Source organism: Acinetobacter sp. AL9 (assembly GCF_041464035.1).
Lineage (GTDB): Bacteria > Pseudomonadota > Gammaproteobacteria > Pseudomonadales > Moraxellaceae > Acinetobacter > Acinetobacter towneri.
The window spans coordinates 1-44684 of record NZ_JAYFSK010000019.1; the positions used below are offsets into that span (position 1 = coordinate 1).

Genomic DNA, 44684 nt, shown 5'->3' on the forward strand with positions numbered 1-44684 from the left:
TCGTGAACGTCCTAACTCCCGAGCAAGGGTAGCGATTGAACTTTTACTTTTCAAAGTAGCATAAATTTCGTATCTTTCATCTTGAGAAAGTTGGGTGTATTTCTTCATTGTGTGCTTTCCAATTGCGAGTTGAAAAAGTCTAATGATTCTATGAATACACCTAACTTTTTCAACTAACTACAAATGTGTTGCACTTGGGATTTGAATCTGCGCAATCTGGGCTTTCGATCACTGAATTAAAGCGCGGTGACAACACCTGTCACATGCGGTTTTTGGTTTTTACTGTTACGAATTAAAAAATCTGTATTTTTAGCGTCCGTTGCAGTTAAAAACTCAACTTTAGATGGCAAATACATAGGTAACTTAAACCACACATCGACTTCATAAGCATCTGGCAAAGTTAAACTAGATAAGGCTTTGGCTTTGCTCCACATGCCGTGCGCAATCGCTTGTTTAAAGCCAAATGCTTTTGCAGTAATCGCGTGGATATGAATTAAGTTAAAATCGCCAGACGTTAAAGCATAACGGCGACCTGTATTTTCAGAAATATCCCATTCAGCTTGAACGGCATAGTTTAGCGCTTTGCTTTCTGCAGGCTTTGCAGCAGCTTTAGTGGTGGTTTTTTGACGTGCTAAATACGTGGTCAAACCTTCCATCACCACCTCATTGCCTACTTTAACGGTGGTAATAAAATCAAACTGTACGCCTTTATCATGTGGTTGCAATTCACCAAATTTACACGACAAGGTCAGTTGTTCATTCAATCCAACTTTACGGCTTTGTTTGACTTGGTTGCGAATATGCACCAAGCCCAAAATTGCAAATGGAAATGCTTCTTGGGTCATCATGTGCATTTGCAGACTTTGTGACAATACAGCCAAATAAATTGCAGGAATATAGCCGTTATTTTTAAAACCTGTCACTGCATTATAGGCTTTTAAGTGCTTTTGATCGACCTTGAATGAATCCACCACATATTCAACTTGCGGCAGAACTTTTTCACCTTTTGGCTTTTTAAAAATTAAGCCCTGAATCACTTTTGGATAGGCTAAATAGGGTTTTGGAAGTTGACTAAAATGGCGAGTATTCATACTGAACCTTTGAGAAGTTTTTCTAATTTATTTAATGGAGTTCTTTCTCCCGCTGGGAGAAAGCTAGAGAGAAGGGTTAATAATCTATCCCCTTATCTCCCTCTCCTAAATCCTCTCCCCAAGGGAGAGAACTTTGAAGGTGTTAAGCCCCTAACAAGCTTTGACCACAAACACGTACCACGTTACCATTAATACCTGTCGATGCCGATGAAGCAAAGTAAGCAATGGTTTCTGCAACGTCTACAGGTAAACCACCCTGACTCATAGAGTTCATACGACGACCTGCTTCACGAATGGCAAAAGGAATTGCAGCAGTCATTTGCGTTTCAATAAAGCCCGGTGCAACCGCATTAATGGTGATACCGTTGTTTAAAACAGGTGCGGTAAATTTCACGACACCAATCACACCAGCTTTAGATGCTGCATAGTTGGTTTGACCCAAGTTGCCTGCAATACCTGAAATTGAAGATACGCAAACGATACGACCATTGGCATTTAAACCATCATTTGCCAATAAGTAATCGTTCACACGCTCAATTGCAGACAAGTTGATGTTAATGACTAAATCCCAAAGCTCTGGTTTCATATTTGCCAAAGTTTTGTCACGGGTAATCCCCGCATTATGCACAATAATATCCAAACCACCTTGCGCAGCGGCAGCTGTTTTAATTTGCTCGCCTGCATCTGCAGCAGTAATGTCAATTGCTAGCGTTGAACCACCAATTTCAGCAGCAACACGGTCTAAATCTGCTTGTTGTTGTGGAACGTCTAGGCAAATAACGTGTGCACCATCACGTGCCAACACATGCGCAATCGCTTCACCAATACCACGGCTTGCACCTGTCACTACAGCAGTTTTACCTGCCAATGGTTTTGCCCAATCTACCTCTACAGTTGCAGCATTCGAGACACGGATCACCTGACCTGACACATAAGCTGAACGTGGTGAAATGGCAAAACGTAACGTAGATTCTAAGTTTGCTGCAGCACCTTGATCGACATAAATTAAGTTAGCCGCAATGCCTTTTTTAAATTCTTTGCCTACCGATTTTACAAAACCTTCCAAAGCGCGTTGTGCAATGGCTTTTTTTACACTGCCTGCAGTTTCTGGTGTAGTACCAATCACCACCACGCGACCAGAAGCCTGAATTTGACGTGCGATTGGGTTAAAGAAATCATAAAGCGCTTTTAATTGTTCTGAGTTTTCAATACCTGAAGCATCAAACACCACCACTTTAAATTTAGATTCTTTATCGCCCGAATTGAACGCACCTAAATTTAAACCTACTTTTGCCGCAGCTTGTTGCAATTCTGCATTGTTGCCTGCATAACTATTGGCATGTACATTGGCTAAAACCTGTGCAATTGATGCAGATAAATCACTTGCAGGGGCTGCACCTAAAAGTACTGCACCTTTTACCACTGGTGTTGCAGACTCAAAACGATCTAAAAAAGTTGGGGATGGTAAACCCAAATTTTTAATGACAAATTTACCAATAGGAGATTTTGCAAATGTTTGGTATTGATCAGTCATGATTATTATCTCTCATAAATTCATTTTTTGATGGATTACACGATATCTTTTAACATCAATATGATGCCAAATGCCCACATTTCAATAGCGTTACCCGTTTGTGCTAAATCATACTTGAGTTAATTATCAGATGTCTTGACCTGAATGCATTCTGCAATGTCATTGTAGTCAATTCAGCTGTCATACTATTGTGCTAATGTACGCATCAAGTAGACCCTTAACATGCTTGGAAAAGCCTTATGAGCAAAACAACTCAAGAAAATCCAGCAGTGGAAAATTCTGCAACGGATTCTGTGTCAAATACATCAACTGCTAAACGTACAAGCAAAAGTAGCAACACTGCAACCCGTTCCAACACGAGTACGACAAAAACTACACGTACCCGCACGACTAGCCGTGCTAAAACAACTGCTTCAACGCAAACAAAAGCACCATCTAATACCAATACCTCTGTTCAACAGGATAAAATTATGAGCCAAAACACTGTTCGCCGCGTTGCTATTATCGGTGGTAACCGTATTCCATTCGCACGTTCTAATGGCGCTTACTTTACTGCATCTAATACAGATATGTTTACAGCAGCATTAAATGGTCTTGTTGAACGATTCAACTTACAAGGTCAGCGTTTGGGTGAAGTTGTTGCAGGTGCAGTGCTCAAACACAGCCGTGACTTTAACATGACTCGTGAGTGCGTACTCAATACTGCCCTTGCTCCTGAAACACCTGCTTACGATATACAACAAGCATGTGGTACTGGCTTGCAGGCTGCTTTTTTAGTTGCGAATAAAATTGCACTGGGTCAAATCGAGGTTGGTGTTGCAGGCGGTGTAGATACGACTTCTGACGCGCCAATCGCATTTGGCGATGGTTTGCGTAAAGCATTGCTTGAATTGAACATTGCAAAAACAGGTAAAGACCGCTTAAAAGCATTAACCAAAATCAACATTAAAGATTTAATGGATGCGCCACGTAACGGTGAACCACGCACAGGTTTATCAATGGGCGACCACCAAGCCATTACTACGTTGGAATGGGGCATCTCTCGTGAAGCGCAGGATGAGTTAGCAGCTTCATCTCACCAAAAAATGGCAGCTGCCTATGACGAAGGTTTCTTTGATGATCTCATCACGCCATTCTTAGGTTTAGAACGTGACAATAACTTACGTGCAGATTCTACTGTAGAAAAACTAGCGAAGTTAAAACCTGCTTTTGGTAAAGGCGACGCGCGCACTATGACGGCGGGTAACTCGACTCCACTAACCGATGGTGCATCTTGCGTATTACTTGCCTCTGAAGAATGGGCAAAAGCCAATGGTCACGAAGTCTTGGCATATTTGACTTTCCAAGAAACTGCAGCAGTTGATTTTGTAGGCAAAAAAGAAGGTTTGTTGATGGCACCTGCGTACGCTGTTCCACGTATGCTTGAACGTGCTGGTTTAACATTACAAGACTTCGACTATTACGAAATTCACGAAGCATTTGCTTCACAAGTCTTGTCGACCTTAAAAGCATGGGAAGATCCGAACTTCTGTAAAGAGCGTTTAGGTTTAGATGCACCTTTAGGATCAATTGATCGTAGCAAGCTGAACGTCAAAGGTTCATCTTTGGCAGCAGGTCACCCATTTGCAGCAACAGGCGGACGTATTATTGCCACTGCGGCGAAACTTCTGAATCAAAAAGGTTCAGGTCGCGTATTGGTGTCAATCTGTGCAGCAGGCGGTCAAGGTGTAACAGCCATTATTGAAAAATAATTCTGCCTAGTTCCAATTTAGATAGCAATAAAAGCCACTTGATTCGCTCAGGTGGCTTTTTTATAGCGCTTAATTTATAGCAGCTCACTTTTAATTAGCCACTAGCGTTTTATCTGACTGAATGTTGCGGAGCATAACCCAATTTCGCTTCGATATGGTCATAACAATATTGAAAAATAAAGGTATAGAGCAAAATACTGAGCGTCATCAATAAATCAATCAAAATTGCCTGCAGCATGGATATTTCTAGTGCATACGCCACCATGGGAATAGTGGCGAGCATTAAGCCACCTTCAAAACCAATTGCGTGTAAAACGCGTATTTTAAAAGTTCTGTGTAGCTGGTGTTGCGCTTCAAACTTTTCAAAATAGTGATTGAAAAACATATTCCACAGCACCGATGTCACCGCCATCGCAATGCCTAGACCACCTGTCACTTGCATTGGCATTTCAAACACATAACTTAATACCAAAGCAATGATGACCAATAAAATCACTTCATAACTCAGGGCATGTACCCATCTTCTTTTGGAAATCAACATCTGCTTACTCAAATACTTATCCTTCCCCGCTTATTTTATTTTCATTTAATTGACCAATCGAGTTAGAATCCATCAATAATATTGAAAAGTAAAACGAATGCTCAGCCATGAATATCAATCAAGATCAGCTGATTATTTTTATCACCGTCATGGAAACGGGTTCTTTTTCTGCAGCTGCACGCCAATTGGGCAAGGTGCCTTCGGCAATTAGTATGTCCATTGCTAATTTAGAAATTGATTTAGACCTAAAACTGTTTGAACGGATTGGGCGTGAACCTTTGCCTACCCCACAAGCGCAGAGTCTTTACGAAAAAAGCAAACAACTGCTCATAGAAATGAAGCAATGGAAACAACATGCTTTTGCGCTCAGTTCTGGGCTGGAAGCACACTTAAATATTGTGGTGGTGTCTGAATTACTACACACTCGCTGGACAGATTATATTGTGTTACTAGAACAGCAATTTCCTGAATTGCAGATCAATATTTTCTCTGCGCCACAAGAAGATGCACTGCATTTACTCATGACTCAAGCAGCGGACTTGGCCTTTATGTTTGAACGCGAACAATTACAAAGCAGTGAACAATTTGTGGAATTAAAACGTGAAATTTTAGTGCCTGTCGCTGCCCGACATTCACCGCTGGCTGAATCTGATCAAGTCAGTTTTGAACAGATTTTACAAAATCGGCAAATTGTAGTGGCGAGCCGTGATCGGCAGATTAAACCCGAGTTGTTATTTTCTAAGCACTATTGGCGTACCGATAATCATCATTCTGCCTGCAGTATGATTAAGCAGGGTTTAGGCTGGGGTGTCTTGCCCTTGGAAATGCTGAATGAACATCCTGAACTACAACACGAATTAAAAATTTTACAGCTGCTAGATTTCACCCCAAAATTTGAATATTTTGTCGATTTGGTCTGGAGCCGAGAACATCAATTGGGCGCTGCTGCTCATTTTTTGATTAATCACGTCCGAAATCTAAGAAAAACTGGTAAATAATCCACAAACCCGCTTGCTTGGTACTTGGGTTAAAAGCTGTTTGTGATATAACTGAATGTATAAGCAATAACCTAAGAACTAGATCTCGAATGACACAGACAGCCTTAAATCAACTAAAAAACTTAACCACCATTGTTGCAGATAGTAGTGACTTGGCTGCGATTGAAAAGTTTCGTCCTTTGGATGCGACCACCAACCCATCACTCATTACGGCGGCTGCAAATCAACCTGAAAATAAAGCGTTGATTGAAGCTGCATTTGAGCAAGCCAAAGCTGAAGGTTATACAAATGATCTATTGGTTGAGCGCAGCATTGATATTTTAACGGTCAAATTTGGTGTAGAAATTTTAAAGCTGATTGAAGGTCGTGTTTCGACTGAGGTGGATGCTTCTTTGTCTTATGACACTGATGCGACCATTGCCAAAGCCAAAGAACTTTTAGCACTGTACCAAGCTTATGGTGTTCATTCAGACCGCATTTTGATTAAGATTGCATCGACATGGGAAGGCATTCAAGCGGCGAAAGTGTTGGAAGCCGAAGGCATTCACACCAATTTAACCTTATTGTTTGGTTTACATCAGGCACATGCTTGTGCAGATGCCAAAGTGACGTTGATTTCACCATTTGTGGGTCGTATTTTAGATTGGTATAAAAAAGCTGAAAATGTCATGTACTACCCTATTGAAAAAGATCCGGGTGTACTTTCGGTGAAGAAAATTTATCAATTCTATAAACAGCATCAAGTACAAACTGAAATTATGGGCGCGAGTTTCCGTAGTATTGATCAGGTTTTGGCTTTAGCTGGTTGTGATTTATTGACCGTTGCACCAAATTTATTGGCAGAACTTGAAGCTGATGAACGAGAAGTCGCTGCAGCGTTATCGACCAATGGCATTCAAGTTCAAGCTGAACCACTGGCAGCAATTGAAAAGGAACAATTCAAAGCGCAACTTGAGGCAGATTTGATGGCGTTCCAATTGTTACAAAGCGGCATTGATGGCTTTATTAAAGCGCGTGAGCAACTTGCCACCCTATTACGCCAGTCTTTCGGCTTAGATGCAGAGATTAAAGCTTAAGCTTTAACCTATCCCAGTAAAATTCCAAAATTTTTACTAAGCCACAAAACCGATGTTGTTATACTGCAACATCGGTTTTTATTTAGGTGAGTTTGCGTGTTTGGTATTAGTGACCTCAGCACTTTTATAATTGGCACAACCTTAATTGTGCTCTTGCCTGGCCCAAACTCACTCTATGTCATGTCAGTGGCTTCACGCTTTGGGATACGCACAGGCTATGCAGCTGCTTTCGGTGTATTTACGGGTGATCTGATTTTAATTGTGTGCACCATTTTAGGGGCAGCCTCATTATTGCATGCTTTTCCATGGCTATTCACCTTATTAAAAGTAGTTGGTGCGCTCTACTTAGGCTATTTAGGTATTAAACTACTGATTGCAGCCTATAAAACATGGTTTCCACAAACCAGGACTTCGCACGCCAATCTTTCTACAACAGCAACGAGCAATACAACTGAACGGGTTCATCCCTACCGAACTGCTTTAATGATTAGCGTTATTAACCCAAAAGCAATTTTGTTTTATTTGTCTTTTTTTGTGCAATTCGTCAATCCTGATTACACCTACCCGATGCTGAGCTTTGCTGTTTTAGCCATCGTCCTACAAATCATTAGCATGGGTTATTTATCTATCTTGATTTTTTCAGGAGTCAAATTAGCCAGTTATTTCAATCAACGCTATAAAATTGCAGCCATTTGCGTTGCAAGCATTGGTATTTTGTTCTGCGGTTTTGGCTTTAGACTGGCAAGCTCAACGCTATAAAAAAAGTATAAAAAACACTTTTGACTATTTGTTCAAATGTGTATGATCTGTTCATAAATTATAGAAAATATGTCTAAGAAAGCATGCAAAAACTTTTAAATGACTTCTCTGTGCCTGCAGTATTTGCAGGTTTTATTACCTTCTTGGTCGGTATTAGTGTTTCCGCGGTTTTAGTCATTCAGGCAGCACAAATTTTAGGCGCAAGTGCTGAGCAAATCAGCTCTTGGTTTTGCGCGTTGGGTTTAGGTATTGGTCTAAGCGGGCTGATTTTATCTTGGAAATTTAAATATCCTGTGGCGACCTCATGGTCTACCGCAGGCTTGGCACTGATTATCGCCACGGGCAGCGGTTATAGCTTACACGAAGCAATTGGCGCATTTTTGTTTTGTGGCGTACTCACAGCAGTGCTTGGCTTTTTGGGTATTTTTGAAAAGGTACTGACTTATATTCCACAAAGCTTAACCAGCGCCATGTTGGCAGGTGTGCTGCTTAAATTTGGGATTGCCCTATTTACCAGTCTGCAAGAAGCATGGGCATTTATTTTGTCTTTATTGGCGGCTTATGTATTGGCAAAACGATTTAGCCCACGTTATAGCATTGTTTTAACTGTATTGATTGGTGTCGCGTTATGCCCAATCTTCTTACAATTTCAAATGCCGAGTGTGCAATCGAGTATTGCACAACCAGTTTGGATGCAACCTGAATTAAGTTGGTCTGCTATTTTAGGTTTAGCCCTGCCTTTGTTTGTCATTAATATGGCGTCGCAATATTTGCCCGGTCTTGCCATGATCAAAAGCTATGGCTTTAACCCGAATGTACGTCACTTAATTGGTTGGACAGGCACAGCACAAGCGATTTTCGCGCCATTTGGATGTTTTAGTGTCAATATCGCATCCATCAGTGCTGCGATTAGCTTAGATGATCAATCGCATCCCGATGCCAGTAAACGCTATATTGCGGGAATTAGCTGCGGTTTGTTTTATATCTTGATGGGGATCTTTGCTGCAACGCTCACCAGTTTGTTGATGTCATTCCCAGCTGTTTTTATTACTGCTTTGGCAGGAATTGCACTGCTTGGCACTATTGGACACAACATCGCCCTCGCCTTTCAGCACGTTACAGAGCGTGAAGCCGCTTTATTGACCTTTTTATTTAGTGCTTCTGGGGTGCAGTTTTTTGGTATTGGTTCTGCATTTTGGGGACTGATTTTTGGTTGTGTGGTTTTGGCAGTTTTAAAGTTTAAACAAAGCAAAAGCTAAATAACTTAAGCAGTTAAAAAACACTTTTTCTGAAGCATCGTATTGATTTATTGTATGCGCGATACATTAGGGTCTGCTGTGCTTCGGATAAATTCTACTGTTTTAGCAAAAGTTTGCTGGCTTTCTTTTTGGTGCATAAAAAATTGATATTCGTGAATTAACCATACTTTTGTATCTGGATAAAATGCTGTCGTCACAGGAATCTGCTGTTGCTGTAAAGCATGCAGCATCGGCATAGATTGAGTTTCTGTTAAAAAGTCTTTGTTACCACCACTGATAAATACCGCAGGATAGTTTGCCGTTAAATGTTGAATAGGCGAAATATTCTTCAGAAATTCACTGTCCTGTTTCCGATCTCCCGTGTAAGCCTGCACCAAATTATAAACACCCCACTCTACGATATTCATTTCATCTGGCGCAGTTTCAACAAACGCTTTTAGATCATAAATCCCGCAGTGCAAAATCAGCCCTTTAAGTTGTTTGTGCTGAATAGTCGGCTGTAAATTAGACTGCTGTGCAAATGCAGGATTACTCAATAATGCGGCATAATGGCTAGCTAAATTCGCCCCTGCAGAATCGCCTGCTAAATATAATTGTTGTGGATTAAGCTGATATTTTTCTGCATGTTGCGTGATGTAATTTAAAGCCTGATCAATTTGTTGCAACTGAGTAGGATAAGTTGCATGCGGGGCAAATTGATATTGTACGGCAATTACATTAAAGCCCTGCGCGGCTAATAATTTAAAATAGCCACGTGCATGTGCTTTTGAGCCCGCAATCCAGCCACCACCATGAATCCAGACAATTGTCGGGCGTGCGGCTAAATCTTGCAATTGACTGTTTTGATACAAGTCAAAACTCAAATTAGGCTGCGTTGCATACACAATATCATGTTGCACTTGTATATTTTTGGGTGCATAGCGATCCATGATTTTCTGCTGCAAGCCTGTGGTGAGATTAAATGCACTAGCAATGATTCGACTGTTCTGCTGCGTGGTTTGACAAGCACTTAACAACATAAAACACAGCAACATCCAAATTATTTTCAAACCACATTTCCCTCAAGATTCATACGCCCAATTCAAACCCAAGTAATTTAAAATTAAATTATGAAGGTCTATTTATTTTTGCAAATTTAGCATCTTATTTTATCGTATAGCTTTGCCGTTGAGTTGAGTAAATTCATCATCTTCAGCTTATCTTTTCTTTCAGCAAATTTGGCGGGTAATTAAATGAATTATAAATCTTTTTTCAGATTTTAAATTGAACCTATATAGACTATATGCTATCAATAAAGTGTAAGGCGAATAATCATAATTTCTGGAGTTACCCGCATGTCGTACCAAAATATTTTAGTCCCTGTAGATGGTTCACAAATTTCTTTTTCAGCGGTCAAACATGCAGCTGAAATTGCCAAAGTATTTAACAGTAAACTCACCTTAATTAGCCTTGTTGCGGAAGACCCATTTACTGATTCTGACTTTTACTATAATTATTCATCTGCCATTATGAAAGAATACTTTGTGCAAGCGACAGCCAATGCACAAAAGGCATTAAAAGAAGCAGATGAAATTGCGAAAGCAGTGGGTGTAAATGCAGAAACTCGCGTGGTTGAGGGTTTGGTATCTGCTGAAGGTGTAATCAAAACTGCGAAAGACTTAAATGCCGATGTGATTGTGATGGGTTCACATGGTCGTAAAGGTTTCCAAAAATTATTATTGGGTAGCTTTGCCACAGACGTATTACGTCATACAGAATTACCTGTGCTTGTAGTTAAAGCTTAATCACTATTTTAAGCCATATTTTCATCATAAATTTTTAATAAGGATTTGCCATGACAACTTATAAACACTTACTTGTTCCAGTAGATGAGTCACCTATGTCTTATGCTGCAGCCGAACAAGCACTTTCATTGGCAAAAGATCTAAATTGCCCTGTTACTATTATGAGTGTAATTGCAGTTGATCCTTTTGTAGGCGTGGACTTCTACAAAGTTGCACCAGCAATTACCGATTATTTCATGCAGGCTGAACAAAATGCACAAAATCGTTTGGCTGAAATTCAGCAATCCTTTAGCCGTGAAGGTATTTCGGTAGACACCAAAATTATCCGCGGTGTTGCAGCCTCTGAAGGGATTGTACAAATTGCCAATGAAATTGGTGCTGACCTGATTATTATGGGTTCGCATGGCCGTACTGGAGTGAAAAAGATGATGCTCGGTAGCGTTGCCCAAAACGTACTGACTCAGTCTCCTGTTCCTGTTTTGATTGTTAAGGTTTAATTCATTACCAACTGTGCTCTGCCACAGTAAAAGATAAAATAAAAAAATCCCGTTCGCCAATGAACGGGATTTTTCTGGATAAAACTTTTAAAAGCTTTTCTAAATTACATATTATGCAATCCAGTTTAGCTAGGTTGAATATTCATTTCAGACCAAAACTTAATTAACCCGATGCGGTAAACGGAACATTTCATGCGTATCGGTATAAAAACTGCGACCATCTAAATTCAGTTCAATTTCCTGACCACATTCCAACAACACATGTTTTCCGACTTCGACCCATTTAAAACCATCACGGGTATTTTGCTTTTTCTTTGATGCCACCAAAGACACCATAATTTCGCGACCATTCACTGCTTTCGCAAGCATTGTTTGCATTTTTTTCAATATTTACACCAATTCATTTATAACTTACAAATCAAGCTCAAATTAAAATTTTGAGCATAGTTTTTAATACAACAACATTCATCACACTTAATTTGCAGTGCATAGAAAATAAATGCAGCACAGCATGATGATGAATAACTACGAGAGAATAGAGATATTTTTATTGTACAAGTTATATTATAACATAGATTTAAAGTCTTTGCAGCATGGACTACAAAGTTGTAAAGATAAACTTAATAAAACAAAAATTTCTTAATCAAACCTTAATCATTTTCGTGAGATAATCTACCCCAGACACAATGGATGGTGTTTGATCGCACAAGCCCACTTCGGTGGGTTTCTTATTAGGCTAACTAAATAACGATAACAAACTTTATCTTTCTGACGTTTATCTTCTGATTTTTTATCTACAAATTTCAAAAATAAAAAAGAGTATGGATTTTTTTAACCCATACTCTTTGTGTGCGACTACGCTACTCCATTAGCGCATAGTCACAAATTCTTCTGCAGCAGTTGGATGAATTGCGACAGTATTGTCAAAATCTTGCTTGGTCGCGCCCATTTTGACCGCGACTGCAAAACCTTGCAAAATTTCATCCATGCCATAGCCAATACCATGCACGCCCACGACTTTCTGTTCATCACCAACGCAGACCAATTTCATTTTAGACACTTGACGATGCTGAGTTACAGCCGTGTACATTGAGGTAAAAGAAGATTGATAGACTTTGACCTGATCTTGCCCAAACTGTTCAATGGCTTGCGCTTCACTTAAACCCACCGTACCAATAGGCGGATGACTAAAGACCACCGTGGCAACATTTTGATAATCTAAATATTCATTTGGTTTGTGATTGAATAAACGTTCAGACAATTTACGTCCTGCGGCAACAGCAACGGGTGTCAGCTCAATTTTTCCAATAATATCGCCCACCGCATAAATACCTGCTTGGCTGGTATTTTGGAATTGATCTACTGCGATATATCCTTTTTCATCAATCTGCACATTTGCAGCAGCCAAGTTCAATGCTTGTGTATTTGGTTTACGTCCAACTGCCCAAATCAGACAATCGACCTCATGCTGTGAACCATCTTCAAGATGTAATAACAAAGACTGATCCGCTTGGCGAGTGACTTTCTTTGGAATGGCTTGCGTATGCACTTGGATATGTTCATCACGCATACATTCAAGTAATGTTTCACCTAAAAATTGATCTAAACTACGCAGCGGCAATTGTTTACGAATAAACAATCCAACTTCTGAACCCAACGCATTTAAAACACCTGCTAACTCTACGGCAATATAACCCGAACCGACAATTGCCGTGCGTTTTGGTAACTGTTGCAATTCAAAGAAACCGTTTGAATCAATTCCTAGCTCTGCCCCTTCAATATCTGGACGTGTTGGCTCAGTTCCTGTGGCTATTAAAATGTGATCTGCAGTGTATTGCTGCTGATTTACTTCAACTGTTTTTTCATTTACAAAACGAGCAAAGCCCTGAATCACATCAACATTGTTTTTAGCTAAACCTGATTGATACGATGCATGGATACGCTGAATATAAGCTTGACGATTTTGAATTAACGTATTCCAATCATGCGATTTTAATTCAGTATTAAAACCATAATCTGGGCCGTATTTTTGAATAGCATCGGCGATTTGCGCAGAATACCACATCACTTTTTTAGGCACACACCCCACATTGACACAAGTCCCGCCCAAATCTGCAACTTCAATTAATGCACATTTTTTACCATATTGCGCCGCGCGATTGGCCGAAGCAATACCACCACTTCCTGCCCCAATTACCAAATAGTCATAATGTTTAGCCATTTCATGCCTCAATTTTTCGTGATTTTTTAGATACTCATCTGCAGAAATTCAGCGCAGAAAAACATTCATTTTCATCAAAACTAACACATAAAACTGCATTTCCCAAGTCAGCCATATTGTCTAAATACACAAAATCGACACACTGTCATTCAATTGATTTCACTGCCAATAAAACTGACTATTCACTTAAATTTTACGCTTTTAAGGCTATAATATAAATTTGATTTTTTATCATTGGGGTCAATGTGAAGCAGTGGGTTTACGTTCTGATATGTAGCTTTATCACTTTCGGCTGTTCCCCATCCCAACCGTCAGATCAAGCCCCAAGCATGTTTGATGAACTCGATCTCATCAATACCAAAATGAATGAAATCTTGCTTCGCGATTTAGATAACTATTCTGCAGATGAGCGCAAACATATTATTTGTGAAGAATATACGCAGATTTACAAACATGAATATATGCCAATTGTACTTAAAAATTCTAAACCTGAAGATCGGCAATATAACGAGAAAAAATTACTTGCTGAATTAAATGAAACTTACACCAACTATAAAAATGAATATCAAATTCGCTGTGACTAAGCTAGATTATTTTTAATGTATTCCAGCCACAAAAAAGCCATTTCAACGAATTGATGAAATGGCTTTTAGTTTTTTAACTTAAACCTCTAACATACTATTTAGGGTTTCAACCACGTTTTTAGATTTCACCACAGACTGCAAATTTAGCAACGCTGCTTGCACTTGGTTACGTTGTGGCTCTGCCAAAGTGTACCAACGCGACAATACCTGCAATAAACGCGAACCTACAATTGGGTTTTTCTCATCTAAATACTTGGCTAAGTCAATAAAATGCTGAACACCAAAACTCCATGTATTCACAGGGTTGCTATTTAAACCACCACTGACTGAACGAATACGGTTAGGTGTACCCAAATCATAATCAGGATGTGCAGTTAAAGCCTGAATGGTTTCAGCTGTCGCTTTTGGATGTGAAGCTTGAACCATAAACCATTGATCAAGTGCTAAAGCTTCATCTTTAAAACGTGTATAAAAATCTTCCAAAGCAGCTTTGGCTTGCGGTGCATCATTCCACACCAAGACACGCAATGCCCCTAAACGCTCAGACATATTTCGAGTTGTTTGGTATTGCTGCTGTGCCAGCTCAAACGCTTCGGCATCGCCCTGACGTGCCATTAACGCCAACATGATATTCTTTAAAGCACGTACACCCATTGCCTGAGAGAAATCTTGCTGCATGTCTGGATCAAGGCTTAAATAGGTTTCTTTGCAGAATGCACCAAGTTCGCGCGCCAATGTATCTAACAGCGCATTGCGTTGTTGCTGAATTTTTTCAGGTTGATAATTTTGATCAATACGGCAGCCCAAATAGCCTTCAGAAGGTACATCAAAAATACGTGATGCCAACAAAGGATCTTTTTCAATTAAAGCAGGTACTGTATTTTTCATGGCTTGCAAATAAGTATCTGCTGCATGTTCTTCCAATAAAATACGTTCCAATAGAGTCTGAGTCGCCTGCCACTGGTTAAAGCCATTGGTTTCGTGCTGCATTAAAAATGCCAATTCATCATTAGAATAGTTAAATTCTAAATTCACAGGTGCAGAAAAATTACGCAATAAAGAAACAACGGGATGCGCAGTTATACCGCTAAATTCAATACTTGCTTGTGCCTGATCAAACAAATACACACCATCTTTTACTGAGTTTTCAACCAAAGCTTCAGACTGCAAAATATATTGCTCGCCTGTTTCTGCATTGAACAATGCCAATGCAACAGGAATAGGCAATGCTTTTAAGTTTGGATATTTGGCATTGCTTTTCAGACTTTGTTTTAAATTTAAACGATAAACCTGCGCAGCCGCATCGTATTCGCCCTGCACTTCAAGCTTTGGTGTGCCTGGTTGATTGTACCAAGTCAGGAAATTAGATAAATCGACACCTGAACCTGCGCTTAAAGCATTGACCCAATCTTCAACCGTGACTGCTTGTCCATCATGACGACGGAAATATTCATCACTACCTTTACGGAATTTTTCTTTACCGAGTAAAGTCGACATCATGCGGTTAATTTCCGCACCTTTTTCATAGACTGTTGCGGTATAGAAGTTATTAATTTCTACAAAATGATCTGGACGTGGCGGGTGCGATAACGGGCCAGAATCTTCGGGGAATTGATGTGCTTTGAGCACCGCCACATCATCAATACGCTGTACTGCGGCAGACTGTAAATCTTCAGAGAAAGATTGGTCACGGAACACCGTTAAACCTTCTTTTAAACACAACTGGAACCAATCGCGGCAAGTAATACGGTTACCTGTCCAGTTATGAAAATATTCATGCGCAATCACGGACTGTACGCGCATAATTGCGGCATCTGTGGTGTATTCTTCATCGGCCAATACACATGACGTATTGAAAATATTCAGACCTTTATTTTCCATTGCGCCCATATTGAAGGCACTGGTCGCCACAATCATATAATTATCTAAATCATACGGCAGACCATAGTGTTCTTCATCCCAACGCATCGAATGTTTTAACGCTTGCATAGCAATTTTGCATTTTGGAATGTCTTTTTCTTCTGCATAAATTTCCAGTGCAACATTACGCCCTTCAGATGTCACATAATGGTCTTTCATGACTGCCAAATCGCCAATCACACAAGCAAATAAATAGCTTGGCTTTTTGGTCGGGTCTTGCCAAATCGCATAATGACGACCTTCGCCTGCTTCACCTGTTTCTAACAAGTTGCCGTTTGCCAATAACACAGGATATTTTTTATCGGCTTCAACACGTGTGGTAAATACCGACAATACGTCTGGGCGGTCAGGATAGAAGGTAATTTTACGGAAACCTTCAGGCTCGTTTTGGGTAACAAATAAATCAGAACTTGCCTGATATAAGCCTTCAAGTTGCGTATTGCTTTCAGGATGAATGATCACGATGGTTTCTAACGTGACTTGATCAGGTGCATTTGCAATGCGAAGCTGCTCACTATCTAATTGATAGTCACTTTCCGATAATTCCGTGCCATTCAAAATAATAGATTTCAATTCTAAATCACGGCCCAATAACACCAAATCGCCTGCAGTCTGACGCTGCATTTTCAATGTTGCACCCACTTGGGTGTAATCTGCATAGACTTGAATATCTAGCTCTACAGCATCTACCAAGAATGAAGGTTTTTGATAGTCTTTTAAATAGATAGTTTGGCTGGCTTCAACCATAGGATTTGCTGCAATATTCATCTTGTCCTCATTCTTTGTGGCGATGCGCTTGTTTTTGTAAAGTTGCAATGATCATACGACAACTTTCAACATCTGTCTGCGCACAATCTATTTCAGTCTTGTTCAACAATGCTGATTTATATGGGCGCTCAACCCAAGCTTTTCAATCCTATCTGGATTAATCCTGTACAAGTAACATAAAAGCAGACTGTTTAAATCAATACCTGTATTGCTATTACGCGTAAATTTAATATTTTGATATGCAACTTCACTTCAAATACGACCAACACAGGCTAATTTTGATGATGATCAAAAGCACAGAAGCTTCCACCTTTCAGTACACAAGCCATGTATAATGACATATCACGATTTACTTGAGCTTCTATTTCACAATGCTACAAATTCTGCAAAAACAATTAGATGAAAGCACATTATGCCCTTTGTGTCAGGCATCTATGTATTGGGTAGAAGCAGAACAATATGAGCAGGAATTAAATTTTCACCAATGTAGTCATTGTGAACATCGCATCTTTCAAAATAGCCAACAACAAAACTGTCATTGCGCAAGCTGTACCCAACAACGCAAAAAAATCATGGCGGAAACCCGCTTGCAAGAACAACAAAAATTCAAAAAACAGGATGCACCTGAACGCGAATTAAATCAGCTGCGTTTTATAGATAAATTATTTTTATTGAGTATTTTAGATCAGCATGCACAGGAACATATTCCACATGAAGAATTTATAGATTGGGAAAAAATCAAGTATTTAAATATTACCCCCAACTATTTTTTCCAGCACGGCATGATCAAACATTTGCTAAAAGAGCAAATATTAATTGCCAAAGATTTTGCGGAAAATGCGCAGCAATATTATATCAATGTCCGTTTAGATGGTTATTCTGAACCAAGCTTATTCAGCATTGCACAACAATTACGTTATTGGTTTTATGAAAATCTGAGTATGGGCACACCGTTCAAAACAGCAGATGAAGTCAAAGATGCGCTGTATTTATTGCTGTATCAAGAGATTGTGCAGTTTATGCAATTTTATTGTCGAACTTGGGGAATACAAATTGCGGGCAACCATAGTTTTCAGAGCTTTTGCTACCGACTTTTAGATGCCTTGGCGGTTGGGCAAATTTATTACTTGGTGCAAACTGCTTTGGAATTTTTATACCAACAAAAAGCACTCAAACCGCGTAATGAAAACTTTATTAATACCAATTTACTGAAAAAGACTGTGCAGCAATACCGAGAACGGTCAGTGGCTGAAAAATGGGAGACCTCTACCCTGCCACGCCCGCCTAATTTGCCTTTCAGCTATATGAGCGAAATTTTATTCTTCCGCTTTTTGGGTTATGACGAAAGGATTTTCTTTCAACCTGTGTGGCGTTCTTGGCGAAAAATTGAAGCACGACTTAAATTTTATTCACTTAAACGCTGTATGCACTGCGGATCGGATGAACTGACTGTCGATTATGACGCAGAAAATTATGTGTCCTTATTTTGTCGCAACTGCAAACATCAAGATCATTATTTCACTCAATAAAACTTTGGTGAAGATGATGGTTACACCCCATCACTGCCCAAATTCATCATCTACTGCAGTATAGAGTCAACAGGATACGTACAGAGGATTACAGTTTTTCGATGTGATAAGCACCTAATCCACTTTTCTGTTTAGTGCTAAATTGAGTGCCGTTTCAGATAAAGTTTTACCGTCTAATTTACAAATACACATAATGCCCCAACCATCAAAATAATCAGGCGCGTGCTGCAAAAAGAAATTGGAATGTACATCTTGCGGAATTCTCAAATGCATCAGTTGCTCAAAACTTCGTGCTGGAGAATGAGTTTCATGCACATATACGCCTTCACCGCGCTTTTGAATTTCAGGATACCGTGCCGCCATAAGCTGCAAAACTTCATGATATTCCTTAGGCATAGTTTTCCCGACTCTTGGGAAAAAACTTTTAGAACGCGAAGCAAACAAAGAATAAATCTTCGGTTGATTAATGCTAATCACAAACCACAATGGAATAAATGGATTTTTTAAGCGTCGATTCAACATGGCTTTGACTGCACTTGGAATCGTCAAATTTTGTTTTTGATATTCAGACAAAAAACCCGCTCGTGAATTGACCACATGCATAGGCTGTTCATTATAATGAATCAAAATAAAAGGAATAACATTTTGCCCAACCACTTGATCTCGATCATGATATTGAATAACCATGACTGCGATTGCATCGGGGTCATAAACAAAGGCTTTAAATTCTTCTAAACTCGAATTTGGAAAGATTTTTTGATCGAATTGATAAATTTTTTCAAAAAAATACGATTGCTGCTGCATTGAAAGCGCTTTAAAGTCAAAAACTGTTTCTATTAAATTCATAAAAACAACCCAGTTTCATATTTAAAGAGAGACGCAAAATTTTTTTAATTGGTCAATGCATTAATAATATGACACATTTTAATTACATAATTTTACAATCATTATAGTAAGTTATTAAAAAATATCCAATTTCATTAAAATTAAAACTAAGTAGTTCATTTCAATAAAGTTTTTACCAAAAATTATAATTAAAATTGAATACCAGCATTAATCCATTATATTTTGTGACGCAGTTTACATTATTTTATGACAAACGGTATTGATATGCAAATTTATATTGTTTTAATAAGTTAAATCCTAATTTATTTCATAGCTTACGCCCCTATTTTTAAAATCAGCTAGGCAAGCTGAAATATCACAATCTATGCTGTTTTAAATGTCATTCATTATTAGATTGAAATTTTACGCATAAAAATAAGGGCTGAATAATCAGCCCTTATTTGATCTTGCTTATCGCTCAACACTCGAACAAATCATAGATTTGCTCTTGCGTTTGCTTTTCCTAACTTAGGTCAACTGAGCAGCAGCAATTTTCTTGGTGTCTACATTCGCAGCAGCGTCTGTGTAGCTTTCCATCTGGTCAAAGTTCAAGTACTTGTAGATGTCAGCAGACATGCTGTCGATTTGAGAAGCGTACTGTTGGTATTCTTCTGGTGTTGGTAACTTACCAAGTACCGCTGCAACAGATGCAAGCTCAGCAGAAGCTAAGTAAACGTTTGCTCCTTGACCTAAACGGTTCGGGAAGTTACGTGTAGAAGTAGATACTACAGTTGTGTTCGGTGCTACACGTGCTTGGTTACCCATACATAATGAACAACCTGGCATTTCTGTACGCGCACCCGCTTTACCGTAAGTGTTATAGAAGCCTTCTTCCATAAGTTGACGCTCGTCCATACGAGTTGGAGGCGCTAACCATAGACGAGTAGATAAAGAACCACCAGGAACTTTGTCTAATAACTTACCAGCAGCACGGAAGTGACCGATGTTTGTCATACAAGAACCGATGAATACTTCATCAATTTTGTCGCCTTGAACGTCAGAAAGAAGTTTTGCATCATCTGGGTCGTTCGGGCAGCAAAGGATTGGTTCTTTGATGTCTGCAAGGTCAATTTCATACACTTTAGTGTATTCTGCGTCAGCATCAGCTTTAAGAAGTGATGGGTTCGCTAACCATTTTTCCATGTTCTCAACACGACGAGCCATAGTACGCGCATCGCCATAACCTTCAGAAATCATCCACTTAAGCATGGTGATGTTTGAACGAAGGTATTCAGCAACTTTCTCTTCAGAAAGTGTGATAGAACAACCTGCAGCTGAACGCTCAGCAGAAGCATCAGACAATTCAAATGCTTGTTCAACGGTTAAGTCAGTTTCCATTTCTGTTAAGTCGATTTCTAAGATACGACCAGAGAAGATGTTTTTCTTACCTTTCTTCTCTACAGTTAAGTCACCTTCTTTAATTGCGTAGTAAGGAATCGCATGTACAAGGTCACGTAAAGTGATACCAGGCTGCATTTTACCTTTGAACTTCACAAGTACAGACTCAGGCATGTCAAGTGGCATAACACCAGTTGCTGCAGCGAACGCTACAAGACCAGAACCCGCTGGGAAAGAAATACCAATTGGGAAACGAGTATGCGAGTCACCACCAGTACCTACTGTATCTGGAAGAAGCATACGGTTTAACCAAGAGTGGATAATACCGTCACCTGGACGTAAAGAAACACCACCACGGTTCATGATGAAGTCAGGAAGCGTGTGTTGCATTTGAACGTCAACTGGTTTTGGATACGCAGCTGTGTGACAGAAAGATTGCATTACTAAGTCTGCAGAGAAACCTAAGCAAGCTAAATCTTTTAATTCGTCACGTGTCATTGGACCTGTTGTATCTTGAGAACCAACAGTAGTCATCTTAGGTTCGCAGTAAGTACCTGGACGAACACCTTGACCTTCTGGAAGACCACAAGCGCGACCTACCATTTTTTGAGCTTGAGTGAAGCCTTTGCCTGTGTTTTCAGGTTGTACTGGAGTACGGAACAAAGTAGATGGTGCAAGACCTAAAGCTTCACGCGCTTTAGCTGTCAAACCACGACCAACGATCAAGTTAATACGACCGCCTGCACGTACTTCGTCTAGAAGCACTGGAGTTTTAAGTTCAGATTCAGCGATTTGTGCGCCGTCTTTGAACGCTGTTACTTTAGCAGCAGCATGGTCGATTTTAAGAGTGATTTCATCACCCATGTTCATATTAGAAACGTCGATTTCTACTGGTAAAGCACCCGCATCTTCCATTGTGTTAAAGAAGATTGGCGCAATTTTACCACCTAAGCAGTAGCCGCCATCTTTTTTGTTTGGAATGTGCGCGATTTCATCACCGAAGAACCAAAGTACAGAGTTAGTTGCAGACTTACGAGAAGAACCTGTACCAACAACGTCACCCACGTAAGCAACTTGGTTGCCTTTCGCGATAAGGTCTTTGATTTGGTTTAATGGACCAACTTCACCAGGAACTTCTGGGTTGATGCCATCACGTACGTTTTTCAACATTGCATTTGCGTGCAATGGAATGTCTGGACGACTCCATGCGTCTTGTGCAGGTGACAAGTCGTCAGTGTTGGTTTCTCCAGTAACTTTAAACACTGTAAGTTTGATTTCTTCAGGTACATCTTTACGGCTAGTGAACCATTCAGCATCAGCCCAAGATTGTAAAACTGCTTTCGCGTTTTCGTTACCTGCTTTTGCTTTGTCTGCTACGTCATGGAACGCATCAAATACAAGCAAAGTGTTTTTCAATGCTTCAGCTGCTAAGCCAGCCAATTCAGCATTGTCTAAAAGCTCTACTAAAGGTGCTACGTTATAACCACCAAGCATTGTGCCTAGTAAGTAAACTGCGCGCTCTTTAGAAACGAGTGGAGAGGTTGCTTCACCTTTTGCTACAGCAGCTAAGAAAGCAGCTTTAACGTATGCCGCTTGGTCAACACCTGCAGGTACACGGTTTTCAAGCAAATCAACCAAATAAGCTTCTTCGCCTGCTGGTGGATTTTTTAATAATTCAACTAATGCAGCTGTTTGCACATCATCAAGTGGCTTCGGTGGGACTCCGAGTGCGGCACGTTCTTCAACGTGTTGGCGGTAAGCTTCTAGCACGGTGTTATTCCTCTTTTTTAAAAAATTATTTGTGAATTCCTGCTTTTAAAGCATCACAAACAATATGGACTGCAAAATTTTACTAAACTTCAGGTTAAAAGTTAATGCAACTAGAGTGTTTCTTTGTGATGCCCATTATTTTATAACTAAATGATGCGCATATTGTTCAATTTACAGGCAAAACACGACTTAATTTTAACTTTGTCTGTATGTACACTAACTTTTCGCCTAAAGTTTAACTCGTAAAAAAGGCAACGCTCATGTTGCCTGTTCTAATGAATGAATGATATTCCACCTTAGTGTACTGTTGTGGCTTGAAGATAGTGCTGTAATTGTTCGCGACTACCTTCAAACTTGAGTTGAATTTCATCTTCATGCAGCATACAGTGTTCTGCACTGGTAAATGAAATTTGAACTTGATATATCTTTGCAGGTGCATCAATTTGCTGACGTAAATACACCCGATCACCTAAACTTAAAACATAATGACTGCCGCCAATTACCGCGACACCTTGTTCATCTTCTAAGAGCAAATCTGCATTATGCAGGTAAGCAACCACTTCCATTATGCGCTCCTACTGTTTTTGTTATGTTTTTAATTATTCATGAAAAAGATAAGCTTTGCCAGTTTTAAGATTTAGAACTTGTCACAATTTATTTGTTATTTATTTTAGTTTTAGACGTTTGATTCACTTAGGCTATTTTTTGATAAAAGATAGTAGAAGTACAAAACATATTTCAATTTTAATTCATAAAAAAACCGTTCTTTTAGAACGGCTTGTAATCAGGCATTTTATCATGCGGTGTCGCGATACATTTTTCAGTAAATTGCGTACGGACTTTTTCACGTGCCGCATCAACATCACCATTAATTTCTTCAAGTGGCAATGCATAGACTTGCTCAATAATCTCTAAAATAAAATTACGAGTAATGTCATCTTCAATTTTATTGGCATGCTCAATCGCACGTTCTTTTTCAATCGCATTTTGACGATCTAGCATGATGGTACGCGCAGCATTGCCAACACTTCGGCAATAGCCTTGCCATTGTTCTTCAGGGGTTAAGGGTTTCTTTTCTGCACAGCCCATTAATGCAAGCACTGCAGTCACCACCAAAATCTTTTTCATTGAAGCTCTCCTGTTGTGCTTATGATAATCAAAAGTTTGCATAAATACGAAACTATCCATGTACAAGCTTAAAAAATGCGCTCTGATTGAACGCATTTTTAAGTGAAGTTGCCGTTAGAAGCGCCAGTTATAGAAAATATCCACGGCGCGTTCTAAAGCTTGACTAGCTTCCAAATACAGTCGTTTATTCATTTGATAACGCAAAGTCAACTTATTGACAGGTGTGAAAACCCCCACGCCATAACGAATAAACAAGTCTGGGGTGATATAACCCGTCAAACTGACTTGGGTATCATCGCCTGTACCTTGGGCATCAAGTGCCAAACCACTTAAACCGAATGTACGTCCAATTTGATTGGTCAAGGCACGTGTACCACCCAATCCCATACTAATACCTGCCGCTGCAATAGTATTGTTGACGTCTGACTTAAAGCTTTCGGTCTGACTCAAACCACTGGTACCTTCATTGATACGACCTGTAATCAAAGCATTTAATGCTTCTTGTTCAGATAAGCCTGCATCGTTATACACTTGAATGTTCGGACTGCTGGCTGTGCCTGTAACTCTAAAGCCGACCATGCTGCCCTGTACATTTTTATTGGCATCCATATCTAAAGTTGGGTTAGAAATTGGGCCATTAAAACGCGCAATGGCACGGTTCAAATCCAGACTTTGTCCATAGGCTTCAATTTTCACACGCTGGCTGACCCCAATCGCACCATTGGCACGCATCGCAGTTTCTAAACCACGTTGAGATAAATACAAACGTCCAATCAGTGGAATACGGCTATTAAAACCTTGGAAAATGACCCGATCACCCAAATTCAATTCAAGATCGGCACGAATATCCCATGGACGAGCTGAACGTAATAATGCCAGTTGATCTTGTCCTTCATGTACCACACGCACATCCGAAGACACGTTAACCACAGGTGCAGACACTTCAGGCATAGAAATTAAAGCCCGAGGTACATCTACACGTCCTTTTAAACTCAGTTTTTTCTGGAAAGGTAAAACATCTAAGGATACATCTGGCGTAATCATTGCAGTAATTAGCGGTGCTTGACGAATTAATAAGTCTTTACCGTTTAAATTTAACTGAATACGCGGATCATATTTCCAATCCACACTGCCCGTTAAACGCCCTACACCACCACCGCTGTTAAATGCGCCATTAATGCTGGCTTGATCTTGGCGGATAGAGGAATAGACCTGCACATTGGTCAGATTTACAGGTAACGAAATCATGCTGATCGCACCATCTTTCAGGCGCATTTCACCTGTGAGCAATGGTGAAGTTAAAGTCCCATTGATCTTGCCAGCAAAGGACAAAATGCCTGCCATTGAGCGCACATCGGCAATAAACGGTTTAAAAACTTTAAGTTGTACCTGATCAAAGGCAATTTCACCGCGCATTGGCATGTTTTTAGTGTAAGGATCAATCAGCACATTGGCATAACCTGTACCAATTTCAGGTGTTTTCACATCTATGCGTAATTTCAAGCCTTCGGCAATGCTTTTTGCGACCACAGCCACTTGTTCATAGCGCAAGGTTGAGCCTATATCTTGTGGATCGTCCGCAGCAAGTCCAATGACGCCATCACGCGTGACCAAATGTGCATCAATTTTTGGCTTCTGTCCTTTTGCCCACGCCGCTTTGGCATACCCATTAACCTTGCCTGTAATCGCCAAACCTTCAGGCATAAATGCAGAAAAGTCATTTAAGTCTAAGTTTTGAGTCACAAATGATGCATTGGCTTTGGTTTTACTCACACGAATAGGTTGATCAAAACACAATTGGCTTTGCTGACTCATCCAACAATGCGCACCAACATACAGCTCACTGGTTTTGTGTTGATAAATCACGGCCGCGTTTTGGCGCTGTGCCAAATGGGTTCTTAAGGAGTCAAAATCCCCTTTCTGAATTTGTCCCATCCAATCATTTTGTGCATTTAAACCACCCGCCAATTGTACATAAAACTTACTCAACTTATTTTCAGCTTCCAGTTTTAAAATATGCGCCTGACGTGTGCCTGCTAAAGAAATCTGCCCTTGCTCAATGCCACGGTTACCACTGCGTAAATTTTCCATGGATGCCGTCATCAGCGTTGGCGTATTTTCAGAAGTTGGCAATTCACCTTGTAAGCGCAACTTACGCACGCTGAAAATATTATTGAGGCTGAACTGATCAACTGCAAAATTGGCGGTGGCTTGTAAGCGTGGCTGCGACTGCACATTGATATAGCCATAAGCACGTCCACGCAAACCCGAATAGATTTCGTATAAAGCAGGCGCATTGACTTTAATACGCAGATTTTGTGCATTGCCCGTTGCTTGTAACTGATTTTTGGCATAAGACAAAAATAGATTATTGGCTTCAAACTGTTGAGGTAAAAAGCCTTTTTGATTGGCATCAATCAACATGGCTAAATTCCCCGTACCACGTACAGGTTTATTATTGAGCATGCCTGCCAAATTCAGATGTTCAATGTTGATCCGTTTTTGAGTGTCTGACCAAATACCTTCAGTGCGGATATTGCCCGATAATTCACCACGCACACTGGACACAAAATAGTGCGGCTTAAAGCGAATTAATGAGGCATTTAAATTCCAACCTATGCCATTATTCAAATGCAGCAAACCATCCGCCACAATTTGCCCTGCAACACCATTATGGCGTAAGTCGCTAATTTTAATTAGTTCCGGCGTACCCGATAATTTTAGTTTTAAATGTCCTTCACTGCCTTGAATGGCACTGGCATTTAACCCACCATCATAATTCACGGCAAAACTTTTAAAGCCACCACCAGCTTTCACATCATGGAACAATAAAGCGATGGTGCTTTGCCCAGTTAAATGTACGTTTTCATTTTGATTGACCAAACGCCCTGTCAAATTAATATCTTTCAAATGAATAATTTGCTGATTCGGCAATGCAAAACCATTGGCTTTAAACTGCCCATTTAACACATTAACAGGTGCTGCGGTGCTGATACTTTGCGGATTAAAGTTTTTCGCAGCCAATACCGCATTCCATTTCAACTGACGTTTATCAGTTGGTAAATCAATGACGGCGCTGCCTGCCAAATGACTATCTGCAGTATCAAATTTAAAATTAGGAATATTTAAACGATTATTCTTTAAATTCAATTTGGCTTGGTACATGCCCGCAGGTAACATGGTTTTTTCATGTGTGCTGACTTTACTCGCCACAAAAATATCTTGCTGACCTTCTACCAAGGCCAATTGCACATCACCCGATTCACTTTTCAACCAACCCACATACGGCACAGCACGGTCTATGTTGTTCCAGCGCACATCAAGCAACATCGGATTTGCCGCTTTGCCCTGCGCAGGTTTTTGATCGAGTTTTAAATTCCAAGTTTCATATTGGTCAAAATCGACTTGTGCAGTTAAGTGTGTGCCTTTTTCCAAATGACCTTTAGATGCTAAATTGGCATCTAAACTTGGCGGTAAAAAGTCTTTGACCACTTGAGGAATTAGTGGATCTTTAGGATTAATTTTATCCAGACGTCCTGTTAAATCCCAATTGACTTTTTTATCCCAACTGACAATGCCCGCTACATTGGCAGCACCTTGCATAAGTTGTGCATTTAAATTACTGATATTCAGTTGATGAACTAAATCGGTATACATCAGACCTGTATATTGACCTTTAGGGATGTGTTTACCGCTCAAATCCGTATTGACATCAATATCTAAACGCTTGATATCGCCTTTAAATTTAGCTGCACCTGCTTGGGTAAAAAGTTCCTGCTCGGTCAAAATAGGCCAACGGTAGTTTTGAAATTGTAACTCACCAAACATTGGCACTTGCTTACGCATTGGATGCAACACTACCCATCCCGTGAGCAAATCAGGCGTATTTGTTGCAACACCCGCCTGAATCGTGTCGAGTGTGCCTTTGCCTACTACTTTAATATCGTGAATATTTAAGCTGTCATGTAAAGAGGGAATATTTAAATCACCCACCACATTAAGCGGATATTTACCTTCAAATTTCATATCGCCTGTGGCATTGCGTACATTCAAATATCCCATATCCATATTGGAATCTTCAAATTTCAGTTCTGTACCCGACCACAAGGCATTATTTAAATCAATATCGTAAAAATCGACCTGCGTACCAGAGGCGGTTTGAATCAATAAATGATCGACATCGGCAGTATCTAAACGCAAAACAAAAGGTAAGCGAATTTCATTGAATTTGAATGGATCATCACTTGGTGGGCCTTTCGGATAAATCCGCAGATTACGCACATCGGCACGATTGAGATGGATTTCTTTATCTAAAATGGCACGCCAACCAAGAATGACATCGGCACGGTCAATTTTGACATCAACAGGCTTTAAACTGACGATGATATTGCGCAGAATAATCCCACGCCATAAATTACCGCCTTCATATTCATAATGAATTATTTCTTGGCGCTGCAATACGCTGTCTAATAAGAACTTTGAGCCACGGTCTGTTGAGAACATCACCACCAAAGCGGACACCAATAAAACCAGCATCAACAGCAGTGACAGTAAAACACTCCTGAGTATTCGACGCTTTTTAGGTGGCGTTACTGGAGTTTCTGGTTGCTGTTCAACTTCAGCCATAATGTTCTCTAAGTCTTAAATTTATAGTTGAGAGCCAATAAAGAAATGTAAACGGATTGGATGGTTATCATCTGAAATACCAGAAGCCACATCAATCCGAATTGGGCCAATTGGTGATGCCCAACGTACCCCCAAACCTACGCTATATTCGGTGTCGTTGCTAAAGTCTTTATCGTAAGCATTACCAAAATCACTAAATACTGCTGCGCGCCACCCCTCTTTAAATTGATAGTTATATTCTAATGAACCAACCGCCAAAGCCTGACCTCCAATTTTAAAGCCTTCAATTTGTGGTGTTAAAGACTTGTAGTCAAAGCCACGTAAAGACTGGTCACCACCAGTAAAATAACGCAAATTATAAGGCACTTTATTAAAATCTTCGGTGTAGATATAACCTAAGTCACTGCGTCCGACAAACTGATGATCGTCATTTTCACCCAATGAATAAATAAAACGCCAACCTGCATTTAGAATGGCTAAATCTGCATCGCTGAGCAGTGATTCACTCCCCAGTTCTATTTTATAAATTTGGCGGAAACCTTTGCTTGGGTTAACACGACGGTTACTGTCGGTACGTGAAACTTCATAGCCAAGCAATAACGATTGTTGCTCGACATCACCATTGGCAATAAACGCATCAGGCACTTTTTCCAAAAATACAGTGCCATCTTCAGTTAAGCGATCCAGTCGATAACGCAAGCCAAAAGTATGTTGCCAACTGCCCATTGGGTTTTTAATCACACGGTCTACACCTGCAACCGCAGATTCAATCATCAAGCCGCCACCTTGTGCAACATCGTCACGTTCTTCACGCTCATAACCGCCAACCAACGCGACATAATCATTCAAGGGATGGTTATAAGGAATATTATAACGTCCATCAATGGCTTGACGAATTTGCGAAAGCTCTAAGTTGGCATCGAAAGAGTGACCACGTTTATTGACAATGGCACGGCGATATTGCCCACGCAAACGCACGCCTGTGTCAGTTCCGTAACCTGCACCGACTTCGGCACTATTTAAGCGGTCTGCATTTAAAGTCACAATCACAGGAATTTTTTTGTCTATGCGTGCTTGCTGTTTTAAGCGTTCTTCTTCTGATTGTTTGTCTTCTTGCTGTGCTTGTAGCATGCGCAGCTTATCGTTGCTCGCACCTTCTTCTGTGCCAGCAAATTCAGCTTCGTTCACCACAGATTGCGTCACTTCCTGAGATGACGCCACCCGTTTTTGATCGACGACTGTGGCATCGTAAACTGAGATTTTTTGTTGATCGACCAAAGCCTGAATATCAGGTGGCAATTCCAAAGGATGCTCTACAGGATCAGGACGGATCGTATCAACTAAGGTGTAGTTGAAATAACGCGAGTTGGTGAGGTTATTGGCCAAACCATTTACACGCCAAAAAGTATAGTCAGCATTGTCCTGCCAAGTGACCATACTTTGCAGAATATCCATATCCAAAGGGAATTCTTGATTTGGATCGCTCATACGAAATTCAACATTTCCGAGTTTATAACGCTCGCCTGTTTCATAACGTAAATTGATATCGGCTGTATTTTGAGGTTGAGCGACTTTAACGTCATGCAAACGCCAGTAACTGTCAAAATAACCGTTATCTGAAGCGGCATCGGTAATTCGTTTTTTGGTTTGCTCATACAAACCATGATTAAACACATCATCTACTTCTTGATCAGGCAAGACACCAATAACCTGAAATTGTGCCTCGTATTGTCCTTCACCTGTAAATTCAATATTTTGCTGTTTAATCGCCACAGGTGGATTTGGCACAACCTGCACACGCACGCGGCTATCACTGAGTTTTTCAAACTTAAACTCGGCATTATAAAAACCCACCGCCTGCGCAGCCTGATTTGACAACGTACGCAGTTGCGGCAATGCCGATGGAAAATCTGCAAAAGACTCCTGGGTAAAACTGGACAGTTTGGCCTTAATATTGGCACTTAACTGATCTACCGCTGTACGATAAGCATCGGGCGATACCTCTCCAATTGAGTTTTGTGTACCATTGACACCATTTGCGGTAATGACCACATCTGCACTAATACGCGGCACTTTGGCTGTATTTAGCTCACGCGGTGGACGGACTTTATACAGTAAACGTCTGAAAAAACCGGGTTTATCGGCATTTTCCACCTGCGTCATCCAGCCCAATTCAGCCATTAAGGTATCGTTAGGATTGGCTTCCACTACAAAATTACTGTCTGCCTGAATATTGGTTATGAGCTGATCGACATTTACAGGCGCTTGATCAATTTGCAGTAGCTCCTGCTGTGTTGCGTCTTGAACCAACGTTTCTGGCACTTGACCATTGCGGTCTAGCATCGCTTCTTGTTTGGCTTGTTCTGCCACCTGAAAAATTTCATTGGCAAGCCCCTGATCTACAGGTGCAATGGGTAAATCTTCTAAGTCTTCAAATTCGATAGGCTGAAATTCAGCAAAAGATGCCCCTGCCTGTTGTTGCTGTTGCAGCATTTCTAGACTATTAAATTCAGGTGTTTGCGCTTGCTCTAAAGCTTCTTCTATTTTTTGTAGATCTTGGGCACTGTCTTTACCTTGTGCTGCTGCCAGTTGTTTAATTTCTTCAGCTAAATTTTGTGCTTCTTCTGTAGTTGGAGTCTGCAGTGATGTAGGATTTTCAGCGAGTTGGGTGTTGGAGTTAGATACCTTAAGACTTTCTGCAAAACTTGAGGATGCAACTAAACCTAAAAACAGACTTAGTCCGAGCTTTTTCGGCATATTCCAGCATAAAATTGCATGCATACTGGAACACAGTACTGATTTTTTAAAGTTTGTATTTACAAGCATAAAAAACTCTAAACTGATTTAATTTTTATGGAAAAACCCCAATGAACCCGCGTACAAACACCAATTTATTTGATTTTTTCATCAGTGAAAAGACTTGAAACATCATACATGATTTTCTGTACTATTATATCAAGCGGTCACATTTCTTAATAAAACTAAACGAAGTTAATCACGCATGGAAAAAAATGAACATTTGTTGAGGAGTCGTCGCTTTTTGCCGATGTTTCTCACTCAATTTTTTGGCGCACTCAATGATAATGTGTATAAACAAGCGCTGCTTTTGGTCTTTACCTATGGCTGGATTAGCCAACAATCTGCAAATGTCAGCACCCTGAACAATTTGGCAGCCCTGCTGTTTATTTTGCCCTATTTCATTTTTTCTGCCACCGCAGGACAATTGGCAGACAAGTATGAACGCGCTCAATTGGTACGTGCCATCAAACTGCTTGAAATTATCATCATGCTGATTGGTACCGTTGGTTTTATTTTAGGAAATTTGTGGCTGTTGCTGATGGCCTTGTTTTTAATGGGTGCACAATCGACCTTTTTTGGCCCAATCAAATATGCCATTTTGCCTGAAGTACTCAAACCGCATGAACTGATGTCGGGCAATGCAATTTTCCAGTCAGGTACATCCATTGCAATTTTATTGGGGATGATTTTAGGCGGTGCAGTGATTTCGGTATCTGCAGGCAATTTAGTCTGGATTAGCTTAACTGTGGTGATTATTGCACTAATTGGTTATGCCTCAAGTCGTTTTGTGCTGACGCAGCGCGTCACGGCACCCGACATTCAAATTGACTGGAATTTTTTCCGCACCAGTTTCCAGACTTTAAAATATGCCAAAAGCCTGCCGATGATTTTTTTGATCTTACTTGGAAACTCTTGGTATTGGTTTTATGGGGCAACGTATTTAACCCAAATTCCACAACTCACTCAACAAAACTTGCATGCTTCTGAAAACGTGGTGAGTTTATTACTGACGCTCTTTTCTGTCGGTATCGGTGTGGGTTCTTTACTCTGCCGTAAAATAGGCGGTACAGACGTTAATATTAAAATGGTGCCTATTGGCGCAGTCGGTTTAACCGTCTTTGCTTTTTATTTGGCAGGCGCATTGGCTTTTGTACCAGAAAAAACAGGTGCGCTATTGGGCTTAGCCGAAGTCTTTCAGCAAGACTGGAGTTATTATCATGTCATGTGCGCAGTCACTTTACTCGGCATTAGTGGCGGTTTTTACATTGTACCCTTATATGCCATGATGCAAGCCTATTCCCCTCGCTCGCACCGCGCACGTGTGGTCGCAGCCAACAATATTTTAAATGCGGTATTTATGGTGTCATCTGCCATTTTTTCGATTTTAATTTTAAGCATTTTAAAAATTGATTTAAAAATTTTATTTAGTATTACGGCTGTTTTAAGTGCTGTTTTCACCTTTTGGCTCTTGTTAAAGCTCAAGCCAATGTTAGATACTGCACAGGACTCTTTGGAGGATTAATTTCATGCGTCATTACACAGGCATCGACAAGTTTATTCATTCATTTGACCAAGCCTTACGTAGTTTAGTACCTGGCACAACTTCGGCTCAACGTGAAAACCCGGGCAATACGGTTGAAACCAAATTGGCTGTGAGTGAAGCACGTCATGTTGCAGGCTTAATGCGAGTAAACCATAGTGGTGAAGTCTGTGCACAAGCCTTATATCACGGTCAGGCTTTAACTGCGAAATTGCCCAATGTACGTCGTGAAATGGAACAGGCTGCAATTGAAGAACAAGACCATTTGGCGTGGTGCGAAGACCGCTTAAAAGAGTTAGACAGTCACACCAGTTTGCTTAATCCTGTATGGTATGGCTTGTCTTTTGGGATGGGTGCAATTGCAGGTATTGCGGGCGATAAATACAGTTTGGGTTTTGTGGCAGAAACTGAACGTCAAGTCAGCTTGCATTTAGAACATCATATTAGCCAATTGCCTGAACAAGATGATCGTTCACGTAAAATTCTAGTCCAAATGAATGAAGATGAATTGCATCATCGCGATACGGCGCTCAAAGCAGGTGGTGTAGATTTGCCTGTACCTGTACGTTTGACCATGACTGCGATTTCCAAACTCATGACCAAGACCAGTTATTATATTTAATGAATTGATAACACTTAAACGCTCACGATTGTGGGCGTTTTTTTATGCCAACAAATAGAAAAATAGCTCAATTAAAACGATCAAGACATAACAAAGAAAGAGCCGTTTGTGAGTTATCCCAAGATTTATCCGCAGAATTTGTGGATATTTTTTAAGTGCAAAGCCGTATAAATACAGAAAAATATTATTTTTGATGGTTTTTCATACAAACATATCAGCAAGATATGACACAATGATGTAAGCCGAAATCAGATCACGTATCACAGCCAAAATTTAAAAATGCATCACTGATCTGCCAATTTTACTGGCTGATTTACTCTTCACAACTCACAATGGGATAGTCATGCGCAGAATGCACAAAAGCCTCATCTTGCCAAATATCCCACATTGGAATTTTAACATCTAAAGCAAGTGGCATTTTTTTCGGATTGAATTGCATTTGAGCTAAATTTTCACCCCACGCAATAATATCAATATCCAGCGGAATGTCATGCGATGGGCGCACACGCCCTGCTGCAACTTCCAATTCCTTAAGGATGACGTTTAGATGCTCAAAGCTTAAACGGCTTTTTAGCAAACAAGCAGAATTCCAATAGTCTGCACCAATTCCATCACGGCATGGAATCAGATAAATGTGCGAAAAATGCACTTCACCCAATGCAGCAATTTGCTGATAGGCATTTTTAAACTGACGCGGTGCTTCGCAGTTACTCGCCAGAGCGAGGGCAAAAATCGTTTCGGTGGCGTTCAAGACGAATTCCTACAGAATTGGCTTCTGGAATAATGGCAGGTTTGCGAATGGTGATGGTAATGGATTCAATGGCGGCAAAAGTCGTAAAAAGTGCATCCAATACCAATTGTGCGGCATGCTCAATCAATTTGGGCGCAGCCTGCTGAATCACTTGCGCTGAAATGCTGCAAATTTCTGCATAATTGAGCGTGTCTTGCAACTCATCTGAAGCTGCAGCTTGGCTTAAATTGGTGGCAATAATCAAATCCAACATAAGCGGTTGTTGAATCTGACGCTCCCATGCAAAACAGCCGACGACTGTTTCTACCTTTAAGCCTTCAATGATAATTGCATCCATGACCACGCTCTATATTTCATTTTAAATCCTTCTATCTCTGTCTATTGAAAGGGATATTTGCCGTATTTTAAAGCCACACTGAACTCATAAAACAAAAGATCGGTGGCTTTAAAATATGCAACCAGAAGGCTTGATTCGCCCAATATGGATAATTAATGCTTTAACAACAAATTCGGATCAATACTTTGTACCATCTGCAGTCGTTGATCGGCATAAATATCGGTATAAGGTGCTAAAACGCGCATGAAACGGTCAAAGTACAACATTTGCTTGAACAGTAAAGCAAAGTCACGTGGGAAACGAATCCCATGACGCTCACCCACAGCAACCATATCAAGCATGATGTCATTTAAATCTGCAGGGTTAGAAGTCAGCAACTCTTGAGGATCGGCCAGCAATACGCCACTAAATAAACGCTCTAAATCTGCTGCCAAAACCTGAGTATCAATTTGCGTGTCGGTCATGCCCATTTTGAGCATATTTTCCGCCATAAGCGTGTAGTTGGTATTTTGCAAGGCATCCATAAAGGCCATACAAGCAGTCCACACTTCAGGATTCAGCTGTCCGACAATACCAAAATCAATAAAGCCGACACGTCCATCTTCAAGTAACATCAGGTTGCCTGCGTGTAAATCGGCATGGAAACTGTTACACATCATCAAACTACCGAACCATGTATTCATGGCAGTAATCAATACTTGCGATGGGTCGTTAGATACTTGTTTCACCACGTCAAAATCGGTCAAAGGTACGCCATACAAACGCTGCATGGTCAATACGCGACGGGTGGAATATTGATGATAGACCTTAGGTGCAGTGGCTTTTTTGTTTTGGGTCAAATTCAGATAATTAATAAAATCATCTAGGTTACGCGCTTCTTCAATAAAGTCGACTTCACGCACCATACGAGTTTTGATTTCTTCGACAATATCGGCCAATGACGCAAATTTGACTTTAGGTACTGCTTTTTCGAGCAGTTTAGTCGCCCAGTGCAAGACGTTTAAATCGGTATAGAGAATAGTTTCTACACCCGGTTTTTGCACTTTAATCACCACATCTTCGCCACTCACCAATTTTGCAGCGTGTACTTGTGCAATAGATGCTGAAGCTAGAGGCTTTTCATCTATTGAGGCAAATATTTCATCTAAATTGCGCCCTGCAAATTCAGATGCCAATACTTGCTGCACATAGCTAAACGGTAAAGTTGGGGTTTGGTCTAAACAACCTTGAAATTCTTCTACATATTCACGTGGGAACAATGACGGCGTACTGGCAATAAACTGCCCAAGTTTAATGTAGGTTGAACCTAAAGATTCAAATGTTTCGCGCATGAGTTTGGCATTACTTGGCTTTTCAGTGGCATATTTAATGCCTGCTTTGGCTGCCACTACGGCAGTTTCACCCATGCGAGCAACTGAACGTAAACCATCTAACCAGATATTATTTTTCATCATGTCTGAGTCATATTAAAGTAGTGAGAGTTTAACAAAAAATTGCCAAGTAAAAAGGCTATCTTGCCTGACAAACTGGACAGTTGTGGTCTTGATCAAACGACAATAAGCGTTGTTTCATGCTTAAACCATCCCAAAGTAATAGCTTTTGTTTCAGCGCGGTGTTGCCTAAACCCAAGTACAATAAGGCATGATGCGCTTGTAAACTGGCCATGACGTTGGGAGTGGTTGCCAATACGCCACTGTCGGCACAGCGTAAACTTTCATTGGCATGCTGTTCTTTCGGGAACAGACATTCATAGCAAGCGGAGTCACCTTCAACCATAAACATTTGCCCTTGAAAACCAATGGCAGAGGCACTGAGTAAAGGTACATTCAATTGTCGGCAATATTGATTGACCAAATATCGGGTACTGAAATTATCACAACCATCTAAAACTAGGTCTTGTTGGGCAACTAAAGTGCCTGCATTTTGCGCATCTAACAGCGTGGTTAAACAAACAATCTCGATATAAGGATTAATTTGCATTAATCTTTTTGCGAGAATTTCGGCCTTATAAAAGCCTAAATCTGCGGGGGTATAGGCGATTTGTCGTTGCAAATTACTGGTTTCAATCACATCAGCATCAATCAGAGTGATTTTTCCCACGCCTGCACGTGCAAGTAATTCTGCGCTTAAACAGCCAATCCCGCCACACCCCACAACAAGTACGTTGGCCAGTTTTAATTTTTCTTGGGCTTCAATATCCCAGCCATCCAATAAAATTTGTCGGCTATATAGATGCATTTCTGCATCGCTCAATTCCAACTGAGTATCGAATATGCTTTCCAAGAAAATACCCTATTCTGCAAAACCAAAACGCCAAGTATAACGGGTATTCAAAGCAAACCGCCATGACGGCGGTTGAATTGTTGCGTATTTGAACAGATGGAGATGTGCAACGACTTGCTTAAAAGTGCATCCGCATGCCTACGTTATAAGTAACGCCATCGGCATCGCCTATATATTCATTATAATAGGCAATTCCACCATTCCAGTAACATGCCGTATTCCCGACTTTGTCTGAGGTTGTCCCATCTTTACAGGTGGTATTCGAGGTGCTGTCATATAACCATTTATAACCGGCAGTGGCGTAAATCGAGAAATCAGGAACAAAGTTCAAACCGACTTCTACGCCCACAGGTAAAGTGACAAAATTGACATCATTGGCAAGCAGCTTTGAACTTGCGCCGCTATAACCTAGACCTGCGTATGTATTGAAATAAAAACCATGATAGCTGATCAGGTTTAAATTCCCACCCATATTGAATTCATAATAATCCAAATCGTATTCATTGTTTTTTAAGAATTCCAATCTGCCATAAAAACCTGAGCGATGTGGCGTGGTGGAAACACCCAAAGCAAAACCATCTAGTTCTACTGTATCGCCACTGTCAAAATCTGCTTCAAAATTGGCGTATTCGGCAAAGACTGCATAATTTTTTTGTGGCGTTTTTGCTGCTGGATAGCTGGAATAGGCTGTACTTTCAGCAGTTGGGGCTGGGTTCCAGTTTTGTGCATAACTGCCAGAGGCACACAACAGTAAAGCTGCGCCCATCCATATCGACTTCGTAAATATCCGCTTTGACGGCTGCGTGAAATTTAAATGAGCTGTTACCATGATGTTCTCCCCCAATATGTATTGCGCTGCCTACATGCTTTTATCGTAATCGAAGTACATGCAGCCTTGTTCATTGTGTCAGCATAAAGTTGAAAATATCACATCACCAATATGATGCACACATTTTCTATCGATTGAGTTCGTGCTTGCATAATCGGGTGGTTTAAATAAAGAATACAGATTTAAAAAAACGCCAATCTGTATGAATGGCGTTTTTCTTATGGCGCAATAATTAACAGGGCCTATTGGCTGAACTTAGCTCACTTTTTTAAAAGCATTTTGTTTTGCAATTTCTTGTTGCTTCAATAAATTACGCTGAATTTTTCCACTGGATGTTTTAGGCAAACTGCTGACAAATTCAATTTCTTTAGGATAGGCATGTTTCGATAAGCGTGAACGCACATACTGTTGCAGCTTTTCCTGCAATGCAGTGCTTGGTTGATATTGATTTTTTAACACCACAAAGGCTTTTACCACTTCTGTACGCTCTGGGTCTGGCTTACCAATTACTGCGGATTCAAGCACTTCCTCACATTCAAGCAAAGTACTTTCTACATCAAAAGGCCCGACACGATAACCCGAAGTTGTAATGACATCGTCTGCACGACCAATAAAATCAATCCCACCAAATTCATTTAAACGTACCGTATCACCCGTTAAATAATACTGTCCCACAAATGATTTACGGTCATCCCCATCGTAACCTTTGAACCACATTAAAGGCGATTGTGATTCATCCAGTGCAAGTGTGCCAATTTCGCCGTGAGCGACTTCCTGATGCTGTGCATTTAAAACCGCGAAACGATGTCCGGGAATAGCATAACCCGCAGAACCTACTTTTTTCTGATGTTCCAGTGCATGATGATTGGCAATCACCATCCCCAATTCGGTTTGTCCATATTGATCATAAATATTGACTTGTAAATCATGCTTAAACCAATGAATCACTTCTGGTGTGAGCGGCTCGCCTGCACTGCTAACCACACGCAGATGTCGTTGAATATCACCATCAAACTTTTCTTTAAAACCAAAGAACATTCTAAATGCGGTTGGTGAACCTGTTAAATTACTCACCTGATATTTACGGATAATTTCCAGTGCATGATCAACACTAAATGGACGTTCATCCATAATAATGCTATGCCCCAAACTCAGTGGCCCTGTAATACCGTAATACAAGCCATAAGCCCAACCAGGGTCGGCTAAATTCCAAAATGAATCTTCTGCTCTTAAATCGACTGCATGCTGCATATAACCTTTAAATGCCACAATGGCTTTTAAAGGCACAGGTACAGATTTAGCTAAACCCGTAGTGCCTGATGTAAACATCATCAGAAAATCATCTTCAAAACTGCGATACACGGTTTCAAAGTAAGTGTCTTGAGTGCTTAGAACTTGCCAAAAATCTGTATCATGGTTTTGAGCTTGATTTGCTGCGTCCACAGTTAAAATTTTCACATTAGACAAGGCATTTAGTTTTAGACGCTGCTCAGTATTGGTCACAATGAGCTGCGTCTTTGCAGTTTGAATACGGTGCTCAATCGCTTTAGATTCAAAGGCTGTAAATAAAGGCTGATACACTGCCCCAATGCGCCATGTGGCAAAAACCGTAATTAACAATTCAGGCGTACGCGGCAATAATCCTGCAATACAATCACCTGCTTTTAAGCCCAGTTGAGTAAAATAATTTGCCAATTTTCCAGATGCTTCTGCCAGTTGATCAAATGTCCACGATGCAGTTTGACCGTGTTTGCCTTCCCAAATTAAGGCAGTTTGTTGAGTACCCGTATAGCGTCCGCAACATTCTTCATAGGCATTAAGTGCCGTTGGCGTTCCTGCCAATTGGGTTTGAATCAGTTGCTCAATATCAAACTGTTGATATGCCTCTTGCAAAGTTTTCATTCTTTTAAGCTCCGTCTTAAACTGATGACACTGCAATTCATTTGCAGCAATATGCGTTATTGTTTTAACCGTTTTTACAAGTTAGGATTGAATCGCTCTTTAAAATTTAAATTAGGTTTGCTGTGATGAAGTCGATCATGCAACGCAATCACGACATGATCTTCGCGTATTTTTCAATCAAGTTAGCTAAACATGATTTGAACATTTTCTCAATTTCCACATCCTGCAATAACCTTGCAAGCTTTGGACACCGACTAAAGTTTTAGATACTCAGCTTTAACGCTTAGTCACTTCACGTGCAATCACCAAACGCTGAATATCGGATGCACCTTCATAAATTTGGCTAACGCGCACATCGCGGTAAATACGTTCAACTGGGAAATCAGATACATAGCCATAGCCCCCATGTATTTGAATCGCATCTGAACACACACGCTCTGCCATGGTTGAAGCAAAAAGCTTGGCCATAGATGCTTCTTTTAAACACGGTAAGCCTGCATCTTTGAGGCTTGCGGCATGTAGAATAAGCTGTCGTGCAGCTTCAATCTGTGTTGCCATATCTGCCAAGCGAAACGCGACTGCCTGATGTTGCACAATTTCAACTCCAAAAGCTTTACGCTCATTGGCATAGTCCACGGCTGCATCTAAAGCTGCTCGCGCCATACCCACCGATTGCGCGGCAATACCAATACGCCCCGACTCTAAATTAGAGAGTGCAATTTTGTAGCCTTCACCTTCTTGCCCCAATAGGTTTTCTGCAGGAATACGGCAGTTTTCCAACACGATGGTGGCGGTATCGGAACAGTGCTGTCCCATTTTGTCTTCTAAACGTGCCACGATATAACCTGGTGTGTTCGTCGGGACTAAAAAGCAGGAAATGCCTTTTTTACCCGCAGTTTTGTCCGTTACAGCAAAAACTAAAGCAACATCTGCATATTTGCCTGTGGTGATAAACTGCTTGGTGCCATTTAAAACCCAATCCTCGCCATCTTTTTCAGCTTTACATTCAATCGCGCTGGCATCAGAGCCGACTTGTGGTTCAGTTAAACAAAAGCAGCCTAACCATTCGCCTGTTGCCAGTTTAGTTAAATATTTTTGTTTTTGCGCCTCTGTGCCGTAGCGTTGTGTAATTCCGCATGGCAATGAGTTTTGCACACTCACAATCGTTGAAACTGCACCATCACCCGCAGCAATTTCTTCTAAGGCTAAAACGAGAGATACATAATCTAAACCTGCACCGCCCCATTCTTCTGCAACGGTCATGCCCAAAGCACCTAGCTCACCTAGTTCCTTTAACTCCTTTGCAGGGAATTCAGCAGTTTTATCACGTGCTGCTGCAGTTGGCTTAAGCTTTTCCTGTGCATAACTGCGCAGCATATCCTGAATCATTTTTTGTTCATGGCTTAAAATCATGGTGACCCTCTGTGTATATGGTAGATGTTGTTTTTGTCAGAAATGCGCGCAACATCCTTGTGCTGTATTGCAACGGTTTTTTAGTATCCAGTTTTTCAATACTTGAATTTTTGCTTAGGCTATTTTATGGAGATAGCATCGTCATAACTTATTTCGGTTGCATACGAATTGCGCCATCCAAACGAATCACTTCACCGTTTAAATAACCATTTTCAAAAATATGACCCACCAATTGCGCAAATTCTTCAGGCTTTGCCAAACGTGGTGGAAATGGCACCATTTGCCCTAAAGCATCTTGCACATGCTGTGGAAATGCTTTCAGCATCGGGGTTTCCATAATACCGGGGGCAATCGTCATCACCCGAATGGCTTCACGTGCCAATTCACGTGCCAAAGGCAGCGTCATCCCCACAATTGCACCTTTCGATGCAGAATACGCACTTTGTCCAATCTGCCCATCAAATGCTGCAACCGAAGCAGTATTCACAATCACGCCACGTTCTTCTTCATTGGCGGCTAAGTCATATTTCGCCATCAGTTGTGCCGCAAAACGGATCATATTAAAACTGCCCGTGACATTAATATTCAGCACTTTTTGGAACATTGCCAAATCATGCAAACCATCACGTCCCAAGACTTTGGCAGACGGTGCAATGCCTGCACAATTCACCAAACCATTTAACTGTCCGTATTTTTGCTCAATATGGTTAAAAAGCTGCTGTACTTGGTTTTCATCGGTCACGTCTACAGCTACGAACTCTGCATTTTCGCTCAATTGCTGTTGAAGCTGCTGCCCAAGTTCTTGATTCATATCAACCAAAATAACTTTTGCACCTTGCGCAACTAAATGTTGTGCAGTCGCAGCACCTAAACCCGATGCACCACCCGTGACCACACAGACTTTTCCTTGAATTTTCATTTTATTTTCCTTATAAATTTTCAGGTTGATACAACTTAAGAAACAGATTAATCACACTCAAGCTAGAGTACAATTTCCAAACCCTGCATCGACTATGATGTATTTGAACACTCAACTTGTAAATGGAATACCACGCCATCCCATGAATGCAACTCAGCTCACTTACAGCAAAGGTACAATTTCAATTGCTTTAGTCCATGAAGCTTTGCATACTGCACAGCAACGCGGTATGGATACGCATGCGATTTTGCAGACGGCGGGTATTCCTGCAGAGCTGTTACATTCCAACAAAGCGAGGGTGTCAATTCTGCAATATGGTCAATTGTGGATTGCACTGGCAGATGCCATGAACGATGAATTTTTTGGCATGGACAGCCATGCTATGCGTCGTGGCAGTTATCAACTCTTGTCTAAATGGGTGTACCAAGCAGAGCATTTAAAGGCCGCATTACAGGACATTTTAAATTTCTTTAATTTAATACTGGATGATTTTTCAGGTGAATTAAACGTAGATGGTGAATATGCAATCTTAACCATTCACGATAAAGATCAAGTGAAACCGATGTTTAGTTATGCCACTTTTTTAATGCTGATTCATGGCTTGATGTGCTGGCTGACAGGACAACGTATCGCTATTTTAAACATGCAACTCAAATGTGCTGCCCCGCAGGATGATGCTGATTATCGTGTCCGTTTCTGTGATGAAATTGAATATGCGTGTACAGCGCATAAGATTTATTTTGAGGCAAAACATCTTGATTTAAAAATCAAGCAGGATAAAAAAAGTTGGAAACGCTTTTTAAAACAAACACCTTTTAACCTTTTGGTGCGTTATAAAAACCCACATGCGCTGAGTCATAAAATCCGTAAACAATTAATGCGATTGCCGCCGAGTGAGTGGTTAGAACTGAACGAATTAACCCAACATTTCAATATGTCTGAAGCGACGTTCCAACGGCGTTTAAAGCAGGAAGGCACTAGCTATCAGCAATTAAAAAATGAAATCCGTCGAGATACGGCAATCGAATTGTTGAGCAAAACCCAACAATCACTTCAGGAAATTAGCGATCAATTAAATTTCCATGATCCTAGTGCTTTTCATCGTGCCTTTAAAAAATGGACAGGGGTCAATCCTGGGGCATATCGACAATATACTGAAAGCACATAACTGAACGCTCATAATTGCGTGACTTATCACCTACTACTCAGCCACTATCTTGTATATTTTACAAACAACTTAATTATAAAAGAAAACTCAAAGCTGTGATTTCAAGGTTTAGCAGTGAACTGGTCGTTCATCGGCACAGCATTGTCAAAGTATTAAATTTAGTTTACTTTTCAATCAATTTAAAGCATAAATTTTATGCAATTCGGCTGTCATACTCCCCCTGTAATATTAAATGTACGAGCATCTTTGGAGGTTTCCCCATGCTTAAGATGATGGATGTACTTGAACACAATCTAGTTCAAAATTTCTCTCACTCCCTCAACCAAGCTTCTGAACAATTAGATGAATTACTCAATCAAAGTATTCTAAATACCTCAGAAGAGCAGTTACGTAATGTCATGTCTGCGTTTTTCAAACGTGAAGATGCACTTGAAGCAGCGCAAGCCCTAGATATTTGCCAAGAAGATTTACAATCTTTGCAAACGGGTTTGGCTCTCAAAGATGAACACCTGTGCGATACCGCTAAAATTGTTGCGCTATGTTTGGCTTTAGAAACAGACAGTTTGGCACAAGTTGAAATTCCTGACTGTTTGCAAGATTACCCGATGTAAACTAAAACTTCGGGTATTCATTTGCTGAAAGTATTTAAAAAGTGATGTCTTCATGGCATCACTTTTTTATTGGCTGTTGCAATAATAAATAAGAAAAATTGACTTTAAGCCGCTTGCTGCTTTTTGAATCAAAAGCTAGCTATCATCTTGCCAAGCGTTGTTTGTCTATGAAACACTAAGGACAGCCTCAAGGATGCATCAAGATGATTATTCGCAATAAAAACAACAGTTTTACCCTACTGTTTGCATGGTATGGGACAATTTTACCCACGGTCTTACCTGCACTTGCAATTGTGGTCTTCCTTTCTACGGTCTTAGTGTATTTGTCTTCTCACCACTTTTTTCAAGTGCCGAGCGTACCAGCCATTGGCTTTACCATTTTCGGTATTATTTTGTCTATTTTCCTCAGCTTTAGAAATAACGCCAGTTATGAACGTTGGTGGGAAGGTCGAAAATTGTGGGGGACGTTAATTGCAACATCACGGCATATTTCACGTGACTCATACGTACTGCCAGATCAACAGCGTCGGGTCTTGATGTATCGGGTCATGTTGTTTAGTAATTTATTGCGTAACCGTTTACGCAATCAAAACCAACCTATCGATTTTTATCAAAACAAAGTCAACCTCACATCTGCAGATTATGAAGCATTATTTCCGCATATTAATGCCGCACAGTTTATTTTAGAAAGCATTCAAAAAGAGTTAGTCAGCGCACTGAAAACAGGTGAAATTTCCGATATTATTTATCAAGGCTTGAATCAACATATTGTTGAATTGGGTAATGTGCAAGCAGGTTGCGATCGAATTCTCAGCACACCCTTGCCTTTTTCTTATTCAGTCTTGTTGCACCGCACTGTGTATTGCTTCTGCTTTATTCTGCCTTTTAGTTTAGAAGCAAGTTTAGGAATCTGGACACCAATTTTGGTGGGTTTAATTGCCTATTTATTCTTAGGTTTAGATGCTCTCAGCGAACAACTTGAAGAACCTTTTGGCCTGCAAGACAATGATTTACCGCTCAACTCCATGGTGCGATTAATTGAACGGGAAATGCTGAGTTCACTTGGCGAAGAACTGCCACCTGCAATTTTGGCAGTGAAAGGCAACCTAAGCTGACATCAGTTGAGTTGAGGCTCATAAATTGGCCTTGCACTTAAACTTTGCTAATCATTCGTCTATGTTTGCAAGCTGATAAATAGATCTCACAAGATTTTTAACTGACGCAGATTCAAATCTCAAGTGCAACACATTTGTAGTTAGTTGAAAAAGTTAGGTGTATTCATAGAATCATTAGACTTTTTCAAACCGCAATTGGAAAGCACACAATGAAGAAATACACCCAACTTTCTCAAGATGAAAGATACGAAATTTATGCTACTTTGAAAAGTAAAAGTTCAATCGCTACCCTTGCTCGGGAGTTAGGACGTTCACGATCAACCATCTACCGTGAAT

Annotated in this window: 37 protein-coding genes; 15 read left to right on the forward strand and 22 right to left on the reverse strand. The window is 40.5% G+C overall.

Translation table 11 applies throughout. The annotated features are described in order from the left end of the window. The 3 genes from ACEO2X_RS06440 to ACEO2X_RS06450 form a co-directional block, all read right to left on the reverse strand. Positions 1-108: helix-turn-helix domain-containing protein (locus ACEO2X_RS06440; RefSeq protein ID WP_178319009.1), on the reverse strand; the 108-nt coding region annotated here is incomplete at its 3' end. A gap of 128 nt (positions 109-236) precedes the next feature. Beyond that, complete coding sequence (locus ACEO2X_RS06445) at positions 237-1091, reverse strand: MaoC/PaaZ C-terminal domain-containing protein (RefSeq protein ID WP_131260931.1); 855 nt, start codon at positions 1089-1091, stop codon at positions 237-239. Positions 1092-1233: 142 nt separating this feature from the next. Beyond that, entirely contained in the window at positions 1234-2625 is a 1392-nt protein-coding gene (locus ACEO2X_RS06450; protein WP_371971282.1) for a 3-oxoacyl-ACP reductase, read from the reverse strand. Positions 2626-2864: 239 nt separating this feature from the next. On the opposite strand from ACEO2X_RS06450, the gene ACEO2X_RS06455 reads away from it, so the two are divergent. Continuing rightward, a complete protein-coding gene (locus ACEO2X_RS06455; protein WP_104852102.1) occupies positions 2865-4376 on the forward strand; it encodes an acetyl-CoA C-acetyltransferase in 1512 nt (503 codons plus the stop codon). Positions 4377-4485: 109 nt separating this feature from the next. Here the strand turns inward: ACEO2X_RS06455 and aceI are convergent, their stop codons facing one another. Further along, positions 4486-4917, reverse strand: coding sequence for a chlorhexidine efflux PACE transporter AceI (gene aceI, locus ACEO2X_RS06460; RefSeq protein WP_371971283.1), 432 nt, complete (start codon positions 4915-4917; stop codon positions 4486-4488). Between the two features lie 107 nt (positions 4918-5024). Between aceI and ACEO2X_RS06465 the strand changes: the two genes are divergently transcribed. The 4 genes from ACEO2X_RS06465 to ACEO2X_RS06480 all read left to right on the forward strand — a co-directional run bounded on the left by ACEO2X_RS06465 (position 5025) and on the right by ACEO2X_RS06480 (position 9009). Continuing rightward, a complete protein-coding gene (locus ACEO2X_RS06465; protein WP_004973259.1) occupies positions 5025-5915 on the forward strand; it encodes a LysR family transcriptional regulator in 891 nt (296 codons plus the stop codon). 89 nt (positions 5916-6004) lie between these two features. Continuing rightward, a complete protein-coding gene (gene tal / locus ACEO2X_RS06470; protein ID WP_346792357.1) occupies positions 6005-6991 on the forward strand; it encodes a transaldolase in 987 nt (328 codons plus the stop codon). Positions 6992-7087: 96 nt separating this feature from the next. Then, positions 7088-7750 (forward strand): leucine efflux protein LeuE, encoded by a 663-nt coding sequence (gene leuE, locus ACEO2X_RS06475; RefSeq protein WP_004973255.1) that lies wholly within the window; start codon positions 7088-7090, stop codon positions 7748-7750. An 83-nt stretch (positions 7751-7833) separates the two neighbouring features. Beyond that, positions 7834-9009 carry a benzoate/H(+) symporter BenE family transporter gene (locus tag ACEO2X_RS06480; RefSeq protein ID WP_371971284.1) on the forward strand — a complete coding sequence of 392 codons (1176 nt, stop codon included), beginning with the start codon at positions 7834-7836 and terminating at the stop codon, positions 9007-9009. A gap of 47 nt (positions 9010-9056) precedes the next feature. On the opposite strand, the gene ACEO2X_RS06485 is transcribed toward ACEO2X_RS06480, so the two are convergent. Continuing rightward, positions 9057-10028 carry an alpha/beta hydrolase gene (locus ACEO2X_RS06485; protein WP_371971300.1) on the reverse strand — a complete coding sequence of 324 codons (972 nt, stop codon included), beginning with the start codon at positions 10026-10028 and terminating at the stop codon, positions 9057-9059. A gap of 315 nt (positions 10029-10343) precedes the next feature. Between ACEO2X_RS06485 and ACEO2X_RS06490 the strand changes: the two genes are divergently transcribed. Beyond that, positions 10344-10793 carry a universal stress protein gene (locus ACEO2X_RS06490; RefSeq protein ID WP_004973248.1) on the forward strand — a complete coding sequence of 150 codons (450 nt, stop codon included), beginning with the start codon at positions 10344-10346 and terminating at the stop codon, positions 10791-10793. Between the two features lie 50 nt (positions 10794-10843). Then, positions 10844-11290: a universal stress protein gene (locus tag ACEO2X_RS06495; protein WP_004973247.1), complete on the forward strand. Its 447-nt coding sequence runs from the start codon at positions 10844-10846 to the stop codon at positions 11288-11290. A gap of 159 nt (positions 11291-11449) precedes the next feature. On the opposite strand, the gene ACEO2X_RS06500 is transcribed toward ACEO2X_RS06495, so the two are convergent. Next, positions 11450-11668, reverse strand: coding sequence for a hypothetical protein (locus ACEO2X_RS06500; protein WP_004973244.1), 219 nt, complete (start codon positions 11666-11668; stop codon positions 11450-11452). Between the two features lie 490 nt (positions 11669-12158). Next, entirely contained in the window at positions 12159-13511 is a 1353-nt protein-coding gene (gorA, locus tag ACEO2X_RS06505; RefSeq protein WP_371971285.1) for a glutathione-disulfide reductase, read from the reverse strand. Positions 13512-13840: 329 nt separating this feature from the next. On the opposite strand from gorA, the gene ACEO2X_RS06510 reads away from it, so the two are divergent. Continuing rightward, positions 13841-14095 (forward strand): hypothetical protein, encoded by a 255-nt coding sequence (locus ACEO2X_RS06510; RefSeq protein ID WP_004973239.1) that lies wholly within the window; start codon positions 13841-13843, stop codon positions 14093-14095. A gap of 78 nt (positions 14096-14173) precedes the next feature. Here ACEO2X_RS06510 and pepN read toward each other — a convergent pair whose 3' ends face one another. Further along, positions 14174-16783: an aminopeptidase N gene (pepN, locus tag ACEO2X_RS06515; protein ID WP_371971286.1), complete on the reverse strand. Its 2610-nt coding sequence runs from the start codon at positions 16781-16783 to the stop codon at positions 14174-14176. Between the two features lie 371 nt (positions 16784-17154). Here pepN and ACEO2X_RS06520 point away from each other — a divergent pair, with 371 nt between their 5' ends. Beyond that, positions 17155-18312 carry a hypothetical protein gene (locus tag ACEO2X_RS06520; protein WP_371971287.1) on the forward strand — a complete coding sequence of 386 codons (1158 nt, stop codon included), beginning with the start codon at positions 17155-17157 and terminating at the stop codon, positions 18310-18312. 114 nt (positions 18313-18426) lie between these two features. Here the strand turns inward: ACEO2X_RS06520 and ACEO2X_RS06525 are convergent, their stop codons facing one another. The 6 genes from ACEO2X_RS06525 to ACEO2X_RS06550 all read right to left on the reverse strand — a co-directional run bounded on the left by ACEO2X_RS06525 (position 18427) and on the right by ACEO2X_RS06550 (position 30885). Continuing rightward, the gene (locus ACEO2X_RS06525; protein WP_136144030.1) at positions 18427-19158 is read right to left on the reverse strand and encodes a hypothetical protein; all 732 of its coding nucleotides are present in this window, start codon (positions 19156-19158) and stop codon (positions 18427-18429) included. Between the two features lie 507 nt (positions 19159-19665). Next, positions 19666-22305 (reverse strand): bifunctional aconitate hydratase 2/2-methylisocitrate dehydratase, encoded by a 2640-nt coding sequence (locus ACEO2X_RS06530; protein ID WP_004973223.1) that lies wholly within the window; start codon positions 22303-22305, stop codon positions 19666-19668. Between the two features lie 296 nt (positions 22306-22601). Further along, positions 22602-22871: a hypothetical protein gene (locus ACEO2X_RS06535; RefSeq protein ID WP_004973220.1), complete on the reverse strand. Its 270-nt coding sequence runs from the start codon at positions 22869-22871 to the stop codon at positions 22602-22604. Between the two features lie 202 nt (positions 22872-23073). Further along, positions 23074-23433 (reverse strand): hypothetical protein, encoded by a 360-nt coding sequence (locus tag ACEO2X_RS06540; protein WP_004973219.1) that lies wholly within the window; start codon positions 23431-23433, stop codon positions 23074-23076. 114 nt (positions 23434-23547) lie between these two features. Then, complete coding sequence (locus ACEO2X_RS06545; RefSeq protein WP_371971290.1) at positions 23548-28059, reverse strand: translocation/assembly module TamB domain-containing protein; 4512 nt, start codon at positions 28057-28059, stop codon at positions 23548-23550. Between the two features lie 21 nt (positions 28060-28080). Then, on the reverse strand, positions 28081-30885 hold the full coding sequence (locus ACEO2X_RS06550; RefSeq protein ID WP_371971292.1) for an autotransporter assembly complex family protein: 2805 nt from the start codon (positions 30883-30885) through the stop codon (positions 28081-28083). Between the two features lie 175 nt (positions 30886-31060). Here ACEO2X_RS06550 and ACEO2X_RS06555 point away from each other — a divergent pair, with 175 nt between their 5' ends. Both ACEO2X_RS06555 and coq7 read left to right on the forward strand, forming a co-directional pair. After that, positions 31061-32380 carry an MFS transporter gene (locus ACEO2X_RS06555; protein WP_253131599.1) on the forward strand — a complete coding sequence of 440 codons (1320 nt, stop codon included), beginning with the start codon at positions 31061-31063 and terminating at the stop codon, positions 32378-32380. Positions 32381-32384: 4 nt separating this feature from the next. Next, a complete protein-coding gene (gene coq7, locus ACEO2X_RS06560) occupies positions 32385-33020 on the forward strand; it encodes a 2-polyprenyl-3-methyl-6-methoxy-1,4-benzoquinone monooxygenase (RefSeq protein ID WP_004973212.1) in 636 nt (211 codons plus the stop codon). A 313-nt stretch (positions 33021-33333) separates the two neighbouring features. Here the strand turns inward: coq7 and ACEO2X_RS06565 are convergent, their stop codons facing one another. From ACEO2X_RS06565 to ACEO2X_RS06600, 8 genes are all read right to left on the reverse strand, one after another. After that, complete coding sequence (locus tag ACEO2X_RS06565) at positions 33334-33771, reverse strand: 2-amino-4-hydroxy-6-hydroxymethyldihydropteridine diphosphokinase (protein ID WP_004973211.1); 438 nt, start codon at positions 33769-33771, stop codon at positions 33334-33336. Further along, entirely contained in the window at positions 33728-34108 is a 381-nt protein-coding gene (gene folB / locus ACEO2X_RS06570) for a dihydroneopterin aldolase (RefSeq protein WP_004973210.1), read from the reverse strand. Before folB ends, ACEO2X_RS06565 begins: the two co-directional genes overlap by 44 nt. Positions 34109-34260: 152 nt before the next feature. Continuing rightward, entirely contained in the window at positions 34261-35559 is a 1299-nt protein-coding gene (locus tag ACEO2X_RS06575; protein ID WP_096900942.1) for an AarF/ABC1/UbiB kinase family protein, read from the reverse strand. Between the two features lie 58 nt (positions 35560-35617). Then, positions 35618-36346, reverse strand: coding sequence for a HesA/MoeB/ThiF family protein (locus ACEO2X_RS06580; protein ID WP_096900943.1), 729 nt, complete (start codon positions 36344-36346; stop codon positions 35618-35620). Positions 36347-36509: 163 nt separating this feature from the next. Next, positions 36510-37220: a hypothetical protein gene (locus tag ACEO2X_RS06585; protein ID WP_004973205.1), complete on the reverse strand. Its 711-nt coding sequence runs from the start codon at positions 37218-37220 to the stop codon at positions 36510-36512. Between the two features lie 255 nt (positions 37221-37475). Further along, the gene (locus ACEO2X_RS06590) at positions 37476-39122 is read right to left on the reverse strand and encodes an AMP-binding protein (RefSeq protein WP_371971293.1); all 1647 of its coding nucleotides are present in this window, start codon (positions 39120-39122) and stop codon (positions 37476-37478) included. A gap of 276 nt (positions 39123-39398) precedes the next feature. Beyond that, complete coding sequence (locus tag ACEO2X_RS06595; protein ID WP_178318659.1) at positions 39399-40535, reverse strand: acyl-CoA dehydrogenase family protein; 1137 nt, start codon at positions 40533-40535, stop codon at positions 39399-39401. 148 nt (positions 40536-40683) lie between these two features. Further along, positions 40684-41454 carry a 3-hydroxyacyl-CoA dehydrogenase gene (locus ACEO2X_RS06600; RefSeq protein WP_371971296.1) on the reverse strand — a complete coding sequence of 257 codons (771 nt, stop codon included), beginning with the start codon at positions 41452-41454 and terminating at the stop codon, positions 40684-40686. Between the two features lie 142 nt (positions 41455-41596). Between ACEO2X_RS06600 and ACEO2X_RS06605 the strand changes: the two genes are divergently transcribed. The 4 genes from ACEO2X_RS06605 to ACEO2X_RS06620 form a co-directional block, all read left to right on the forward strand. Beyond that, a complete protein-coding gene (locus ACEO2X_RS06605) occupies positions 41597-42622 on the forward strand; it encodes an AraC family transcriptional regulator (protein WP_371971298.1) in 1026 nt (341 codons plus the stop codon). Between the two features lie 260 nt (positions 42623-42882). Next, a complete protein-coding gene (locus ACEO2X_RS06610; RefSeq protein WP_371971299.1) occupies positions 42883-43233 on the forward strand; it encodes a hypothetical protein in 351 nt (116 codons plus the stop codon). Positions 43234-43436: 203 nt separating this feature from the next. Then, a complete protein-coding gene (locus ACEO2X_RS06615) occupies positions 43437-44348 on the forward strand; it encodes a bestrophin family protein (RefSeq protein ID WP_004973196.1) in 912 nt (303 codons plus the stop codon). Positions 44349-44557: 209 nt separating this feature from the next. Next, a partial coding sequence (locus ACEO2X_RS06620) for a helix-turn-helix domain-containing protein (RefSeq protein ID WP_180005984.1) occupies positions 44558-44684 on the forward strand: 127 nt, incomplete at its 3' end.

Coding starts and splice junctions, on each gene's coding strand:
- ACEO2X_RS06445 (WP_131260931.1), bottom strand. CDS start 1,091: ATGAATACTCGCCATTTTAGTCAACTTCCAAAACCCTATTTAGCCTAT.
- ACEO2X_RS06500 (WP_004973244.1), bottom strand. CDS start 11,668: ATGCAAACAATGCTTGCGAAAGCAGTGAATGGTCGCGAAATTATGGTG.
- ACEO2X_RS06495 (WP_004973247.1), top strand. CDS start 10,844: ATGACAACTTATAAACACTTACTTGTTCCAGTAGATGAGTCACCTATG.
- gorA (WP_371971285.1), bottom strand. CDS start 13,511: ATGGCTAAACATTATGACTATTTGGTAATTGGGGCAGGAAGTGGTGGT.
- aceI (WP_371971283.1), bottom strand. CDS start 4,917: ATGTTGATTTCCAAAAGAAGATGGGTACATGCCCTGAGTTATGAAGTG.
- ACEO2X_RS06590 (WP_371971293.1), bottom strand. CDS start 39,122: ATGAAAACTTTGCAAGAGGCATATCAACAGTTTGATATTGAGCAACTG.
- tal (WP_346792357.1), top strand. CDS start 6,005: ATGACACAGACAGCCTTAAATCAACTAAAAAACTTAACCACCATTGTT.
- ACEO2X_RS06490 (WP_004973248.1), top strand. CDS start 10,344: ATGTCGTACCAAAATATTTTAGTCCCTGTAGATGGTTCACAAATTTCT.
- ACEO2X_RS06510 (WP_004973239.1), top strand. CDS start 13,841: ATGTTTGATGAACTCGATCTCATCAATACCAAAATGAATGAAATCTTG.
- ACEO2X_RS06450 (WP_371971282.1), bottom strand. CDS start 2,625: ATGACTGATCAATACCAAACATTTGCAAAATCTCCTATTGGTAAATTT.
- pepN (WP_371971286.1), bottom strand. CDS start 16,783: ATGAATATTGCAGCAAATCCTATGGTTGAAGCCAGCCAAACTATCTAT.
- ACEO2X_RS06595 (WP_178318659.1), bottom strand. CDS start 40,535: ATGATTTTAAGCCATGAACAAAAAATGATTCAGGATATGCTGCGCAGT.
- folB (WP_004973210.1), bottom strand. CDS start 34,108: ATGGATGCAATTATCATTGAAGGCTTAAAGGTAGAAACAGTCGTCGGC.
- ACEO2X_RS06540 (WP_004973219.1), bottom strand. CDS start 23,433: ATGAAAAAGATTTTGGTGGTGACTGCAGTGCTTGCATTAATGGGCTGT.
- ACEO2X_RS06520 (WP_371971287.1), top strand. CDS start 17,155: ATGCTACAAATTCTGCAAAAACAATTAGATGAAAGCACATTATGCCCT.
- ACEO2X_RS06575 (WP_096900942.1), bottom strand. CDS start 35,559: ATGAAAAATAATATCTGGTTAGATGGTTTACGTTCAGTTGCTCGCATG.
- ACEO2X_RS06555 (WP_253131599.1), top strand. CDS start 31,061: ATGGAAAAAAATGAACATTTGTTGAGGAGTCGTCGCTTTTTGCCGATG.
- ACEO2X_RS06465 (WP_004973259.1), top strand. CDS start 5,025: ATGAATATCAATCAAGATCAGCTGATTATTTTTATCACCGTCATGGAA.
- ACEO2X_RS06605 (WP_371971298.1), top strand. CDS start 41,597: ATGAATGCAACTCAGCTCACTTACAGCAAAGGTACAATTTCAATTGCT.
- coq7 (WP_004973212.1), top strand. CDS start 32,385: ATGCGTCATTACACAGGCATCGACAAGTTTATTCATTCATTTGACCAA.
- ACEO2X_RS06535 (WP_004973220.1), bottom strand. CDS start 22,871: ATGGAAGTGGTTGCTTACCTGCATAATGCAGATTTGCTCTTAGAAGAT.
- ACEO2X_RS06545 (WP_371971290.1), bottom strand. CDS start 28,059: ATGGCTGAAGTTGAACAGCAACCAGAAACTCCAGTAACGCCACCTAAA.
- ACEO2X_RS06550 (WP_371971292.1), bottom strand. CDS start 30,885: ATGCTTGTAAATACAAACTTTAAAAAATCAGTACTGTGTTCCAGTATG.
- ACEO2X_RS06525 (WP_136144030.1), bottom strand. CDS start 19,158: ATGAATTTAATAGAAACAGTTTTTGACTTTAAAGCGCTTTCAATGCAG.
- ACEO2X_RS06485 (WP_371971300.1), bottom strand. CDS start 10,028: ATGTTGTTAAGTGCTTGTCAAACCACGCAGCAGAACAGTCGAATCATT.
- ACEO2X_RS06610 (WP_371971299.1), top strand. CDS start 42,883: ATGCTTAAGATGATGGATGTACTTGAACACAATCTAGTTCAAAATTTC.
- ACEO2X_RS06480 (WP_371971284.1), top strand. CDS start 7,834: ATGCAAAAACTTTTAAATGACTTCTCTGTGCCTGCAGTATTTGCAGGT.
- ACEO2X_RS06455 (WP_104852102.1), top strand. CDS start 2,865: ATGAGCAAAACAACTCAAGAAAATCCAGCAGTGGAAAATTCTGCAACG.
- ACEO2X_RS06615 (WP_004973196.1), top strand. CDS start 43,437: ATGATTATTCGCAATAAAAACAACAGTTTTACCCTACTGTTTGCATGG.
- ACEO2X_RS06600 (WP_371971296.1), bottom strand. CDS start 41,454: ATGAAAATTCAAGGAAAAGTCTGTGTGGTCACGGGTGGTGCATCGGGT.
- ACEO2X_RS06585 (WP_004973205.1), bottom strand. CDS start 37,220: ATGGTAACAGCTCATTTAAATTTCACGCAGCCGTCAAAGCGGATATTT.
- ACEO2X_RS06580 (WP_096900943.1), bottom strand. CDS start 36,346: ATGCATCTATATAGCCGACAAATTTTATTGGATGGCTGGGATATTGAA.